This is a genomic window from Flavobacterium magnum (assembly GCF_003055625.1).
Lineage (GTDB): Bacteria > Bacteroidota > Bacteroidia > Flavobacteriales > Flavobacteriaceae > Flavobacterium > Flavobacterium magnum.
In genome coordinates this window covers 230,686-288,356 of sequence record NZ_CP028811.1, presented here as the reverse complement: position 1 = coordinate 288,356, position 57,671 = coordinate 230,686, and the positions used below count along the sequence as shown (strand labels likewise).

At 49.1% G+C, this 57,671-nt stretch carries 41 protein-coding genes and 1 tRNA gene (2 of these 42 only partly in view); 30 read left to right on the top strand and 12 right to left on the bottom strand.

Going from position 1 to position 57,671, the window contains the following annotated elements:
* The 3 genes from HYN48_RS01060 to HYN48_RS01050 all read right to left on the bottom strand — a co-directional run.
* On the bottom strand, positions 1 to 413 hold the 5' portion of the coding sequence (locus HYN48_RS01060; RefSeq protein WP_108369376.1) for a response regulator. It extends 22 nt beyond the left edge of the window; 413 of the gene's 435 nt are visible here — the first part of the coding sequence; its start codon is at positions 411 to 413; its stop codon lies off the left edge, out of view.
* Between the two features lie 94 nt (positions 414 to 507).
* Entirely contained in the window at positions 508 to 2,268 is a 1,761-nt protein-coding gene (locus tag HYN48_RS01055; RefSeq protein WP_108369375.1) for an ABC transporter ATP-binding protein, read from the bottom strand.
* Positions 2,258 to 3,979, bottom strand: coding sequence for an ABC transporter ATP-binding protein (locus HYN48_RS01050; RefSeq protein ID WP_219909597.1), 1,722 nt, complete (start codon positions 3,977 to 3,979; stop codon positions 2,258 to 2,260). Before HYN48_RS01050 ends, HYN48_RS01055 begins: the two co-directional genes overlap by 11 nt.
* A 140-nt stretch (positions 3,980 to 4,119) precedes the next feature.
* Here HYN48_RS01050 and HYN48_RS01045 point away from each other — a divergent pair, with 140 nt between their 5' ends.
* The 4 genes from HYN48_RS01045 to HYN48_RS01030 all read left to right on the top strand — a co-directional run bounded on the left by HYN48_RS01045 (position 4,120) and on the right by HYN48_RS01030 (position 16,718).
* Entirely contained in the window at positions 4,120 to 5,658 is a 1,539-nt protein-coding gene (locus HYN48_RS01045) for a L,D-transpeptidase family protein (RefSeq protein WP_108369373.1), read from the top strand.
* Positions 5,659 to 5,769: 111 nt separating this feature from the next.
* Positions 5,770 to 11,262: a T9SS type A sorting domain-containing protein gene (locus tag HYN48_RS01040; RefSeq protein ID WP_108369372.1), complete on the top strand. Its 5,493-nt coding sequence runs from the start codon at positions 5,770 to 5,772 to the stop codon at positions 11,260 to 11,262.
* 147 nt (positions 11,263 to 11,409) lie between these two features.
* Positions 11,410 to 16,515 (top strand): DUF7619 domain-containing protein, encoded by a 5,106-nt coding sequence (locus tag HYN48_RS01035; RefSeq protein ID WP_108369371.1) that lies wholly within the window; start codon positions 11,410 to 11,412, stop codon positions 16,513 to 16,515.
* Positions 16,516 to 16,645: 130 nt separating this feature from the next.
* Positions 16,646 to 16,718: transfer RNA gene (locus HYN48_RS01030), tRNA-Met, on the top strand.
* 237 nt (positions 16,719 to 16,955) lie between these two features.
* On the opposite strand, the gene HYN48_RS01025 is transcribed toward HYN48_RS01030, so the two are convergent.
* The 4 genes from HYN48_RS01025 to HYN48_RS15350 form a co-directional block, all read right to left on the bottom strand.
* Positions 16,956 to 17,918 carry a transporter family protein gene (locus HYN48_RS01025; protein WP_108369370.1) on the bottom strand — a complete coding sequence of 321 codons (963 nt, stop codon included), beginning with the start codon at positions 17,916 to 17,918 and terminating at the stop codon, positions 16,956 to 16,958.
* A 5-nt stretch (positions 17,919 to 17,923) separates the two neighbouring features.
* Positions 17,924 to 18,961: a cytochrome-c peroxidase gene (locus HYN48_RS01020; protein WP_108369369.1), complete on the bottom strand. Its 1,038-nt coding sequence runs from the start codon at positions 18,959 to 18,961 to the stop codon at positions 17,924 to 17,926.
* Positions 18,962 to 19,015: 54 nt separating this feature from the next.
* Positions 19,016 to 19,816: an MbnP family protein gene (locus tag HYN48_RS01015; RefSeq protein WP_108369368.1), complete on the bottom strand. Its 801-nt coding sequence runs from the start codon at positions 19,814 to 19,816 to the stop codon at positions 19,016 to 19,018.
* A gap of 119 nt (positions 19,817 to 19,935) precedes the next feature.
* Complete coding sequence (locus HYN48_RS15350) at positions 19,936 to 20,151, bottom strand: hypothetical protein (RefSeq protein ID WP_245945970.1); 216 nt, start codon at positions 20,149 to 20,151, stop codon at positions 19,936 to 19,938.
* A 417-nt stretch (positions 20,152 to 20,568) separates the two neighbouring features.
* On the opposite strand from HYN48_RS15350, the gene era reads away from it, so the two are divergent.
* From era to HYN48_RS00990, 4 genes are all read left to right on the top strand, one after another.
* A complete protein-coding gene (gene era, locus HYN48_RS01005; RefSeq protein ID WP_108369367.1) occupies positions 20,569 to 21,450 on the top strand; it encodes a GTPase Era in 882 nt (293 codons plus the stop codon).
* Between the two features lie 174 nt (positions 21,451 to 21,624).
* On the top strand, positions 21,625 to 22,005 hold the full coding sequence (locus tag HYN48_RS01000; protein WP_108369366.1) for a hypothetical protein: 381 nt from the start codon (positions 21,625 to 21,627) through the stop codon (positions 22,003 to 22,005).
* Between the two features lie 142 nt (positions 22,006 to 22,147).
* The gene (der, locus tag HYN48_RS00995; RefSeq protein WP_108373243.1) at positions 22,148 to 23,458 is read left to right on the top strand and encodes a ribosome biogenesis GTPase Der; all 1,311 of its coding nucleotides are present in this window, start codon (positions 22,148 to 22,150) and stop codon (positions 23,456 to 23,458) included.
* Positions 23,459 to 23,700: 242 nt separating this feature from the next.
* Entirely contained in the window at positions 23,701 to 26,487 is a 2,787-nt protein-coding gene (locus HYN48_RS00990) for an outer membrane beta-barrel protein (protein WP_108369365.1), read from the top strand.
* A 98-nt stretch (positions 26,488 to 26,585) separates the two neighbouring features.
* On the opposite strand, the gene HYN48_RS00985 is transcribed toward HYN48_RS00990, so the two are convergent.
* The 5 genes from HYN48_RS00985 to HYN48_RS00965 are packed head-to-tail and all read right to left on the bottom strand — an operon-like array spanning position 26,586 to position 29,744.
* The gene (locus HYN48_RS00985; RefSeq protein ID WP_108369364.1) at positions 26,586 to 27,362 is read right to left on the bottom strand and encodes a TPM domain-containing protein; all 777 of its coding nucleotides are present in this window, start codon (positions 27,360 to 27,362) and stop codon (positions 26,586 to 26,588) included.
* Complete coding sequence (locus tag HYN48_RS00980) at positions 27,363 to 27,800, bottom strand: TPM domain-containing protein (protein ID WP_108369363.1); 438 nt, start codon at positions 27,798 to 27,800, stop codon at positions 27,363 to 27,365.
* 3 nt (positions 27,801 to 27,803) lie between these two features.
* Positions 27,804 to 28,382, bottom strand: coding sequence for a LemA family protein (locus HYN48_RS00975; RefSeq protein ID WP_108369362.1), 579 nt, complete (start codon positions 28,380 to 28,382; stop codon positions 27,804 to 27,806).
* A gap of 52 nt (positions 28,383 to 28,434) precedes the next feature.
* On the bottom strand, positions 28,435 to 28,767 hold the full coding sequence (locus HYN48_RS00970) for a MerR family transcriptional regulator (protein ID WP_108369361.1): 333 nt from the start codon (positions 28,765 to 28,767) through the stop codon (positions 28,435 to 28,437).
* Positions 28,767 to 29,744 (bottom strand): M23 family metallopeptidase, encoded by a 978-nt coding sequence (locus HYN48_RS00965; RefSeq protein WP_108369360.1) that lies wholly within the window; start codon positions 29,742 to 29,744, stop codon positions 28,767 to 28,769. Before HYN48_RS00965 ends, HYN48_RS00970 begins: the two co-directional genes overlap by 1 nt.
* Positions 29,745 to 30,007: 263 nt before the next feature.
* Between HYN48_RS00965 and alaS the strand changes: the two genes are divergently transcribed.
* The 22 genes from alaS to paaC all read left to right on the top strand — a co-directional run.
* On the top strand, positions 30,008 to 32,635 hold the full coding sequence (gene alaS, locus HYN48_RS00960; RefSeq protein WP_108373241.1) for an alanine--tRNA ligase: 2,628 nt from the start codon (positions 30,008 to 30,010) through the stop codon (positions 32,633 to 32,635).
* A 232-nt stretch (positions 32,636 to 32,867) separates the two neighbouring features.
* Positions 32,868 to 33,812, top strand: a complete 945-nt coding sequence (locus HYN48_RS00955; RefSeq protein ID WP_108369359.1) for a GSCFA domain-containing protein — start codon at positions 32,868 to 32,870, stop codon at positions 33,810 to 33,812.
* A 157-nt stretch (positions 33,813 to 33,969) separates the two neighbouring features.
* Positions 33,970 to 34,506 carry a DUF6252 domain-containing protein gene (locus tag HYN48_RS00950; protein ID WP_108369358.1) on the top strand — a complete coding sequence of 179 codons (537 nt, stop codon included), beginning with the start codon at positions 33,970 to 33,972 and terminating at the stop codon, positions 34,504 to 34,506.
* 97 nt (positions 34,507 to 34,603) lie between these two features.
* Positions 34,604 to 35,581: a hypothetical protein gene (locus HYN48_RS00945; protein WP_108369357.1), complete on the top strand. Its 978-nt coding sequence runs from the start codon at positions 34,604 to 34,606 to the stop codon at positions 35,579 to 35,581.
* Positions 35,582 to 35,662: 81 nt separating this feature from the next.
* Positions 35,663 to 36,046 (top strand): hypothetical protein, encoded by a 384-nt coding sequence (locus tag HYN48_RS00940; protein ID WP_108369356.1) that lies wholly within the window; start codon positions 35,663 to 35,665, stop codon positions 36,044 to 36,046.
* Positions 36,047 to 36,064: 18 nt separating this feature from the next.
* A complete protein-coding gene (locus tag HYN48_RS00935; RefSeq protein WP_108369355.1) occupies positions 36,065 to 37,888 on the top strand; it encodes an outer membrane protein assembly factor BamB family protein in 1,824 nt (607 codons plus the stop codon).
* 75 nt (positions 37,889 to 37,963) lie between these two features.
* The gene (locus HYN48_RS00930; RefSeq protein ID WP_181248498.1) at positions 37,964 to 39,388 is read left to right on the top strand and encodes a PD40 domain-containing protein; all 1,425 of its coding nucleotides are present in this window, start codon (positions 37,964 to 37,966) and stop codon (positions 39,386 to 39,388) included.
* Positions 39,389 to 39,484: 96 nt separating this feature from the next.
* Positions 39,485 to 39,784, top strand: a complete 300-nt coding sequence (locus HYN48_RS00925) for a hypothetical protein (protein ID WP_108369353.1) — start codon at positions 39,485 to 39,487, stop codon at positions 39,782 to 39,784.
* Between the two features lie 32 nt (positions 39,785 to 39,816).
* Entirely contained in the window at positions 39,817 to 41,850 is a 2,034-nt protein-coding gene (locus tag HYN48_RS00920) for a tetratricopeptide repeat-containing sensor histidine kinase (protein WP_108369352.1), read from the top strand.
* On the top strand, positions 41,843 to 43,780 hold the full coding sequence (locus tag HYN48_RS00915; protein WP_181248497.1) for an ATP-binding protein: 1,938 nt from the start codon (positions 41,843 to 41,845) through the stop codon (positions 43,778 to 43,780). The genes HYN48_RS00920 and HYN48_RS00915 overlap by 8 nt, the downstream gene beginning before the upstream one ends.
* A 10-nt stretch (positions 43,781 to 43,790) precedes the next feature.
* Positions 43,791 to 44,438, top strand: a complete 648-nt coding sequence (locus HYN48_RS00910; protein ID WP_108369350.1) for a response regulator — start codon at positions 43,791 to 43,793, stop codon at positions 44,436 to 44,438.
* A gap of 118 nt (positions 44,439 to 44,556) precedes the next feature.
* Complete coding sequence (locus HYN48_RS00905) at positions 44,557 to 45,081, top strand: DUF6252 domain-containing protein (protein ID WP_108369349.1); 525 nt, start codon at positions 44,557 to 44,559, stop codon at positions 45,079 to 45,081.
* 146 nt (positions 45,082 to 45,227) lie between these two features.
* Complete coding sequence (locus HYN48_RS00900; protein ID WP_108369348.1) at positions 45,228 to 45,512, top strand: hypothetical protein; 285 nt, start codon at positions 45,228 to 45,230, stop codon at positions 45,510 to 45,512.
* Positions 45,513 to 45,573: 61 nt separating this feature from the next.
* A complete protein-coding gene (locus tag HYN48_RS00895; protein ID WP_108369347.1) occupies positions 45,574 to 47,514 on the top strand; it encodes an ATP-binding protein in 1,941 nt (646 codons plus the stop codon).
* 1 nt (position 47,515) lies between these two features.
* On the top strand, positions 47,516 to 48,160 hold the full coding sequence (locus tag HYN48_RS00890; protein ID WP_108369346.1) for a response regulator: 645 nt from the start codon (positions 47,516 to 47,518) through the stop codon (positions 48,158 to 48,160).
* Positions 48,161 to 48,274: 114 nt separating this feature from the next.
* On the top strand, positions 48,275 to 49,729 hold the full coding sequence (locus HYN48_RS00885; protein ID WP_108369345.1) for an SUMF1/EgtB/PvdO family nonheme iron enzyme: 1,455 nt from the start codon (positions 48,275 to 48,277) through the stop codon (positions 49,727 to 49,729).
* A gap of 71 nt (positions 49,730 to 49,800) precedes the next feature.
* Positions 49,801 to 54,111 (top strand): T9SS type A sorting domain-containing protein, encoded by a 4,311-nt coding sequence (locus HYN48_RS00880; protein WP_108369344.1) that lies wholly within the window; start codon positions 49,801 to 49,803, stop codon positions 54,109 to 54,111.
* Positions 54,112 to 54,343: 232 nt separating this feature from the next.
* The gene (locus HYN48_RS00875) at positions 54,344 to 54,913 is read left to right on the top strand and encodes a TetR/AcrR family transcriptional regulator (RefSeq protein ID WP_108373239.1); all 570 of its coding nucleotides are present in this window, start codon (positions 54,344 to 54,346) and stop codon (positions 54,911 to 54,913) included.
* 79 nt (positions 54,914 to 54,992) lie between these two features.
* Positions 54,993 to 56,066: a 1,2-phenylacetyl-CoA epoxidase subunit PaaE gene (gene paaE, locus HYN48_RS00870; RefSeq protein WP_108369343.1), complete on the top strand. Its 1,074-nt coding sequence runs from the start codon at positions 54,993 to 54,995 to the stop codon at positions 56,064 to 56,066.
* Positions 56,067 to 56,127: 61 nt separating this feature from the next.
* On the top strand, positions 56,128 to 57,066 hold the full coding sequence (gene paaA, locus HYN48_RS00865) for a 1,2-phenylacetyl-CoA epoxidase subunit PaaA (protein ID WP_108369342.1): 939 nt from the start codon (positions 56,128 to 56,130) through the stop codon (positions 57,064 to 57,066).
* 63 nt (positions 57,067 to 57,129) lie between these two features.
* Complete coding sequence (paaB, locus tag HYN48_RS00860) at positions 57,130 to 57,411, top strand: 1,2-phenylacetyl-CoA epoxidase subunit PaaB (RefSeq protein ID WP_108369341.1); 282 nt, start codon at positions 57,130 to 57,132, stop codon at positions 57,409 to 57,411.
* 39 nt (positions 57,412 to 57,450) lie between these two features.
* On the top strand, positions 57,451 to 57,671 hold the beginning of the coding sequence (gene paaC / locus HYN48_RS00855; RefSeq protein ID WP_181248496.1) for a 1,2-phenylacetyl-CoA epoxidase subunit PaaC. The gene runs 529 nt beyond the window's last position; the window shows 221 of its 750 coding nt (coding positions 1-221); it begins with the start codon at positions 57,451 to 57,453; its stop codon lies beyond the right edge, outside the window.

The following is a 57,671-nucleotide window of genomic DNA, read 5'->3' as shown; positions in this document are numbered from 1 at the left end:
TGTGATGATGATTGCGGATTGACAACTGTATCGATGGCCAATCCGATTACTGCCATCAATTCATTAAATGCATTGGGTTTTAAGAAATAGTGGGTGGCGCCGAGTTGGCGTAGCTTTTCACCCACGGCAACATCATACGATGTGGAAAATACGATGAGTGGCAGCAATCTGAACCTTTCGTAAGCACGGATGTCCCTGACGGAATCGATGCCATCCTTCAGCGGCATGTTCAGATCGGTAAAGACAATTGACGGCAATTCCTCTGACTGCAGCAGCACCTCCATCAATTTAATGCCATTATCAGCTACCAGGAGTCGGGCGTTGTAACCCAATTCGTGGAGCGCCTCGCTGAAAAGCAGCCGGTCATCGCCGTCGTCTTCGGCCAGTACGATGAGTAATGGTTTATCCTTCATGTATTCTTTTATAATCCTTAAATGTACACATTAACAAATAAAATTAGCCATAAAACGGTTGCCAACCGAAAAAACATGTGTTAAAAGAACATTATTACCGGTCGCGTTTCCCGCTCATCAATAAGTTCAGCGCATCGTCAAACGAGCCTGCGCGGACGATTTCACCTGAGTTTACAAAGAAGATCACGTCAGCATCTTTAATGGTGTTGAGCCGGTGGGCAATAATGATGCGTGTGGTTTTCTCAGGGAGCCGGTTAAGGATTTCCTGCAACAGCTGCTCAGTGATGGTGTCGATGTTGGCTGTCGCCTCGTCGAGTATCAATACATCGGGATTCCGCAATACGGCACGCATAAATGCAATGAGCTGCTTCTGGCCCAGGCTGATGCTTTCCCCTGACGCGGACACCTCTGTTTCAAGCCCGTTTTCGAAAATGGCCGTGAGTTCCTGCAGGTTGTTGTCCCGAATGACTTTCTCCAAATCCTCGTCGGTGAAATCCCGGTATTGCGTATTGCCATATAAGATATTGTCCTTTACAGTCCCGGAAAACAGGAACGGATCCTGCAGGATAAATCCGATTTTCTGCGTACGCTCCTCAGCAGTGTACGTCCTGATGTCTTTTCCGTCAAGAAACACTTTTCCCTTTTGCGGATCGTAAAGCCTGGCAATGAGTGCGGCCGTGGTCGATTTTCCGCCGCCCGTCGGGCCTACAAAAGCGTAGGTTTTCCCGCGTTCAATCTGAAGGGAGACGTCGTGCAGGATTTCTTTATCTTCCTCGTAGCCGAAATGTACATTGCGGAATTCGATAAAAGCACTGCCTTCCTCTTCCCCGGCTTCACGATTTGTGTGGAGGTTTGTTTCAAGAGAGAGGATCCGGTTCACCCGGTCCCAGCCTGCCATAGCCACCTGGAAACTGGTCCACAATGTGGCCAGTTGTCGTAACGGGTTGTAAAAATTCACCGCATATGCGAGGTAGCTAACCAGCAAACCGACGGTAAATTCATCATTTGAGATGAGGTAAATGCCATACGATAACACGATGAGCTGTGCAAGGCTCGAGAACAGCGTAGAGACGGGCAGGAAAAGATTGTTTGCCAATCCTGCGCCAACAGCCGTATCATAGTTTTCCTGACTCACCTTTGCAAATCGGTTCCTGAAATAATCCCGCCTGTTGAACGCGATGATTACGCGGAAGTTGGCCAGGCTTTCCTGGATTTCACTGCTCAATCCCCCGGTACTTTTGAGGTTTGCGGCGTTTTTTCGTTTAACCCAGGGCGATATGGCCTGAGTAAAGAGCAGAATCAGCAGTCCGGGAACAAGCGTCGCGGCGCCAAGTTTCGGATTGATCACCAGCAGGAAGATCCCCGCGCCGGTCATCGTGGCGATGCTGCCCAGGAATTGCATCAATGACTGTGAAAAAAAGGTATTGATTTTATCGGTGTCGTTATTCACCCGTGATATCAGGTCACCCGCCTTATTGGAGTTGAAAAATGCAACCGGCAGCGATTGGAGTTTATTGAAGATCGTATTGCGCAGCGTGAACAGCATCCGTTGCCCTACGCCACCCATAAGCTTGGTCTGGAAGTAACTCGTAAACAATCCGGTGAGGTACATCGCGAGTAAAATCGCCGAATACACCATTACGCCATGGTATTCCTTTTCCTGGATGTAGACGTCAATGGTATGTCCGATCAGGTACGGGCCCAGCAGGTTCAGTGTTGAATTCAACAGTATGGCCATCGAGGCGAGTAACAGGTTTTTGCGTTCGTGGGCAATCAGCCTGAGCAGGCTTCGCAACCCGGAGAAGGCCGCTGCCTTGTGTTCGTCGCCCTGGAGTTCGTTGAGGTTATAGTTCATAATGGCTCGTACTTTTTTGGGAATTCGACAATTGAACGTACTCCGGGCTGGACTGCATCAGTTCGCTGTGGATTCCGGTTGCTATGACCTCGCCCTGCATCATCAGGATGATCTGGTCGAACGGCTCCACGGCAGCGATTTTCTGGGTTACCGATACTAAGGTCAGGTTTGGGTAATTCCTGCGGATATTTTCGAGGATTTTCGCTTCGGTTTGAGGGTCGACACGTGCCGTAAAATCGTCCAGCAACAATATTGAAGGATTTATGGCGAGGGCCCGCGCCAGCATAATACGCTGTTTTTGTCCGCCGGAAAGGCTCGATCCCCTTTCTGAAACAATTGTGTTTAGCTGCTGCGGCAACGACGCTATAAAGTCGCGCAGTTCTGCGGTTTCGATGGCCTTCGCCAAAGACTCATCGGTGACCACGTCGCTGAAGGCGATGTTTTCGCGTATGCTCATATTGAAGATGATGCTGTCCTGGAATACAAACCCGATCTGGCTGTGGAAGCGCTCGCTTTCAAAATCTTCAATTGCATGCCCGTCAAACAACACCGACCCTTTGTCAGGGGAAATCAGGCCTGTCAGCAGATACAGCAGCTGCGTTTTGCCTGCGGCGGTAGGCCCGATAATGGCGGTCTTTGAGCCCGGTTTGATGGTAATCGAAATGTCCTTGAGCACCGGTGTTTGCCCGTACGCCACATGAACCCCTGACAAAGCGATATGGCCGGTCAGCGCATCGGAAAGGAAACCGGTATCGCTGACTTCAGGCGTTTCGATGATATTCGAAATCCTTGCGTAGGCCGCCGTGGCCTGCGCGATCACGTTGCTCATGAATCCGATGACAAGTATCGGGAATATCAGCATCGCGAGGTAACTGTTGAATGCTGCAAAATCACCGATGCTCATGCTGCCCGAAATAACGAAATGACCGCCCAATGCAAGAATCGACAATCCTGCCATATTTGCGGTAAAGGTTATCACCGGAATTAACCCTGCGAAAAGTCCCAGTATGGACAGTCCGAAATCACGGGCCTTTGTGTTGAGCTCCAGGAACTTTTGGTATTCGGGGATTTGCGAGTTCACTACTCGGACGATGGCGGCACCGAGAATGCTTTCGCTGATGACCTTATTGAGACGGTCGGTGACCGCGCGGCTTTGGATAAACAGCGCGCGTACTTTTCGCAGCACCATGAAAAAAGTGATTCCGATAACAGGAATGATCGCAATGACGCACAGCGCCAGTTTCCAGTTGATGCTGAACAGTAAAATACTCGCGCCCACAATGATGAACAGCGAAGAAATCACGGCAACGATGGCCTGCGACACAAACATCTTAATAGAATCGACATCGGCGGTGAGGTTTGTGAGCAATTTGGACGGGTTGGCCTCCTCGATGTATGCGTAGCGCTGCCTCGATATCGTGTCAGAAAGGCGGTTGCGCAGGTCGCGTGCCACTTTCTCCGACGCATAGGTTTGGATGATGCTCTGTAAATAACCGAAGATGAATATGGCGACGACAGCAATTGAAAATTCGGTGATTACCGGCCGGAAATTAAATTGTCCTTTTCCAAACGCGTCGATGCTCCCTGAAATGATTTTCGGAAGCCAGAGATTGATGGCATTGCTGAGTATCGTAAAGAGTAAGAGCAGCATCAGCATACCTTTATAAGGTTTCAGCAAATGCATGATTCCGGGTTTTCTGGGTTCTTTCACGGCAAATTTTTAAGCTGCACTAAGGTAGTTAAAATTTGAGCTTGAAAAATCTGTAACCTAATCCAAAAATTACATAAGCCGTAAAGCGCTTCTCCACGCTACTTTTGTAGTAAAAGTTTTAATTCCTAAAAATGATTACTATGAAGACCCTACGTTTCCTCGCCCTGGCATGCTTTGTATTATTGGGCGTCGTGTCCTGCAAAAAGAAATTTGATATCGATAAGATGTCGATTGACGATACAAAGCTGGAGACTTTCTTTGAGCGTTACCCTGAATTTGCCGATTATGAAGACCAGATCACCGATTTGTATGAAAAACACCAAAACCACTTCATCTGGTACGACGACAGCGGCAGGGTTGATTTTGCGGAAGTGCTTTACAACAGGGCCGGCCAGATGGGTTCCGAGGGCGTTGTGACGAAACTGCCGTACCGCGATAAAATCGCCGCGATTTATGAACTGGATGAAAAGAAGAAACCCGAAACCGACAATGACCTGCTCATCAGCGGCATGTATTTCTTTTACACCAGCAAGGTGCTCGAAGGATTAGATGCTGACAAAAGCAAGCAGACGGGTTGGTACCTGCCCAGGGAAAAAGGGGCCTATGTAGATTATCTCGACCAACTGATGAAGGACCCCGATCTTATTAAAAAAGATGAGAAAGAACTGATCGGTCAATATTACAACCTGCGTAAAGGCCTGCAGCGTTACCGCGAAATACAGAAAAAAGGAGGCTGGGGCACCATCAACTGGCCGGAAGGCAGGAAATCATTTAAACCGGGCGACAATGCGCCGGAAATTGCGCAAATCAGGAGGCGGCTGGCCATTACTGGTGACCTGGCTACGGATTCAAAAAGCACCATCTTTGATGAATCGCTCAAGGCCGGGCTGGCCCAATATGAGCAACGTCAGGGGCGTACGCCAGATAATGTAGTGACGCCGGCTTTGGTTAAAGAACTGAACGTGCCCGTAGCCGCACGCATCAAGACCATTGTTGTCAATATGGAACGTTGCCGATGGATTGATCCCGATATTACCGATTCGAAAGAACTCATTGCCGTGAATATCCCATCTTACAGGCTGGTATATTTCCGCGAGGGAAAACCCGTACTGGAGTCGAATGTCGTCGTAGGGAAGGAGCTTAACAAGACCGTTGTCTTCAGCGGGAAGATGAGTTACCTCGTTTTCAGTCCGTACTGGAACATCCCGCCGAGCATCATCAAAAAGGAAATACAGCCCGGCATTGATGCTGACCCTGACTATCTCGAGAAACACAATATGGAATGGAATAACGGGCAGGTAAGGCAAAAGCCCGGAGACAATAATTCGTTAGGCCTGGTGAAATTCATGTTCCCCAATTCGAACAATATTTACCTCCACGATACCCCGGCAAAAAGCCTGTTCTCTAAGGATTCCCGTGCGTTCAGCCACGGCTGTGTAAGGGTGGAGAAGGCGCGTGACCTGGCGGTCAGGATTTTGGACGGTGACAAAAACTGGACACCTCAGAAAATCGACGAGGCCATGCATGCGGGCAAGGAAAGCCAATATGCACTGAAGCGGAAAATTCCGGTATACATCGCTTATTTTACGGCACGTGCCGATGAAAACGGTAACGTGAGTTTCTTTGAAGATGTGTATCAACGGGATGACAGGCTGGCCCATTTGCTGTATACTGAGTAAAGAATCGGCACAACCTGAGACTGGTTGGTTTAACAAATTTTTAGTAATTCAGGGGGATTTGATGCTTTGTTTCTGAAAATCAGTTACATTTGAAAAATCAAATACCTGATCATGAAAAAACACTTACTCCAATCATTCGCATTGTCGTTTTTGCTGTGCTCTGTTTCAGTCTTCGCGCAGCCGGGTACGACATGTGACAATCCTATTTCGGTTACGCTGCCATATCTGGACGTCAATGATACGGCTAATTTCTTAGACACTTTCGACGCCTTACAGGGTACGTTATGTGGCGTTAACCCGTCCAATGCAAACTGTGTTGGTGGTAAGGATGCATTTTATAGCTACCACGCTACGGCCGACAGGCTGCTGAACGTCAAGTTACAGCCACTGAACTCCATCACACGGGCGTCATTATTTATTTATGATGGCTGCGCCAATGTTGGGGTTAGTTGTATAGGCGGGACGTCCAATGCCAATTCAGGGGTGAGGAATGTGACCGTGCCCGTGGTTGAGGGTCATGATTATATTATACTTGTTTCTTCAGGGTTGCCAACGCAAACCGTGCCTTACAAACTCTTAATCCAGGCCGAAGATTGCATGATGCCCACAGGCCTTAATGCTGATGGGATTACTACAGACGGCGCACACCTCTTTTGGGATGCACAAACCTATTCATCGTGGGAAGTTGTAGTACAGCCTTTAGGTTCGCCCGAACCTTCGGGCCCGGGTGTGGCGGTTAGCGCGGCAGAGTATACTGCTAGCGGATTGAATGCCGGGACACAGTATCAGTATTGGGTGCGTGCTGCGTGTACAGCGGATGCGGGTGGACAGACCGTATGGGCCGGGCCGTTTGCTTTTACCACCATGGTGTGTAGTCCTGTACAAACCTGCAGTTACACATTCAGGCTGAGTAATTCCACAAATATAGGTTGGGGATCGGCCAGAATGCAGGTCAGGCAAAATGGTGTCGTGGTGGCGACATTGGGTTCGCAGTTGCCGTCCGGTATGGGCCCCGTGGATGTCTTGGTACCGCTGTGTAATGATGTGCCGTTTGACTTGTATTGGAGTGTTTTGGGTACCAATACGCTGCAAAAGCGCATTTCTATCCTGAATTCTTTTGGGCAGACAATTTATACCAGGCCTGCAGAAACAGTGGCGACCAATACAATTTTATACAGTGATGTGGCAGACTGCGACACGCCACGCTGCGATCTTGTGCCGACCAACGTGACCATAACAGATGTTACCTCCAATGCAGCCAAAATCAACTGGACTGCCCCGGCGACCACATCCTGGGATATTTTTATTGCACCGGCAGGCAGCGCGGCGCCTAATGTGTACACCGTGCCCACTTACAACGATATTTCTGCTGCCGAAACCTCATTTACGACGACGTTACCCTTATTGGGAGAGCAGTGTTACGATGTGTACGTCCGGGTAAATTGTGCCCCGGCCCCTTCACCTTGGTCCGCCTTAACCCAGTCTGCTACATTTTGCACAATACCATCATGCTACAAACCAATCGATCCTGCAATAGTGCCATCGACGGTAACGACTACGTCTGCGACATTGGCCTGGCAGCCTGGAAATGCAGATGACACGCAATTTGAAATCATCATGATACCCGGCCCCATTCCACCGACGGAAGCACCAATTTCCAGCACGCCGGCCACGTATCCGGCAATCACTGTCCCATCAGGAGGCCCGTACACCTTCACCGCAACAGATCTGCTGCCGGCGACCATTTACTATTCATACGTAAGGACAAGATGTTCATCTTCCGATGTCAGCATGTGGACACCCATCCCCGTTTTCAACACAACTACCTGTAACGATCAGGACAAATGCGGTTATAAGTTTATGTTGACAAATGCCTCGGGCAATAGCTGGAATGGGGCAAGGATGCAGGTAAGGCAAAACGGGATTGTTGTCGCAACATTAGGCGAGTCAGGAATAAACAGCGCGGCAGGCATTACGGTTTCTTTGTGCCACGGCGTGCCATTCGATGTGCTTTGGAGCGTTGCGGGAACGACGCCGGACAATGTAGGACTGTCAATCCAAAACCCGTTCGTGGATGTATTGTACACCATGAATGCAGGTTCGATTACACCGAACACTGTTTTATTTTCTTCTATGGGTGATTGTACGCCGCCGGCCTGTGCAAAACCCACTGATGTCATCGTATCAGGGATCACAGCGGATTCGGCTACCCTGCAGTGGACGGACCCTTCGGTACAGACTGCCCCTGAATATGCCATCTACGTTGTCCCTAGCGGTGGGGCGGCACCATCGAACAATCCGCCGGCAATGGCCACAATCAGTCATGTTCCGAACCCGTTTACATTGGGTGCTGCAACAGGTTATACACTATCGCCATCGACATCTTATGCCGTTTACGTGAAGTCGGTATGTTCGGCCTCTTCCGAAAGCCAATGGCCAACATTGTCGCCTGTGACATTCGTGACAGCGCCTTTGAACGATCGCTGTGCAGCTGCCACGACGGTACCGGTAAACAATTCCCAGCAATGCAATGTTGCGAATGTTGTGCATGGCAGCACCTACGGGGCTACAGCCAGCGATTCCGATGCTCCCGTCGGATCGGGAGCGTTTTGTTCTATTACAGACGATGACATTTGGTTTAAATTTACAGCAACGGCCACCTCTCTAAGCATAAATTTCAGCAATATGATCGGTACACCGTCGACTGCTAAAATTAACCATTCGTTATATGCAGGGATGTGCGGCGCGCTGACAAAATTGTATTGCAGCGCCACGGCCAGCAGCACGGCAGAGAACCTGGTGCCTGGGCAGGACTACTATATTCGGGTATATACCCAAGGCTCAAACCTGGCACAATATGTCAATTTTGATTTGTGTATCACAGCGTCTCCGGGTAATGATGAGGTTTTCAATGCTACTCCGGTAGCGGTTGTGCCGAACTGGACTTGCAGTCCGTCGACCAGTGCGCCGGGCAACACCTTAGGCGCTACTGCGTCACTTCCTACTGTAATAGGTACAGGTTGTGGTTCTTCAGACGATGATATTTGGTTTAGTTTTGTGGCAACGAACGAAATACTGGTCATCAATATCAATGACCTCGTCGCGACCAGTGCGAACGTTACACTCAATCACACATTGTTTTCAGGCACGCCGGGTAATCTTGTGAAAATCTATTGCAGCTCACTCCCCGGAAGTGTTGCAGAGGGATTGACAGTAGGGGCGACTTACTACATCCGGGTATATACTTCAGGCACTACTTTGGGCGCATCGGCGACATTCAATCTCTGCGTGAATACGCCACCGCCGGCGGCCACGAATGATGAATGCGCCACAGCTACAACTATTGAGGCCAGTCCGATGACTGAATGCAACACGCTCACACACGGAAACCTGATTGACGCAACACCGTCCAGTGTCGCCGTTTCCGGATGCCTCACCGGGCAGGATGACGATGTGTGGTTCAAGTTCACGGCCGTCTCAGACCACCAGGTGATCTCGTTGCTGAACGTATACGGCACCGCAACAAACATTAACCATGCGGTGTACTCAGGGAGCTGCGATAATATGGTGCTGAAATACTGCAGCACGGCAAACGAACTCACAAGCCACGCGACAGGGTTTATCGTAGGACAGACTTACTACCTGCGCGTTTGGTCAAACGCTGTTACGGGCCAAGCGAGTGTATTTGATGTTTGCGTAACGTCCATCTCTACGTGCCAGAATGCCCAGGCTTTCTGCGGGTCCTCGCCTGATGATCCGTATATTTTCAGGAATACCACAGGCGTCCCGAACGGCAGCCAGGTGGCTTGCCTGGGATCGATCCCCAATCCAACCTATTACTTACTGAAAATCAGCGTATCGGGTACATTGGTTTTTAATATTTTGCAGAATACAGCGTTTAATGCTGACGGAGAGCCTACGGGTAATAATCTCGATGTTGACTTTGCCGCGTGGGGACCTTTTGAAAATAATTCGTCTTTCTGCGATAATATCAGTTTTGCGGATTGTCCTTCATGCCCGAACAACACGACCAATCCGTCATTTTATCCTTTTGGGAATATTGTGGATTGCAGCTATGATGCCTCATTTAATGAGACGATGACAATTGCCAATGCCATCGCCGGCCAATACTACATCGTACTGATTACGAATTTTAACGGGGAAGATGGGTTTGTCAGAATGTCACAAACCAATGTGGGACAGCCTGACGCCGGAAGTACCGTCTGTGCAGACAAGGTTCGCCTGATCGCCTATGTGGATACTAACAATAACGGTGTGAAAGATGCCGGAGAGCTGAATTTCACCGAAGGGAATTTTGTTTACCAGAAAAATGATACAGGGCCGTTTATGAACATTTCCTCACAAACGGGTAATTATGATTTATACAGCGCTGATCCATCGGACAGTTATGATTTTACCTATCAGATTTTCCCTGAATTTGCACCGTATTACACCGCGGGCACAACAGGTTTCAGCGATATTTCGATACAGGACGGCAGCGGAAGCCAACTGTTGTATTTCCCATTGACGCTTACCCAGGCCTATGATGATGTTTCCGTGGATGTCGTGTCAACCGGTGTGCCGCTGCCCGGATTCAGCTACCACAACATGATTGTCTACAAAAACAAGGGGCTGCAGCCGGCTTCGGGAACGATTTCCTTCACTAGTGACAATGCGGTGGGAGTAACCTCTGTAAGTCAGTCCGGAACCACACCAACCGCTAACGGCTTTACGTATGATTTTACCAACTTACTGCCATACGAAACAAGGGTGATTGATGTAACGATGGCCGTCCCCTCAATACCTACAGTGAGCCTGGGCCAATTGCTCAGCAACACGGCATCTATTACGACGACGCTGACCGATGTGCACCAGAGTGACAATTCGGCTTCGATAACACAAACCATATTGGGCTCATATGATCCGAATGACAAAATGGAATCGCATGGCGGAGAAGTGCGTGTCGATGATTTGGACAATGGTGGTTATCTATATTATACCGTCCGGTTCCAGAATACCGGAACCTACTATGCGGTCGATGTGAGGCTCGAAGATGTTCTCGACGACGGACTCGATGAAACCAGCATCCGTGTGGTATCAGCAAGCCATAACTATGATTTGCTACGCACAGGAAACCAACTGTCTTGGCAGTTCAGGAATATTTATCTGCCTGCCGCGGCTGACGACGAAGCAGCGAGCCACGGTTATGTCACTTTTAAGGTAAGGCCTAAGCCGGGTTATGTTGTAAATGACGTCTTTTCGAATACTGCAGAAATTTATTTTGATTCCAATCCTGCAATCATAACCAATACCGTGCAAACACAGGTGTCATCGCCACTGGGTACGGATATTTTCAGCGACGGCAATGTAGTCTTATACCCAAATCCGACCAATAACGTGGTGAACATAGCCCTTCAGCATACCGGCGAAACCCTCGGCCAGGTTGTGCTTTATGACGTTTTGGGGAAAGCCGTAAAACAAGTGAAAGGAAATAACAATGAAGTAATAACTATTGATGTTTCTGATTTGGCCAGGGGAATCTATCTCGTGGAGATAACAACCCTTTCCCATGCAAAACTGATTAAGAAATTAGTCATTAACTAAGTTTGTCAATTAACAATCAAAACCCGGTTTATCCGGGTTTTTTTATCATAACCGCCAGTCACATTACCGAAAAATTAACGAAAATGCTGCGTTTTTTGGTACCGACCCTTTAAAACCACTACATTTGATGAAATCTACTTCCCAACCATGAAAAAACAATTACTACGATCATTTCTTGGGTTTCTGTTCTTGCTGTCCTTTTCCGCTTTTGCACAGCCTGGAATGACTTGTGCTGATCCTATTGTGATCAATTCGCTGCCTTTCCAGGAATCAAATAGCACAGCCAATTTTTCCGATGCTTTTGATACGGCGCAGGGTGCTTCCTGCGGAGCAATACCTGTTACGACAAATTATTCTACGGGTAATGAAGTGTTCTACAGTTATACGAGTGCCATCACAGGTGTAGCCAATATCACAATGACACCGTCCGCAAGCGCTTCGTCGATTTTTATTTATGAAGGCTGCTCCAACGTCGGGGTTAGCTGTGTTGCGGGCATGGCCAATCCCGGTAGCAGTGTGCGAAACCTTACCCTGAATATCACCGCAGGGACAACTTATATCATTGTCATTTCTTCCGGATTGGCAACACAGACCGTATCCTATAATTTGCTGATACAGTCAGGATTGTGCACGCCGCAACCGGTGGGCCTTTCCGTCTCAAATGTATCGACTGGCGGCGCGAGCCTCAATTGGGGCGCCGCTTCATTTTCTTCATGGGAAGTTGAGGTACAGCCCTATGGTTCGCCTATTCCTTCAGGAAATGGCACTGCGGTAGCCTCAAACAGTTATGCTGCTGCCGGTTTGCAGCCCGATACGCAATACCAATTCTGGGTGCGGGCAAAATGTGGCGTTTCGCCGACAGCGTTCACGCAATGGTCAGGACCCTATGCTTTTAACACGCTGTTGTGCGAAAATGCGGATAAATGCAATTATATTTTCCGTATGTCCAGCACTGCTGGCGGATGGGGAACAACGAGGATGCAGGTACGGCAGAATGGGCACGTCGTCACGACAATCGGTTCTACCGCGACGAGCAACAGCCAGGTAAGCGTAAATGTGGCATTGTGCAAGGATATGCCGTTCGAACTGTTCTGGAGCACCGCGGGGACGTCACCTCAGGGTGCGGCTGTCAGTATCCTGAATCCGTTCGCGCAGACGATTTACAGCAAGCCAGCCGGTACAGGCGCCGCAAATACGGTGTTATACAGCGGTATGGTCAATTGCACCGCGGCAGATTGCAGTATTCCCCCAACCAATCCGGTTGTGAGCAACATTACCCTGACAACCGCCACCTTTACGTGGCAACCGAACTATCCCGGCAGTACGCAGTTTGAAATGCTTTTAGTGCCTGGCCCGAATGCTCCCAATCCACTTCCGGATAATGCAACACCTGCGTCCTATCCGGTCATCACCACCACCGGCCCATATACTTTTACTGCATCAAATCTGCAGCCCGCGACGATTTATTATGGCTTCATCAGGGCGCTTTGCCCTGACGGCGCTGCGAGTGACTGGCGTCCGTTTAACGCATTCAACACCGTCATCTGTAATGATTCAGACAAATGCAATTACAAGTTTTACTTAACGCATACCTCAGGCACCAGTTGGAACGGATCGCGTATGCAGGTCAGGCAGAACGGTATCGTTGTTGCTACGTTGGGCGCCACCGATGCGGACATCAACAATACGGCGGGAGTCACTGTGCCGCTGTGCACAGGAGTGCCATTTGACCTGTATTGGAGCACCCAGGGCTCGTCGCCTTCCAAAGTGGGCGTTTCCATCCGGAATCCATTTCAGGATCAGATTTATGAAAAAATAGCAGGTAACGGATTTCCAACCTCAGTCTTGTATAGTGGTGTTGCAGATTGTTCACAGCCAGCCTGTCCGAAACCATTTAATGTGCTGGTCTCAGAGATTACCACCACTTCTGCCAAGTTATCCTGGCTCGAAACAGGCACAGCCACGCAGTGGGAGATTTACGCAGCACCGGAGGGTGCACCGGCGCCAGTTAATGGAAGCCCTGTGAGCACCACCGGATTCCATTATGTAACTTCGGTCAAACCCTTCGTCATTCCAAATCTTAACCCGCAAACCAATTACAAGGTATATATAAGGTCACTGTGTTCAGGCAACCAACCCGGAAAATGGACAAGTTTTTCTCCCGTGTCCTTCCGTACGTTGCTGATGAATGACGAATGCGCAAGCGCGATGCTGCTTCCTGTTCATCCGGTTGGGGAGGAAGTTTTTGTTGCGGGTTCCACGCTGCAGGCGACCGCTTCCAGTCCGCAGCCCGCCGCCAGCTGCGAAGGAGCGGATGATGACGTATGGTTCAGGTTCGTGGCCGAGTCTACAAAGCAACTCTTAACATTCACCGCTCCTGCCGGTTCAGATACTTTAAATTATCTCATCTATGCAGGGAATTGCACAACCCCAATATTGGGGTGTAGCATCGGACGCTACACAAGGATCCTTGACCAATTAACCCCGGGCAGCACTTACATAATACGGGTATTTACGTACTCAACCTCAGACGCTGACTCAACTGATTTTAAAATATCCGTAAGTACGCCTGCTCCGCTGACCAATACCCAATGCAGTAATGCGTTGCCTGTTCCTGTTAATCCTTCGATGGGAATCAGCGAATTTGTTTCAGGGACGACTTTGGGGTCAGTAAATACGAACCCTGCAAGCCTTTCCTGCGGGACGACAGTCGATGATGTCTGGTTCAGTTTTGTGGCGGAGAAAAGCATACATTTGATACAGGTCAATAGTACCGGCGGGTCGGTAAGCCAGTTGTTGTATGCGGTTTATGGTGCGGGATGCGCAGGCGCACCGCTTTATTGCACCGACCAGGCGCAAAGCATGGCAAGCGGACTATTACCCGGAAACACTTATTATGTGCGTGTATTCACAGGATATGAAAGGACAGCGTATGGGAATTTTGACATCTCTGTGACGACCCCGCCCGATGCGTCAAACGATGAGGCCACCGAGGCTGTCCCGATAGTCACAAATCCCGGATTGACCTGCGAGAACATCTTTTACGGATCGTCGATAGGCGCAACGGCATCACCGCAGCCCGTTTGTGATATGCAACCGGGGCAGGGTGATGTGTGGTACGTTTTCGCCGCCACTTCCGAAAGTCTCCAACTCGACATCCGTCAACTAGTGTCGCAGTCCTCATCGGCGGTCTTCCCCGGTTACGCACTATATACCGGTACCCCCGAAAATCTTGCGTTCGTTACGTGTCAAACACCTGACGATGTGTACAGCGGCTATGTTGTCGGACAGCAATATTACCTACGGGTGTGGGTCAACTGGACATCGTTGGAAAGCAAGGTATTCAGCCTATGTATAAAAAAAACTTTAAGCTGTGAAAATGCCGGCGTTTTCTGCGGATCAACCTCCGGCGATCCTTACCTGTTTCATAACGTTTCCGAAATCGGAAGTTTAGGCGCCATTGCCTGTCTCGGAAGTTCCCCAAATCAGGTGTTTTATAAGTTGCGCATCGGCCAGAGCGGCCAGGTATCCATTAAAATCGAGCAAAATACGGCATTCGACGCCGAGAGCCACCCGGTAGGCAGTGGGCTGGATGTCGATTTCGTGGCATGGGGTCCGTTCAGCAACCCTGATTCCTGTGATCAGATCGCATACACCGAATGTACAGCATGTATAGACAATACCGTGGATCAGGCATTTTACCCTTATGGCAATATTGTGGATTGCAGTTATTCCGCTTCGTCTGTAGAAGTGCTTCACCTTCCCAATGCATTGTCGGGCGAATATTATGTTGTCATGATAACAAATTTCAATGGCAGCGAGGGCGATATCAAGCTCACCCAGACCAACTATGGCATGCAGGGTGCCGGGACGACGATTTGTTCGGATAAGATAAGGCTCATTGCTTTCATCGATGAAAACAACAACGGCGTGAAAGATATCGACGAGGTTAATTTCCCCGAAGGAAATTTCGTTTATCGGAAAAATGATGATGGGCCCTTCTTTAATATTACAACAACAGGCGGGGTGTATGACATGTATGATTTGAGTTCGTCGGACAGTTATGATTTCAGTTTTCAGGTCCTGGCGGAGTATTCCGGGAACTATTCGGCATCAGCTGTGGTTTACAATAATGTCAGCCTGACAGACGGCAGCCAGATCTACTATTTTCCGGTAACGGTGATCCAGGATTTCGATGATGTGTCGGTTTCGGTTGTTCCATCCAGCAGCCCCGTTTCAGGTGCAGGCTACAGCAACAAGGTCGTTTATGTGAATGAAGGGACCCATACGGTGTCAGGTACGGTGACATTCCAGAAAGATCCTGCACTTGCGATAAGCGATATCAGCGAGGCGGGAGTTATCAGCAATCCAAACGGATTCACCTATGATTTCGTAAATCTTGCGCCATTTGAGACACGCGTGATCACTGTAAATATGGATGTGCCGCCAATCCCGGATCTCAATCTCGGCGATTTGCTTACTAACAACGCAACCATAGCGGTTTCAGGAAATGATATCATCCCTGCAAACAATACCGACGCGCTGACGCAGCCGGTGGTAGGATCCTATGACCCAAATGACAAGGCAGAGTCGCACAGCGGATTGGTAAATATTAACGACCTCAATCAGGGGGACTACCTGTTTTACACGATCCGTTTCCAGAATACAGGGACGTTCAATGCTTCCAACATCAGGCTGACTGATGCCCTCGATGCGATGCTGGATGAATCCAGTATCAGGATGGTGGCCGCCAGCCATATTTATACGCTGCAGCGCACAGGAAGCCAGTTGGTCTGGACTTTTTCCAACATCAATCTGCCCGGCGAATTTCAGGACGAGGCGAGAAGTCACGGGTATGTTACATTCAAGATAAAGCCAAAACCGGGTTACGGTGTGGGAGACATCATCTCAAATACGGCCGAAATTTATTTTGATACCAACCCCGGTGTTGTCACCAACACGGTCCAGACCGAAGTATCCGCGCCCTTGGGGACCGGGACTTTTGATCCTGCCAATATCCTCATATATCCGAATCCCGCTAACGCCGTCGTATACATAAACCTTCAGCATACCATGGAGAATATGGAACGTGTAACGCTATACGATGTGCTGGGAAAGACGGTAAAACAGCTGAAAGCAGCTGCAGCCAGAGAAATTGCTCTCGATGTTGCCGACTTGGCTAAAGGAATCTACATCCTGGAAGTCAGTATTACGAATGACCTGAAAGTAATCAGGAAACTGGTCATTAAGTAGTTGGCTTATCCTAATAGGAAAGCCCGGTGATACCGCCGGGCTTTTTTTGTGGCTATAAACAGGAATTAAACATTTTTCGATAATTGTTGTTGCAGATACAAATATTCATTGTATATTTGCACCCGAACAGCGCGGGATAGAGCAGTAGGCAGCTCGTCGGGCTCATAACCCGAAGGTCACAGGTTCGAGTCCTGTTCCCGCTACTAAGCAAAACCCATCGACACCGTCGGTGGGTTTTTTGTTTTGTTTTATTGTTATGTTACACTGATGCGTATAGGGCACCGCAGAGGTGCTTTTGCTCTGTCATGCCCTTTTTACCGTTAACGATAACCCATCGGAAATCCCTGCCGGGATCTGACCTGGTTGCCCACTGCATTACCCTTTCCAAAAAGACGACAGAAGCCTTAGCGGCAGCAACAAAGCCCCTGTCAATCTATTGGTTATAAACTGTAATTCAGGTTCACGCTCCATCTGTATTTGGCTTCCACGCGCCCACCTGCCAGATTTTGGTTAACGGGCAAAAGCACATGGGCCCCGGCCGAGAATTTCTCCCGACCCACTTCAACGCCAAGCTTACCGAAGAAAATATCCCCTGAGGTTTTCCTGATCAATTGGTTATACTGGTAATTGCTGCCGTACACCTCACCGGCAAAACCGGCTTGCGGCGCTATCGAAAAATTTTCCTTTTCATACAAATAGAAAAAAGTCCCGGCATAATTGAACTGGTTGCCGAAGCGGTAGTCTTTGTCGTTTGTAGTCTTAACGGTATAATTGAGCTGGGTGTTTAGTCCAAACCGCTTCGTCTTTATGACATATTCCGACGCAAAAAGATAATCCCAGCTTCCTGTACCCGCCTGAAAACTTGGATTGACAGCGCCCGCGTTGGCTTCGTCAAATTGGCCTGTGGGCGCCTTTACTCCCGCACCAAGCTGTAGGGTATGGCCTACGAGCGTACTGTCCTTGCGGGTCTGGTACAAACGGTACATTGCCAGCACGGTGATGTCACCGATCCCCTTGATGTCCTGACTGCCGGATGCCGTTTCCCTGTGATGGAAATGGTATGGGAGCAACACCGAAATCTGGACTTTTTTGTGCACCGGGATCCTGCCCCAAATCTGGATAGTGTTGAAGTCTTCATCGTACCAAGGGGAATTACTGTACAACCCGTCCGAACTTTGATAATGTTGTTTAAAGTAACGTACGCCCGCAAAATTGGTGTTCAGCATTGAGGCAAACCCCATGCTGCCGCCACTGGCAGAACAGCCGCAGGCATCGCACTTTCCCTTCGCCGCAATAGCGTAGTGGTAGTACTCGCGAAAGACAGCTGCTCCCGTAAGGCTGTCTTTTTCCGTTGCATTAGCCAATTGGAATGCCATCAGGCTCAATAAAATATATTTTTTCATCGTATTTAAAATTCTGAAAATCGTTTATCCGTGAGGTATTGATTGTCGGTTAAAGTTTTGAGGAAGGCCAATATTTTTGTCTTTTCCGAAGCGTTTAACGGGATGCCTAAATTCCCATTTTTATTGAGTTCCGGGTCAAGCGTTGCCGAACTCACCACGCCCGAATTGTAATGGTCCAGCACAGCCTCCAGTGTCCGGAACCTTCCGTCATGCATGTACGGTTTGGTTTTCTCGACATTCCGAAGGCTGGGGACCTTGAACTTGTATTTGTCTGCGTCATCGAGCGTGACCCTGTACCGTCCAACGTCATTTACGATGGGATTTACCGCGAGCCCGTTGTTCCGGAATGAATTGTCGGTAAACAAATCTGTTGCGTGACAACCCGAACACTTTTGGGTAAAAATGGTGTAACCGTCTTTTTCGTCCTGCGTCAGTATGCCCCCCGGTTCGTTGCGTCGGAATTTGTCGAATCTGGAATTGGATGAGGTCACCATCACCATGAACTGCCCCATGGCATTGAGCATGTTTTCGGTATTTATGGGCTTACCGGGAAAAGCCAATGCAAACAATCTCCGGTACTCATAATCACCGTTCATCATGGCAACAATCCGTGAAAAATTGCCGTCCATCTCGATCGGATTGGTAATGGGTATAATGGGTTGCAGGTTCAGGTGGTCCGTCGCGCCGTCGTACATAAAAGTGGTCTGGTATCCCAGATTTTGTATTGAAGGCGAGTTCCTCGTTCCGGTTAAACCGTTCACGCCCTGGCTTACGGTATGCCCGTGATGCGTAAAGGCACTTTGCTGTTCGTGGCAAAAACCACACGATACTGTCCCATCCAATGACAGACGGCCGTCATAAAATAGTTTACGACCGAGCTCGAATCCCTTTTCGGTGATGGGATATTTTTCGATATCATAAACCAATGGCGGAAAATTGGAAGGGACCTTAAAATTGATGGGAACATCAACATAATCATCATCATTATCAGTGCAGCTCCATAGCAACGGCAAAACGAATAACAATATATATTTTGCTTTCATTTTAAAGGATTTAAAAAAGCAGTTGAACGATTTGCCCAACTGCTTTTGTTAAATTTAGTCGTTGTGAACATGGTCTACAGCAAACATATCTGATAAGTTTGTCGTAATCAAAGGCAGGTTCTCACCGCTCATGATCATCGCGCCCATGCCGCCCATGTTGTTGTCCGTTAGCTTGATTTTGTTGGAGCCGTCGATGATTTTGGCGACATCAGCAAAAATGTGCACATCCGGCGTAATGTTTGTCCTCACCAATGCCTTTTCCGGAAAATCCAGCGTGACGGCGGTGTAGTTGTAATTCGCCCCGGATTTTCCGGTGTGTACCATAAAAGGTGTTGCAGTGCCTACTGTTGACGAAGTAAACGTTCCTTCAAATAACAGGTGTTTGTAACCTGCGCTCCAGGACCAGGCCATGTCCTCGTTTTGTGCGGCGGCGAAGAAATCACCCTGAACAGTTTCCCCAAGATTGTATTGGGCCTCGTCTACGCCAATACCAAATTTAATCCTGGTATAGTTTCCTGCAGGAATGTTCGCCAGTTCCAAAACATGGCTAACGTCATTCGCCTCGCTTACGATAAAATAACTTTCTGATTTTGGATACACGAAAACGGTGCCGTCTTCTTTTGTAAGTTCGATGTTGCTGATGATGTATTTGACATCGGAGACAGTCAACGTTTCTCCTTGGGAAGTCATGTTTTCCTGGCCATTCAGGATCAGGTTCGCCTCGCCGAAAACATTATCGAATTCCACTTCGAGTTTCCCCCTGCCGGAAGCAGCAGTGTCGTTGTCATTGGAACAGGATGCCAAAGTGAGCGCGGTTGCCATAACGGCAAATATATATTTGATTTGAAATGTCATAATTCAATATTTAAGATGTGTAAGGTGTGGGTTCAGGGCAGGTGCCCCAAACGGTTATGGACATAAGTCTGTAGGGTTCCCGAAGAACAGGAACCGATAAAAAAGGAATGCGGATAAACTTAGGCCGTAAAGTTTGGCGGATGGAAATCGGAACGGCAATCCAGATACGCGTAAAGATTGGAATAGTCTGTGTTCACGCCCGGATTTCGAATGGGAACCCGGATTGCAAAATGCAGCGTTGAAGTGTCCTGAAAAAAAAGCAACTCCGCCTCTTTAACCGGCGCTTTTTTTTCATTTGGTTTTTCACCTTCCGAAGCTTTCGCCATTTCTTTCATCAAATGGCATTTACCGTTACATTTTAATTCAGGCCGGGCTTTGTTTTCGCAGAGAACTTTGGAGATATATTCATAATTGGACACATATTCAACAATGGGGAACAATGGTTTGAATAGGATAAAAAAGGCTAATATGAATAGTGTTTTTTGCACGCGGCAAAAGTATCCCATAATCCGCAATTATACAACGGCAGCCCATCAAATTGACTGCTTTTTGTTTTTTGGAATGCACTCCGAAGGCGGATAATGTTAAAAGCGGACGCAACCAGACAGCACTTAAAATCTTTACTTTCGACATGCTGATCTGACGCAGCCAACATTTTATAAAGTTCGGTGCGTATTTGCTTGTATTTTCCTATCTTTGCCGCAGTACCTCAAGCCTCTCAGAAATGAGGGGCTTATTATTTTCACCAAATTATGGCACACAAAGCAGGCTTCGTCAACATCATCGGAAATCCAAACGTAGGAAAGTCTACCCTCATGAACGCATTCGTCGGCGAACGGCTTTCCATCATCACCTCTAAGGCACAGACCACGCGGCACCGCATCCTCGGCATCGTCAATGGGGAGGATTTTCAGGTGGTGCTTTCCGATACGCCGGGAATTATCAAACCCGCTTATGAGATGCAGGAATCGATGATGAACTTCGTCAAATCGGCATTTGAAGACGCAGACATATTGATCTACATGGTCGAGATAGGCGAGAAGGAACTTAAGGATGATGCCTTCTTCAATAAAATCATCCACGCTAAAATCCCGGTGTTGCTGCTGCTCAACAAGATTGACAATTCGCACCAGGAGCAGCTCGAGGAGCAGGTCGGCTTCTGGAAAGAAAAAGTGCCCAATGCCGAAATCTTCCCAATTTCCGCGTTGAAAAACTTCAATGTCCCGGAAGTTTTCGGGCGTATACTGGAGCTGTTGCCGGAGTCTCCGCCATTTTACCCGAAAGACCAGCTTACCGATAAGCCGGAACGTTTTTTCGTCAATGAAACCATCCGCGAGAAAATCCTGCTGAACTACAACAAGGAAATCCCGTATGCTGTGGAAATCGAGACCGAGGAATTCCTTGAAGATGATGACATCATCCGTATCCGCGCCTTGATCATGGTCGAGCGCGACACCCAGAAAGGCATCATCATCGGGCACAAGGGCGCCGCTTTGAAGAAGGTCGGGGTGGAGTCACGCGCGGAACTCGAAAAATTCTTCGGCAAGCAAATCCATATCGAATTGTACGTCAAGGTCAACAAGAACTGGCGCAGCGACGCAAGGCAGCTCAGGCGTTTCGGCTACAACCAATAGCGTAGGCAGTCCGGCTGGCCGAATATTTGCGATCGCAGTGACCGCGCAGTGCTGATTTATCCTATCCGTGTAAAACACGTAAAAAATAAAGTAACATTTTCTTACAATTCCGTAACCGCTTTAATACCGTCATTTTAGAAATTTACTGATATAAAAATTCCTAAAATGCACGTTATGAAAACGACAATCTCAAAAACGCTCACCGCTTTGTTTGCAGCGGCATCCATCGTCTCCTGCAAATGCAATGATGACCGAAAACCGGTAACGGAAACCAATACCAGTACAACGGTGGTCACTGAAACCACTACGATTGACAGCTCGGGACAGGCTGCCGCTGATGCCAATGCCGCCGCAGCGAGGACGGCCGGAGCGAAGTCCGTTTCAGTAAAACAGGCCTCCGGTACGGCTGTAAAATCAGGCAAATCGAAAAGTAACGAAGACCCCGATGTCCTGATCACCCGTACCAAGGACGGCACGGATGCAGAGAACCACGATGGCAACCCGTACACGAAAAATGACCAGACGCCACAGCCCACGGGTCCGCCGATCAAGTAATTTGATTCTGGGCAACGAACGAATACGGTATCGATATGCCGCGCGGGATATATAGCCTGCATCTTCCGGAGATGCAGGCTTTTCTGATTTGACCGGATACCAAAATAAAAACACTACCTTTGCAAAATATTTCAAAAAGAGCATGAGCAATATCGTCGCCATCGTAGGAAGGCCAAATGTAGGGAAGTCAACATTATTCAACCGATTGATTAAGAGAAGGGAAGCCATTGTGGATGCCGTGGCGGGGGTAACCCGCGACCGCAATTACGGCAAGAGCGAGTGGAACGGAAAGGAGTTTTCGGTGATTGATACCGGCGGCTACGTACGTGGTTCTGATGATGTTTTTGAAGGCGAAATCCGCAAGCAGGTCGAACTGGCCATCGACGAGGCGGATGTCATCATTTTTGTGGTCGATGTCGAAGAAGGCATTACGCCTATGGACGATACCGTGGCAAAATTGCTGCGCAAGGTGACCAAGCCTGTGCTGTTGGCCGTCAATAAAGTCGACAACGCGATGCGCGAGAAGGAAGCGATTGAATTTTACAACCTCGGACTAGGGGATTATTATACATTTGCCAGTATTTCGGGCAGCGGCACGGGCGAATTGCTCGATGCCCTGATAGAGGCGTTCCCAGACAAGCCTGAACCTACACAGGAGGAAACCGAGTTGCCGCGCTTTGCCGTGGTAGGCCGTCCGAATGCAGGGAAATCAAGTTTTATCAATGCACTCATCGGTGAAGACCGTTATATCGTTACAGACATAGCCGGTACCACGCGTGATGCGATCGACACCAAATTCAACCGTTTCGGATTCGAATTTAACCTCATGGATACCGCCGGAATCCGCCGCAAGGCGAAGGTCAAGGAAGATCTTGAGTTTTATTCGGTGATGCGTTCGGTGCGGGCCATCGAGCACGCCGACATCTGTATCCTGATTATTGATGCGACGCGCGGTTTCGAAGGGCAGGACCAGAGCATCTTCTGGCTTGCCGAAAAGAATCGTAAAGGCGTCGTGATTTTAGTCAATAAGTGGGATCTGGTTGAAAAGGATACCATGTCTACGCGCGACTATGAAGCGAAAATCCGCAAGGAAATTGAACCGTTTACCGATGTGCCGATTTTATTCGTTTCGGCACTCACCAAGCAGCGTTTGCTGAAAGCGCTCGAAGCGTCGGTGCAGGTTTTTGAAAGCCGCAAGCAGCGCATCCCGACATCCAAATTCAACGACCATATGCTCAAGGTCATTGAAAGTTATCCGCCGCCGGCACTCAAAGGCAAATATGTGAAAATCAAGTACTGCATGCAGTTGCCCACCAATACGCCGCAATTCGTGTTCTTTGCAAACCTCCCTCAGTATGTGAAAGAGCCGTATAAGCGTTTCCTCGAAAACAAGATCCGGGAGAAATGGGATTTTTCAGGTGTGCCCATAGATATTTACATCCGCGAGAAGTAGTCAGGAACCGGATTGGCGAAAGCCAGACTAAGCGCTGACCGTCTAAATTCATAATAAATAGTCCCCGACCGGGGGCTTTTTTATTGGTTGCAATCATCCCTGCAATTCGAAAACTTTTGGCCGGCCACTGTACCCCCGGCAATAAATTTCCCAATTGTCTGTTAAATGTTTTTTAACGGAATACTTCCTTTCGGGGAGATTGCTTTATTTCGCCGAACCTTAACCAAAAAACCAAAACACCAATGAAGAGACTATTGTCCTGCCTCTCCCTTATGCTCTTTTGTTTCATGTCCCATGCCCAAAACATCACCATCCGGGGGCGTATTCTCGAGAAAAGCACCAACCTCCCGATGGAATCCGCAACGGTATACCTCACCAGCGTAAAGGATTCCACGATTATCGATTACACGATTTCCGACAAAAAAGGCCATTTTTCACTGACAACCAAAAAAATAAAGCAGCCTGCATTCCTCAAAGTCTCTTTCATCGGTTTTACAGATTACACGCAGCAAATGGACGAATTGTTGTCCGACAAGGATTTTGGTGATCTCGCCATAGAGGAACTGCCGCGCAGCCTCAGCGAAGTCGTCGTCAAATCGCAGGCGCCGCCGGTCCGGATCAAGAAAGACACCCTAGAGTTTAACGCCTCGTCGTTTAAGGTCAGTCCCGATGCCAATGTGGAGTCGCTGCTCAAGCAGTTGCCCGGGGTCGAGATCGACGCCAACGGAAAAATTACTGTGAATGGAAAGGAAGTCAACAATATCCTGGTGAACGGCAAACCGTTTTTCGGCAAGGACGGCAAAATCGCGACCGAAAACCTTCCCGCCGAAATTATCGATAAGGTGCAGGTGACCGATACCAAGACCAAGGAAGAAGAGCTGTCAAACCAGGCCGCAAGTTCTGATGAAAAAACCATCAACCTCACCATCCAGAAGAATATGAATAAAGGGCTGTTTGGAAAATTCAGCGCCGGGAAAGGTTCGGACGACCGTTATGAATCGAGCGGACTGATCAATTATTTCAAGGACGAACAGAAGTTCAGCTTCCTGGGCTCCTCAAACAACATCAACTCGATTGGCTTTTCGATGGACGAAGTGTTCGATTCCATGGGGGGCGGCCGCAACGTGTACATGAGCGGCGACGGCAGTTTTAACATCGACGGGCAGCAGTATGGCGGCGGCAGCGGAATTACCCAATCCGGTTTGGCAGGCGTGAATTATGCCGACCAGTATTTCAAAAAACTTGAAACGGGCGGCAGCTATATGTATACGAATGCCAAAACCCGGAATGACTACAAGAGCCGCACCGAAACGTTGCTTCCCGATGCCGCTACGGGCGAAAGCCAGTCCTATCTTCGGGAATCCTCCGGGAGCTCAGACAAGCTGCATGAGGGGCATAATATGAACATGGACCTGGAATATAAGATCGATTCGCTGACGACTTTTTCCGTGCGTCCGCGGATCAAGAAGAATTTCGACAACAGTAAGAACTTCTTTACGCAGAAGTCGTTTAACGCAGCAGGGCTGGTCAATGAAAACAACGGTTCAGCCACTTCAATAGCGAATGACGGCGAGATAGGCGATGAGTTGTACTTCAACAAGAGTTTTAAAAAGAAGGGCAGGGTTTTGGGTGTGACATTCAACAATGCGCACAGAAGCAGCGAATCAGACAACTTCAACGATTCGGAGACATTGTATTATCAGGATCCCGACAAGACCGAGGATATCCGCCACCAGCGCGAACGGAACCATACGCGGCTGGATGAGTACTACGCACGCATTGGGTACACGGAACCCATTACTGATTCCGTTGGAGTGACACTCCGCGCCGGCTACAGCTGGAAAAATTCAGGCACTTCGAAAAACACTTTCAACCGCAACGACCTTACGGGAGATTACAGCAATTACAGTGATTTATTATCTTACGGACTAGAGTCCGGTACGAAGAGCTTCATGCCCACAGCGTCCTTCTATGTCCGCAAAACCAAGTACAGCGCTGGGTTTACCGTGGGGCCGCAGTTTATTTCATTTGACAACAGCAGGGATTACCTTGGGGCGCGTCGCGACCTCAGCAAAAATTATGTACTGGGCAATGCGAATGGCTGGTTCAACTACCGCCTTAGCAAATCGAAATCGGTTTATACATATTACAGTTATGAGGTTCAGCTGCCGACGGTCGAGCAATTGTTGCTTCAGGATTTTTCCTCTCCGCTCGTAACAATCACCGGGAATGAAAACCTGAGGCCTTCAAAAACCCATAATATCTACCTGAATTACAACGATTACGACTACGCCAAAAGGTCCGGGTTGTATTTGTATTCGGGAATCAATTACAAGACCGACGACATCGTTTCCACCAATGTGTTTGACGAACAAAACCTGACCAGCACGCTTTCTTACGCCAATGTCGATTTTGCCTACTCGGGTTATATGGGCATCAATATTGACAAGACAATCAAGCGTGGCGCACACAAATTCAGGCCGAGCGTAGGCATCAATGCCAATTACAACTACAATAAAGGGTTTACGAACAACAAGTTATATAAGGCGTTTGGCTATGCGCTGAATCCGGAAGCCTCGCTGTCGTATGAATACGGCGAAATACTGACGCTGCAGCCTTCTTACCGTTATGAGTTCAACCAGACGGATTATGACAATTACTCGATTGACAAATCATCGAACTTTAGGCATGTGTTCAAGATGGAAAACACCGTCAAATGGCCAAAGCATGTTATTTTCGGAACCGATTTCGGATACACCTACAACTCGAATATCGCTGATGGTTTCAGGAAGGATTTCTACCTGCTCAATACCAGCCTTGGGTACAATTTCTGGAATGACAAATTGCTGGCCAAAGTGAAGGTCTACGACATCCTGAACCAAAATACCAATACCTCGCGCACCATTACACCGGAATACATCTCAGACATGCAGAACACCGTGCTGAAACGCTATGTCATGTTCTCGCTGACCTATAAGATTGAAAAGTTCGGTGGAAAAAAGAAGAATGAATGGGAGATGGAGGAGTAGATTGTTTCTTTGGCATAGACTAACTGAACATAAAAGCCGGAAGTAACACCTCCGGCTTTTGTATTTAATGGGCAGTCCCATGCAATCGGGTTGTAAGGTTACCAGCTTCCGCCGGATCCGCCGCCGGAAAATCCGCCGCCGCCGAAACCGCCGCCAAAGCCACCACCGCCTGAGGACCCGCCGCCGCCAAATCCGGAACCGCCGCGTCCGAGGCTACTCAGGAGAATCATCTCACCGAGCCCAATGCCACCGCCGCCGCCACGCCCACCACGACCGCCTTTCCCACGGGATGCGGCTGCAATGATGATGATAATGACGAGGATGGCGCCAAAGGGAAACCGGTTTTTTTCCGACTTCTTCTCTTTTCGCTCGCCTTTGTATTTTCCTTTGATGACCTCAAAAATGGCGTCGGTACCCTTGTCTAGCCCGGCATAATAATCACCAGCCTTAAACTCCGGGACGATGATGTTTCGGGTGATTTCCCCGCCGATTCCGGCAGTAAGCCTGTCTTCAAGACCGTATCCGGCAGAAATCCAAATTTTGCGTTCTTTTTTTGCAAGCACGATCATCACGCCATTGTCGTCTTTTTCACTGCCGCCGACACCCCATTTGTGCCCCCAGTTTGGGGTGAGGGTTTCAATATTGTCGCCGTTCAGCGTTTCGATGATGGCAACGACAATCTGGTTGGACGTGGAATCCGAATACCGGATCAGCTTCTCCTCCAATTGCGCCTTATCGGCCTCACTAAGCAGGTGCGCGTAGTCGTAAACACTCGTCTGGAAATCCGGTTTTGGCGGAATCTCGAATTGTGCCGAAGCGTTTTGTGCCAGTAAAAAAAACACAAAAAAGGTCAGTATAGTAATGCGTTTTTTCATTTAGCCTCTTGATATTTCGTTCGAAAGTTCGTCCTTGTCGTCATCGGTACACGGGAAATGCTGCTGCAATTCGCGCCCGGCACGCAATATGCCGTCGATTAATCCCTGTTTAAAATCCCCGTTTTTGAAATGGGCCAGCATCACTTCTTTTGTAGAGTCCCAAAAGCCTTCAGGAACGACCTCGTCTATGCCCTTATCGCCACATATGGCAAATGCCTTGTCTTCGACCGCGAGGTAAATCAGTACGCCGTTCTTAAGTTCGGTCTGGTGCATGTCCAATAAATTAAAAACTTCCACCGCGCGCTCAAACGCAGCGATGGAAGTTGTTTTTTCTATATGAACCCTGATTTCTCCGGAAGTTTCCTTTTCAGCCTTTTGTATCGCCTCAACGATTTGCTGCTCTTCTTCTTTGGTAAGAAAATTTTCGAGGTTCAGCATCTCCTAGAATTTTACCTCTACGGGTTTGTCGGCGCCTTCAACTGATTTGAAGAACGGTTTTTCAGGATAGCTCAGGAACCATTTCTGCGGCACCGCAAGTACGTAGCCGTTGTAGGCCTGCACAGATTCGTTGAAACGTGTCCTTGCCGTAAGGATCTGGTTTTCGGTGCTGGCCAGTTCATCCTGTAATTTCAGGAAATTGCTGTTGGCTTTGAGTTCAGGATACCTTTCCACGTTGACGAGTAATCGCGAGAGGCTCGAGGAAAGGCCTGATTGTGCCTGCTGGAATTTGATCAGCTGTTCCGGCGTGATGTTTGTCGGGTCAACCGTTACCGACGTCGCTTTCGATCGTGCTTCAATAACTGCGGTCAGCGTCGTTTTCTCGAAATCGGCAGCGCCTTTCACCGTATTGACGAGGTTGCCGATCAGGTCATTCCGTCTTTGGTAAGCGGCATCGACATTTCCCCATTCTTTTCCGACAGCCTGGCTGTAACCAAGCGCTTTGTTCTGGATTCCCATCGCCCATATGACAATGATAATTACAATACCGGCTACGATAATCCAAGGCAAAAATTTTCTCATGATGTAATTTGTTTTAAATTGTGCTTGTTAGACGGAACTCGCTTTGGAAAAGTTACAATTCATTTTTGATACTGACCAATTGTGCGCGGATTCCCTCGAGTTTGCTGATGATCTCAAATTTATCAAGCGTCTTTTTCTGCCCTTCCTTCAAATGGGTCCGCGCGCCTTCGAGCGTAAACCCGCGTTCTTTTACGAGATGGTAAATCAGCTGGAGGTTCTTTACATCTTCGGGCGTAAACATGCGGTTGCCTTTGGCGTTTTTCTTGGGTTTCAGGATGTCAAATTCCTTGTCCCAAAAGCGGATCAATGACGCATTCACATCAAAAGCCTTAGACACTTCGCCTATACTGTAATATCGTTTTCCGGGTGGTAAGTCTATATGCATTAATCGAGAGATTGGTTTTCCTGGTTAGCTAGTTTGGATATGGCCACATATTCTGCAGCCGAGATATTGCCGTAATAAAAATTCAGCGGGTTTACGACTTCCCCGTTCTTGTGCACCTCATAATGCAGGTGCGGCGCCTCTGAACGCCCCGTGCTGCCTACGTACCCGATGATATCGCCGCGTTTGACGCGCGCTCCGGCCCGCACTTTGTATTTGCTCAAATGCCCGTACAGCGTCTCGTAACCATAACCATGCCGGATCACAATGTGGTTGCCGTAACCCGAGACGGTATTGTCTGCACGTTCGACTACGCCGTCGCCGGTCGCGTAGATGGGCGTGCCGGTTTTTGAAGAGAAATCCATGCCCGCATGAAACTTCCGCACCTTCGTAAACGGATCGCTGCGGTATCCGAAACCGGAGGCGACCGCACGCAGGTTCTCATTGCGTACGGGCTGTATCGCCGGTATGGCCGACAGCAGTTTGTTCTTTTCCTTCGCGAGTTTCATGATCTCGTCGAGCGATTTCGACTGTATCACCAATTCCTTAGACAGTACATCGACGCGCTTTGTCGTATTGATCACCAGTTCCGAGTTGTTATAGCCTTCCAGTTCCTTATAACGGTTCACGCCGCCAAATCCTGCCTTACGCTGCTCGTCCGGAATCGCCGACGTGTTGAAATAGACCCTGTAAATGTTATTGTCACGCTCCTCAATCCCGGCCAATACCTCATCAATCTGGTCCATCTTCTTGTTCAGGATCGCATAGCGGATTTTCATGTTGTCGATCTCGCGCGCCTGAAGCCGGTCTTTCGGGGTCTCGAAATACGGCGTATTGAGCAGTGCGATAAACGCCAGCGTACCAAACAACGCCGAGGACAATAAAAATAGCGAAATATAGGCAAAACTCCGGCGTTTTTTCGGGCTGATTTTTTTGTACGCCAGGCTTTCGGGATCAAAATAATATTTTACCTTCTTCATATAAAATATGCTATTTTTGCACCTTATAAAAATTAAGGATAACAATATTACGAAAACTTAGCCGAACAACAGAAGTTTGCATTTGTTTTGTAATGATTCGGGCCTTAATCCGGCTAACGCTGCAATCTGCCGTCCACAAAGCCTTCTTTGCAGGCCCCGCCGGGAGCTTCCTTCGGTCGCTCCGCCGGTGCAGCAAAAAATGGCTTTCCGTTTCGGCAGGATTTCCGCTCATATCCGGGGCAAACCATTTTCAAATCAAACACATGAAGTCACAGGAAATACGCCAACAGTTTCTCGATTTTTTCCAAAGTAAAGGCCACCTCATCGTGCCCTCAGCGCCCATCGTATTAAAAGACGACCCCACGCTGATGTTCAACAACTCCGGTATGGCACAGTTCAAGGAATATTTCCTTGGCAATGCCGTCCCGAAAAGCAAGCGCATCGCCGACACCCAGAAATGCCTGCGCGTGTCCGGAAAGCACAACGATCTCGAGGAAGTGGGTATCGATACCTACCACCATACGATGTTCGAGATGCTCGGCAACTGGAGCTTTGGCGATTATTTCAAGAAAGACGCCATCCACTGGGCCTGGGAACTGCTCACGGAAGTGTATAAAATCGATAAGGATATTCTTTACGTCACTGTTTTTGAAGGTTCGAAAGAAGAAAACGTGCCGTTCGACCAGGAAGCCTGGGACATCTGGAAAACACTGATTTCCGAAGACCGGATTTTATTGGGAAATAAAAAAGACAACTTCTGGGAAATGGGAGATCAGGGGCCGTGCGGACCCTGCTCTGAAATCCACGTCGACATCCGTTCCGCGGAAGAAAAAGCTAAAACCCCGGGCAAGGAACTCGTCAATGCAGACCACCCACATGTCGTCGAAATCTGGAACAATGTTTTCATGGAATTCAACCGCAAGGCGGACGGTTCACTCGAAAAATTACCCGCGCAGCACGTCGATACCGGAATGGGTTTCGAGCGCCTTTGTATGGTATTGCAGGGCGTACAATCCAACTACGATACCGATGTGTTCATGCCTTTGATCCAAAAGATTGAAAGTGTCACCGGGAAGCAATATACCATCAAAGCGGCCAATGAGGCCGAAGAGAAAACCAATATCGCCATCCGCGTCATTGCCGACCATGTGCGCGCCGTAGCCTTCGCTATTGCTGACGGTCAATTGCCGTCAAACACCGGTGCCGGATACGTGATCCGCAGGATTTTACGCCGCGCCATCCGTTACGGCTTTACGTTTCTGGAAACCAAAGAAGCTTTCATTTACCAATTGGTCGACACCTTGGCCAGCCAGATGGGGGCGTCATTCCCTGAGATTGTTTCGCAAAAGGCATTGGTCATGAACGTGATTAAGGAAGAGGAAAATTCCTTCTTAAGGACCCTGGATCAGGGACTGCAATTGCTCGACAACGTCGTCAAAGGCACCGAAGGAAACGAAGTCTCCGGAAACAAGGCATTCGAATTGTACGATACTTTCGGTTTCCCGAAAGATCTGACGGCGTTGATCCTGAAAGAAAAAGGCATGGCGTATAATGAAGCCGATTTCGATAAGGCGATGTTCGAACAGAAAACCCGTTCTCGCGCCGCCTCAGAAGTATCCACAGACGACTGGACGATCTTGACCGAAGGCAATACAGAAACTTTCGTAGGTTATGATTTATTAGTCAACGAAGTCAAAATCACGCGTTACCGTAAAGTCGATTCGAAAAAAGACGGCCAACTGTACCAACTCGTTTTGGACCATACGCCATTCTATCCGGAAGGCGGGGGGCAGGTAGGCGATAAAGGCACCTTGTCGAGTGCCAATGAAAGCATCGACATCATCGACACCAAAAAAGAGAACAACCTGATCCTGCATTTTACGCGTACCCTGCCCGAAAACCTGGACAGGCCGTTTATTGCAAAAGTAAACCGGGAATTGCGTTCTGAAACCGCCGGCAACCACTCGGCGACACACCTGATGCACCAGGCATTGCGCACCATACTGGGTACGCACGTCGAGCAAAAAGGCTCACTGGTAAGTCCGGATTACCTGCGTTTCGACTTTTCGCATTTCTCTAAGGTCACTGACGAGCAATTGAAGGAAGTCGAAAACTTCGTCAATGCCAGGATCCAGGAGCATTTGCCATTGGTAGAAAAAAGAAACATGCCGTTTAATGAGGCGGTGGCGGAAGGCGCTATGGCTTTGTTCGGGGAGAAATATGGGGATTCAGTACGTGCCATCCGTTTCGGCGAAAGCATCGAGCTTTGTGGTGGCATCCACGTACAGAATACGGCTGATATCTGGTATTTCAAGATCGTCAGCGAAAGCGCCGTGGCAGCGGGAATCCGTCGTATCGAAGCCATTACCGGTGAAGCCGTACAGCGTTTCTTTGCCGCTCAGGAAAAAGCGTTGGACGACATCAAAGCCGCATTGAAGAATCCGCAGGATTCACTGAAAGCCGTCGTTTCGCTGCAGGAGGAAAATGCAAAACTCGCCCGCCAGGTCGAATTCCTGATGAAGGATAAGATCAAGAATATGAAAAGTGCTTTCGTGTCACAGCTGGAGGAAATCAATGGCGTAAAGTTTCTGGCCACCAAAGTTGATCTGGATGCTGCCGGCGCGAAGGACCTGGCCTATGAAGTTGGTGGTACTGCAAATAATATTTTCCTTGTTTTCGCTACTGCAGATGAGGGCAAGCCCATGCTGACGTGCTATATCTCAAAAGAACTCGTGGCTTCCAAAGACCTGAATGCGGGGAAAGTCGTCCGCGAGCTTGGGAAATACATTGAAGGCGGCGGCGGCGGACAGCCATTCTTCGCCACGGCCGGCGGTAAAGATGTTCTGGGCATTCCCGAAGCATTGGAAAAGGCGGTTGATTTCGTAAGGTAAGTCAGCCCGAGCCCTCACTTGTACAGCAACTGAGGGTTTTGTATTGCGCTACCCTGCGACATTGCACCATAAGTAAAGCGAATATATAGCGTATGTATAGCGTATATATAGCGTATTTATAGCGTAATATGAGCATATCGTAGGCGCCGTATTTTCATTTACCATGGCGTTGCAGTTGTGCTGTAAAGCGTTAATTTTGCAATCCTGAGCCAACACCCAGTCCTCAACAAGTATGCAGTTTACTACCACTGTCCCCATCCCGGAAAGCCACCACAAGCTGGATTACAAATCCTGCATTGTGTCATTGGGTTCGTGTTTTGCCGAACGCATCGGGGAGAAGCTGGGCTATTACCAGTTCCACCACACGGTCAATCCTTTCGGCATTATTTTCCAGCCGCTGGCCCTGGCCAAAATCATCCGCTTTGCGGCCATCCGGAAAGTTTTCAGCGAAGCGGACGTCTTCCATAACAATGACGCGTGGCACTGTTTTGATGCGCACTCGGCGCTCAGCAGCGTCTACCGTGATGGCCTGATCGACAACCTGAATGCATCGGTGGCGCAATTGTCACGCGGACTCGAAGCCGCGACACATCTTATCGTGACACTCGGCACCGCATGGTTGTACAAGCACGACCAGACCAATGAATATGTCGCCAATTGCCATAAGGTGCCACAACGCTATTTTTCCAGGGAATTGCTGTCTGCGGAGGCGGTGGCGGACAGCCTCAGGCAAATCATCAGCTCGGTTTATTCCATCAATCCGGGTTGCCACATTATTTTCACGGTATCGCCTGTGCGGCACATCAAGGATGGTTTTGTGGAAAACCAATACAGCAAGGCAAACCTGATTTCGGCGCTGCATAAAACGCTGTCGGCTTCTGAGGCGTCGTATTTCCCGTCTTACGAAATCATGATGGACGAGTTGCGTGACTACCGCTTTTACGCAGAAGACATGCTGCACCCCAGTCAGGCCGCTGTCAATTACATCTGGCAAAGGTTCGCTGAAACCCACATCAGCGAAACCGCCATCCCGATCATGGACAAGGTGGCCTCGATACAGAAAGGCTTGGCTCACCGCCCATTTAATCCGGATACTGCGCAACATCAGTTGTTTCTCGAGAAACTGCAGGCCCAGATTGCCAAAATGCGGTCGCGGTTCCCGCACATGACCTTCTGACGCCGGTTCCTGACCATCGCAGCCTGTGCCGTAAACGCGCACCTTCTATGGTTTTCCTCTCCTGCCTGCCGGTATCAAAATACGAATTTCTACGTATTGGGTACACCTTGTGATTGTCGCAGATTTGTCAAATAAATAATTAACAAATCGCTACATCATGAAAACTTTCAAAAAAATCGGATTAACAGCCTTGATGGCACTGGCCTTTGTATTTAACTCCTGCAGCAGCGACAGCGACGGCGGCGGAAGCTCCAGCCTGTCAACGTACATCTCTGCCAAAGTGGACGGCGTTGCATTCGAAACCGCATCGATCCAGGGACAATCCTTCGGAGTTGCCTCCAAATCAGGTACCGGCGACATGCAGGTGATTTCAGTGTCCTGCACGAACCAGTCGGCCATTACCTCGCAGACCTATGACGCCATGCACGTGATCCTTGTAGGGCCCGTCACTGCCGGAACCACCTACCAGGTAAACCAGGATACAGACCATACTTTGGGGTATGTCGAAGCGCCGGGTAACATCAGCTGGGACACAGGCGACTGCCAGAACGCTACAGGAAGCATCACGGTAACAACGCTTACAGACACTAAAATTGAAGGCACTTTCAATTTTACCGGATCTAAGGACGACGACTGTGCGTCCCAGAAAACCGTGACCAACGGTAAATTCAGGGGCACCTTTATCACTAATTAATTTTTTTCAACCACCCTTATTTGATCCCTCGCACGGCAGGAAGCAATAACTGCCGTGCATTTTCACACCATCTGTAAAAAACACAACAAAAAGCATTATGAAAAAAATTACCCTTTTCTTATTTATGGCCGTTATCGGACTCATGGCTACCGTAACTTCCTGCTCTTCTGACGGCGATGCGTCAGGAAATCCGGGTCCGGTCAACACCGGCGACCTGAAACTTTTCGTTATCGATACTGCAAAAGTAAACACGATCAGCATGACAGGTACCAATGAAAACACGGTACTTAATAAAATGCTGAACCTGAACAGCTATATTGGTGCCATGGCTATTGCCCCGGACGGCACTAAATTCGCCTACACCGAATTTCAGGCGGCAGGGACCTTCCCGAACATGGCTTACAGCCGCGAAGTGCGATTGGCAAATGCGGACGGATCCGGCGATATCAGCCTGTACGCCTCTACCGATGTACAGCTGGAGATCGATGAGGTAAAAATCGGTTCGGACAATAAGGTATATTTTATCACACAAAACTTTGCTGAGAACACCCGGAAACTAAACACCGTCGCTATGGATGGCACGGGGATGACCAGCGTGGCCATCAACTACGATATCGAGGATGTGTCGCCAGACGGCAATCTGTTCACTACACCGGCCTTCCAAAGCCAGTCGGATATGCTGCTGCAGATCATCGACCGAAATGATGATAATGGCGCGGGCGGATTATTCCACAGCGAGCTTTTTGCGGGGATGGCTTCTAACTTCAGCAAAGGCGTTTTCACAAACGATGGCAAATCGGTAGTCATTGCCTACAAGGAAGGTACTGATGTCAAGGTACGCCTGATTGATCTTGACACCAAAACGGCTCAGACCAAAACGCTCGTGTCCAATTTTAATGAGCCGTTCTTCAACATCTTCCTCTCTATGGCCAGCGACAGCAATCGCGGCGTGCTGACATTGGGTACCTACGACAGCGCGCCTTCGAAATCCTATATGTTCAACCTGTCTGCGGGAACGGTAGCCATGCCATTTTTAAACAACGATCCGAATGTCGGAAGGGTTTATGCCCATTAAAGATGCAAAATACGTCAAATGTCGTATTGCGGCAACTGCCAAATAATCGCAGTTTCGTAACTGTATAAACACCAAAAACAGATGATGATGGGAACTAAAAAATTACTGTATGGCCTGGCGTTGCTGCTGCTGTTTTCAGTTCAGGCCAATGCGCAGAAAAAGCAGACGCTGACCGATGAGGAACAAGTTCAGGAAGCCGTAACGAAGGAAATCGACGAGCTGTTCACCTCAAAGGATTTCCTGAAGGCCAGAGCCAAAAAATTTGCCGACGTAAAAGGCACGATGGTCTTTGACGTGGGCGTCGTACAAAACGGCAAAGTATCTACCTTCTTCAAAGTCGACAGCGATATCAGGAACATCGACTTCATCAACTGGATGTCTGACTACATCCTGAAGCATAAATTCTTCTTCAAATTGCAAAAACAGCAGCGGTACAAAATACGATACACCGCAACTTTTGAATAACCTTAAACATCAATAACCATGAAAAAATTAACGATAATGATGCTGGCGCTCGTGTGTGCCACGACGGCAAGCGCACAGCTGGGCAAACTGCTCGGCGGTGGCGGGAAAGCCGGAAAAAAGACCGGAGACTTCACTACTGTCTGGGAAGGTGAATTTGACAACAAGGCCACCAGGCTGGCCGTGACGAACGGAAGCGGAAAATACATTGTCGGCACGGACGACAATTCAGCTACCGTCCTGAACGCCGACGGCAAAATGATCTGGAGCGGCGATTACAAAAAAATCACGACCAACAAGACCAACAAATGCGAATACCAATATACGGTATGGACTGATAAAGGCGGATACCTTTTCCTTTTCGACGAACGGAAACTGGGGACTGACCGCGTTGCAGTAATTGACATCCCCACGGGTAAGGAACTCTGGAACTCCGAAGTCTACCAAAACCTGATCCCAAAAGGGGAGAGCGCTGGTGACGACGAGCTGGAAACCGTCAAATATATCTATGAACTTGACGCATTCCTGATTTCGCAGAAAGCCTCGGTTATCCTTGTCAAGGCCGATACCGGCGAGAAAATCTGGGAGACGAACCGTTTCAAGGGCGGTGTCGGAAAATACATTTACAATGCCGATAAAAACGAAATCGTGATGCTCAACTTCAAACCAACAGCATTGGGCGCGTTGTTTGCAGGATACAAAAACCAGCTGGTGCGTCTCAATGCATCCAATGGGGAAGTGCTATGGGATGCAACTTTTACCGGCGCCGTGCAAAAAGAGCTCGTCACCCGCAAACCGATTGTCGACATGTGGATCAAGGGCGGCAAATTATACCTGCACCTCAACGGCCTTACGGTTTACGATTACAGCACAGGACAGCAGTTGTGGTCCGCGATTTATGACGACGATATGGGCGGTTCAAGCGGAAACTCCTTATTTGGCAATAAAAAGAAATCGCAATACTACCACCTGATTGCCGAACCGCTGTTTACGCAAAACGCAGTATACCTGGTCATCCTCGGGAATCGGGACAAAACCAAATATGTCGAGAAACACGATCTCGAATCCGGCAAACTGCTCTGGGCTTCAGAGAAAATTACCGGTGCGTTCTGCATGCCCCACATTTACCTCGCCGGTGACAAACTGATGGTGCAGGTGGGTGGAAAATTCCAGGTACAGGAGCTCAGGTTAGAGGAAACGAGCAACGGACTCTCAGCCGGATTGGCACTGGGCGGTTTCGGCGGCGGCAGCTCTAAAGCCTGGGTGCCATATATCTATTGGGATTACAAAAACCAGAAAAACAGCGTATTGGCCATTGATGACAATAACGGTAAAACGGCGTGGCGCTCTGAGCGTTTTGACAAAAGGATCACCGACCTGATTTTAAGTGAAGACAAAAGCACGTTGTTCGTCGGTGATGGGGATGAGTTCTATGGGTATGACATCAAGTCGGGTAACCAGCTTTTTGATGTGAAGCACAATGATGCCAAAGTAGGTAAGGCAACTGATGTAATCGACTTCGGCGACAAGGTCGTGGTACTTTCAGAAAAAGGCCTGGCTTCTTACAACAAAAAAGACGGCAGTCGCGCCTACGCTTCAGAAAAGATTAAAGGCGTGGATTATTTTTACCACATCGGCGACAACTACTTCCTGCGCGACCAACGCAACAGCAAGAACATCATTTACGGCATCGATATGGCCAATGGCGAAACCAAGGGCTCTGTACAATCCAAAGGAAAAGGCGGCAGCCCGCAATATGGTGACGGTATAGACATAACAGAAGACGGCGAATTCATTTTTGCTTTCAAGGGCAAAAAAGTGGAGAAAATCAAAGTCAACAATTAATTTTTTTGGGTTATGTTTTTTATGGTGGGGGCTGATGAATTCGTTTGTCAGCCCTTTTTTTAAATGAAATCAACGATGAAAAATAACATACTCTTTTTAAGTTTGATGGCTGTTTTTTCTGTCCATGGGCAGCAGGTGCAATGGGCCGGTAAATTGATTAAGTTTTCGTCAGATCTGGGCGGGAAGCAGCATGGCATCAAACGCATCCTGGGCAAGCCCGACGCCTTCCCGCAGGGCGGGCCAAGCGCCAATGCATGGATGCCCAAGAATGCGCTGGACGGCAATGAAACCGTGGAAGTAGGGTTTGAAACACCGCAAACCGTAAAGCAGGTGGCCGTATTTGAGAACATGAATGCAGGCTGTGTAGTCCGGATTGCGGTCGATGACGGGTCCGGGAAATACAAGACGGTCTGGTCGCGTGACATAAACTGGAGGAGAAACCTTTATACCAGCCAGTTTCCGGCGGACCGTAAATATTATTACAACCGAAAAAGGAGAAAAATCCAGTCCGCGCCCGAAGTGGATGTCAATCCCGGCATTGAGCATGCGATCTTAGACCAGGCTGTAGCCCATGTCGTTGCGGTACGCGTAGATTTCAGTTTCGCATTGGTTCCCGGGCAAAAGCAGGTTGACGCCATCGGTATTTCGGATTCAGAAACCCCGATGGAAGCCTCCATCCACTCAGCACAGGAATTTGCGTCGCTGCCCAGGCCGGAGAAACTCGACCTCGGTGGCCTCATGCCTTCCAATCCGATATTGAACCCGGATGGTAATAAGTTGTATTTTACGGACTTTACGAATCCTAAAGAGGTCATTTACTCGTGCATAAAGAATGATGGCCGGTGGTCAGCTCCGTCGCAGGAAATGAATGCACTGAATGACGATGATCAGTTCAATTATCTCTACGGCATCCACGACAACTGGGCGCTCAAAGGCGGAAAAAGCTACAGTCGCGGTACAGGCGAAACGGGCTACGCATTCTATGGAGGCCAGGGCGATGCAATGGCGGTGTCAGGCATATTGAAAGTTGCGGCTTACAACAACTACGATGACACGTCGGAACTGACAATCAGCGCCGACGCCCAAACCATCATCATGGGCATTGAAACCGACATGACCCAGGGCGGTGCCGATCTGTACTTTTCGAATAGGAAGGAAGACGGTTCGTACGGTTTTTTACAAAACATGGGCAAAGCGATCAACAGCGCCGCCGATGAAAGCATGCCGCGGTTGCTCTCAGACAATAAGACTTTGCTGTTTTCCAGCAATGGTTTCAGCAATTACGGCGACTACGATATTTTCGTGACGTACCGTTTAGACGATAGCTGGAAGAACTGGTCAGAGCCGGTCAATCTCGGCAGCAGCATCAATAGTGGCAGTTTTGACGGATCCCCGTGGTATGACGAGCGTAATGGCGAACTGTACTTCATCCGGACCGTCGACGGGCAAACGGGCATCTACCATGTGCATTTGCCCAAGTCACAGCTGATGAAGGGATAGGAAAATACGAATAACTGCGTATTTCTTTTCGGCGGGGGAAACGGGACATTTGTTAACGGCCTTAAATCGAAAACAAATCCACTAATCCCTTTTGATATGATTATTTTACTGACCGCTGTGATCTTGCTGTTGTTTGTTGCGATGATTTACCTCGCCGTATATTCGCATCGGGAAAAGAAGAAATTTAGCGAAAAAATCGCTGCGCTCGAGGCCATCATCGTCCAGATTACCAGGAAGCAGCTTGCGCAGTCGGGGCAGGTAAAACTGTCAGACGACCTGAACGAGCGTCTTAAAAAAAGCCGCGTTGTGCTTAATGAGGACATCTTTACACTCAATTATGAATTGTTTGATCTCCTGTCAAAAAACGATTTGCTTAAAAATAAACCCGAAGGCTAAATTTCCTATTTTTATGGAATGCACGACTACTCATGAATAAAATCCCACTGCTGCTTTTCCTGCTGTTGCCGATTATGGCTTTCTCCCAGAACCATGATCCTGACAGTGTATTCATCTGGTACGAGCGCGACCGGGAAAAAAATCCCGAAAGGGCATTGCAGCACATTCTCAATGGGATTAAGAATGCGGAGCAGCGGCACGACAAATACCATAAGGCAGCGTATCTGGTCAAATTGATCGAGCAGAAGAATTTCATCCGGGATTATGCCGGTGCCTACCGCGATTTTCGCAAGGCCGAAAAATACTGCATAGACAACAAGGTGGACGGACAACTGCCGTGCGCCTACAGCCAGTACGCCGAAACCTGCTTCAATAAGGAAGATTTCGTCGGGGCGATGAAGTATTTCCGGCGTGCCGACTCGGTTTTTGCAAAGCAGAAAGACGGGATCGGGGTGGTGATTTCCAAAAACAATATAGCCAACATTTATCAGGTGCAGGGCCAGTACGACCTTGCCATCAAGAACCTGCTTGACGCCGCAAAGCATGTCGATACGTCACAATACCGGTACATTAAGGTCGAAATTTTCAATAACATCTCCGAATTGTATGAGACCATTGGCGACAACAGGAAAGCACAGGATATGGCACGCGCCGCGATGAAAATTGCACTCGGGGGTAAGCGCGACAATCCCCATGGACTGCTCCTCTCATACGCACACCTGACGTCGCTGCTGACCGATACACACCAATATGCGGAGGCAGAAAAATACTACCGTAAGGGCATCGCGCTCGCAGATTCAACCCATCTCGAAAGCGTAAAGTTTGATATATTGAAGCCGGGTATCACGCTCAAGGTGCTTCAAAACGATATGTCTGAGGCCAAAAGGCTGGTTTTTGAAGCGATGGCGCTGGGCAGCAAGTACAAAAAAAACTCCAACGAGATGTATTCCGTAAAGGCTAACCTGGCTAGGATTTACCTGCATGATGCGCAGCCGGCAAAGGCGGTGGCCTTGCTTAACACGCTGTTAAGAGAAGCGCGGCTCGGCGACCGCAGGGATGATATCGCTGAAATTTACGAAGCACTGTCGCAGGCTTATGAACAGGCCGGTGACTTTAAAAAAGCGTTGGAAAACCACAAGCTTTTTGTGACGCAAAAAGACGTCATCCTGGGCAGTGAAAAGCAGAAATACTTTAAGGATGCCCAGGTGAAATATGAAACTGCCATCAAGGAAAAGGAATTGGCGCAGCATAAAGTGGCGCTGCTACAGAAATCATCCGAGTCGAGAAAGAAGAATACCACGATTATCATGCTCGCCGCGCTGGTGTTCTTTGTGGTGATATTGGCGTACCTGGTTTACCGTCAGCAAAGGCTCAAAGGCATACAACGCGAAAAGGAATTCCAGCTCAAGGCCGCCATCGCACAGATTGAAACCCAGAACAAACTCCAGGAACAACGGCTGAGCATTTCACGCGACCTGCACGACAACATCGGCGCACAGCTGACCTTTATTATCTCGTCGGTTGACAATGTCAAGTTCGGGTTCAGCCTCGAGCAGACCAAACTCAGCGACAAGCTCGACAGCATCAGCGACTTTACCAAATCGACCATCCTGGAACTGCGCGACACAATCTGGGCGATGAACCATGCCGAAATCAGTTTTGAGGAATTGCGCTCGCGGATCTTCAATTTTCTCGAGAAAGCGAAAACAGCCAAAAGCAGTATCGACTACGCCTTCCACCTGGATGCATCCATCCTCGACGTCAAACTGTCCTCCCTGCAGGGCATCAACATCTACCGCACCATCCAGGAAGCGGTAAATAATGCCATCAAATATGCCGCACCTTCGAAAATTGTTATAGAAGCCAAACCGGAACGGGGCAGGATTACCATTGAAATCCGCGACAACGGCGTCGGTTTTGATACGTCTGACAATGACCGCGGCAATGGTTTGGGCAACATGAAGAAACGTATGAAGGAAATAGGGGCGGAGTGTACGATACAATCTGTAAGGAATGAAGGGACTACGGTCCGGATTTCTTTTCAAAACAACAACAATTATGCTTAAAAAATACCTCTCCATTTGCCTGCTGTGCTGCCTGCTGCCTTGTAATGCCCAGAATACGCAGCAGATGATCGCCGGCCTGAAAGCTGCGCTGAAGGACAATCCCGGCGCGCGGAAGACCGCCACCATTTATTCGGACCTGACATGGTATTATTCGACCGTTTCCGTTGATTCGGCTTTGGCATATGGGAAAAAGGCCGAATCCGAAGCCCTGAAATTAGCGGATTCCACGTTGCTCGGGCAGATTTACAGTGACATCGGTTCGGTGTACTTCAACAACGGAGACCTCACGCGTGCCCAGCAGAGTTACCTGCGTTCCTATGCCATCCGCAAACGCCTCAGGGATGCTGCGGGTATCGCAAAGATCAATAACAACCTGGGCAATGTATACCGCGACCGCCAGGAGTACACCCAATCAATGAAGGCATTCCTTGAAGCGTTGACCTACTTTGAGAGCGTAAAAGACCTGAAAAGCACCGCGATAGCCAAAAGCAATATCGGCATGCTCATGGTGAACCTGCACGACTACAAAAAAGCGTTGGCCTACCTGAATCCTGCCATCGCTTACGCAGAACAGCAGCAGCTGCCGGACCGCCTCTGCGAATTCTACGGAAATCTCGGCAAGGCGTATTCCGGGCTCAACGATACGGTCAAAGCCAGGGTCGCTTTTGAGAAAAGCCTCAGGAATTGCAGGCTGTCGGGTAATAACCGGGCAATCTCGGTGCTGTACCAGAACATTGGGCTGCTTCGGGCGCGTGCAAAAAACGAAGCCAGCGCCGCGGTGATGTACGAAAAGTCGAGACAGGTTGGCCAGGTTGTCAACTCCGCCCACGATCAGGACAACCTCAAGATCAGTGTCGCGCGCAGTTACCTCAAAACCGGGAAATACAAGGAGGCACTCGCATTGCTAACAGAAATCAGGGACAAATTCCTGCGCGAGAAGAAAGATGAAAGCCTGTACTACACGCTCGATTTGATGATCCCGACCTTCGCCTACCTCAAACAGCCGGACAGCGTGCTCTATTACCAGGAAGTGAACAAAAAACTCAGTGAGCACCTCACGCGGCTGAGCATGTTACGGCAGACCGCAGAGCTCGAGACCAAATACCAAACGGCCAAAAAAGAAAAGCTGCTCGCGGAACAGCGTGCCGAAACGCACCGCAAGAATATGCTGCTGGTTGGGATTTCCGTGCTGACGTTTTTGGTCATCATCATCTCATTGCTGCTCTACAGGCAACAGAAATTGAAGAACAGGCAGCAGCAACAGGAATTCCGGCTCAAATCGGCCATTGCCCAAATCGAAACACAGAACAAACTCCAGGAGCAGCGGCTCAGCATTTCGCGTGACCTTCATGACAATATCGGGGCGCAGCTGACCTTTATTATTTCGTCGGTAGACAACATCAAGCACGGGTTTGACATCCAGAACATCAGGCTCAATGACAAGCTGCGCAGCATCAGCGATTTTACGAAATCGACCATTGTCGAACTACGCGATACCATCTGGGCGATGAACAACAGCGCCATCACCTTTGAAGATTTGAAAGTGCGTATCCTGAACTTCATCGAAAAGGCGAAAATGGCCAGGGAAGACATCCATTTCACATTTGATATCGATGACGCGCTGCAGGCGGTAGCGCTCACGTCGATCGAAGGCATGAACATTTACCGGACCATACAGGAAGCGGTAAATAATGCCATCAAATACTCGGATGCGGAGGATATTGGTATTTACGCTTCCGCAGATGACGGAACAATATCAATCACGATCAATGACAACGGTGCCGGTTTTGACCCCGAAAACAGTGGCAACGGGAATGGGCTGCACAACATGCGCAAACGCATAGAGGATATCGGCGGGACCATTTCGATCAAGACGGCGCTCTCCGAAGGCACAAAAATCAGCATTTCACTTAAAAACAAAAACAATTAAAATTAAGGTTATGGTTAAAATAGTGATAGTCGACGACAATATCTTTTTGCAAAAGGCGGTGGCTGAAAAGCTTTCCTTCTTTGAGAACCTCGTGTGCAGGTACACGGCCGTGAATGGCATCGAGTTGTTGGAAAAACTCGAGAACAACCACAACATCGACCTGATCCTGATGGATATCGAAATGCCAAAAATGGACGGCATCGAGGCCACCGGCATCGTAAAGAGTAAATACCCGCACATCAAGATCATCATGCTTACTATTTTTGATAATGATGAGAACATCTTTAGGTCGATTAAGGCCGGCGCCGACGGTTACCTGTTGAAGGACGTCACCCCCGCCGACCTGAACCAGGGGATTATGGAGACCCTCAATGGCGGCGCCACGATGACCCCATCGATTGCATTGAAGACCCTGAAGCTCTTCCGCAACCCGATTGCGTTTGACGTCCCTTCGGATAGCGAGGACATCAAGCTCACCGTGCGCGAAATCGAAGTCCTCGAGCAACTCAGTAAAGGCCTGAAGTACCACAATATTGCCGATAACCTGATTCTTTCGCTGGGTACAGTACGCAAGCACGTCGAGAATATTTATGCAAAACTTCAGGTGCATAATAAGCTGGAGGCCATCCAGAAAGCGAAGAACAATAAGCTCATATAGTCTGCGGTTTCAGGGTCCGGCAACCAGGTTCAGGCCATAAAATACGACAAATGCCGTATTGTCTACTTTTCATGATAGGCGCAATTTTGGCGTATAACTAACTTAAATTTATTTTATCATGAAAACACTCAAAATGATCTCAAAAATGACATTGGTTGCCGTAATGTTCCTGGCACTATCCTGCAGCAGCGACAGTGATGGCGGCGGTGGTGGCGGTAGCGCTTCCCTTGGGACCGTAACGGCAAAAATTGCAGGTTCGGGCTTTACATCAATGGCGATGGCTACCAGTGCGCAGCGCGTAACATCTGGCAACATGACGACCATTAGCCTGGTCGGTGCAGATTCTTCGGGAAAATCAATCAGCCTGATTATGAACGGGGTTTCGCAGGCCGGGACCTATGATATTGGTGGCGATAACAGCATTTCAATCGTAGGTTCATATACGGCACTCAACATGCAGGACCCTGCAAATTCAGTGGTGTATGTGGCGCCAACAGAAGGTGGTGCCGTTAAAGGTTCGGTTACGATTTCCGAGCTTACCGATGCTAAACTGGTAGGGACTTTCCACTTTACAGGTACCAACCAGGACAATGCCATCGACACCAAGGAAATCACCAATGGTGCCTTTAACCTGGAATTCTAAAATAATTTTTCCGAAAAAGCCCACGCCTGTATGGCCGCGGCCGGTATCGGATCAAGCTACTTGTTTTGTGTGATTTTGTCCTTTTCGAACGGAGTAACATCCTGCTTTGAAAAGGACATTTTTTCCTCACTGATGCTAACCTTCCTATGACCCCATTCCTACTTATCCTGCTGCTGGTCAATCTCGCGCTGATTGCCATTGTGTCGGCCGATTTCAGGAAATCAAAAAAGGCCCACAAACTCAAGACCGCAGCGTACGAATCCATGATCGTGACATTGCTTGAAAACCAGGCGACACAGCAGGGGCGCGTTCAGATGGCCGATGACCTCAAGGAAACGCTGCGCACCTCGCAGAAGCGTATTGGCGAGGAAATCCTGTCACTGCAATACCAACTCATTGACACGCTGGCTAAAAACAATCTCATCGAATAAGGTCCCGAGCGCCATGTTAACATTTTTTTAATACTTTTATGGGATAGCCAAAACAATTCAAATGAGGTCATTCATCGTACTGCTGCTGTGCTTTACGGCAATAGGAGCGTTTCCGCAAAATCCCCAGACTTCCAAAACCGACAGCCTGAAGCATGTCCTTGCGAAACAAACCGGGCAGAAGAGATTCCATACCCTGTGCGCCCTGTCCGATGAATTCAGTTACAGCGACCTTGATCAGGCGTTGTCATATGGGAAACAGGCACTTGCGCAGGCGCGCAGGATTAAAAGCGAGCCGTGCCTGGGGATGGCCTACAATGCAATTGCCAATACTTTTCAATACCGCAGCGAACTCGATTCAGCCATCATCTACCATCGTAAGGCGCTGGGATCCAGGATCCGGATTAAGGATTCGCTTGGGATCGCCGATTCTTACAATAACATCGGCATCGCATTTGATACCAAAGGAGACTTCGAGCAGGCACTCAGGAATTATTTCAGGGCATTGTACTATTACGACAAAAAGAATGATTTGTCCAAGCAGGCGATGACGTACACCAATATCGGGATTGTGTACAAAACCCATGAAGATTATAAAAAGGCCCTGACCTATTACCGCAAGGCCTATGATTTTTACGTAAAGGCAAAGGATGCGTTTGGAATGACCGTTTCCTCGGGCAACCTCGGTTCAATCCTGATTAATTTCGCACATTATAAAGAGTCTTTGAAATACTCCGAAATGGCCCGGAAAGGCTATCAAAAGTTAGGGTATGACCGTTATGTCGCTTACCCGCTGGGCAATTTGGCGATGGTGTATGACAGCCTGCACCGGTTTGACGTCGCCGACACCTACTACAAGGAGTCGATTGCGCTGCACGAAAAATTCGAGAACTGGTTTGAAGTCGCCAACACCGGAAACGCATACGCCCAGTGCCTGCTCAAGCAGAAGCGGTTTTCAGAAAGCATCGCCGTGTCTCAGAAAGCCAGGACATCAGCGAAGAAATCAGAGGCGGAACTGGTCGAGACGATGGCCAATGACAATCTCGCGAAAGCCTATGCCAAAACCGGCAGTTTCCAACAAGCCTACGAACATGCCAGATTGTATTGCATCGGGAAAGACAGCCTTTTCAGAAAGGAAAAAACCAAGGCTATTTTCGAACTGGATGCCAAATACCAGACCGAAAAAAAGGAAAAATTGTTGCTGCTCAGGGAAGTCGAAGCCAGGCAACGCAATCTTTGGCTGATCATTTTAGGTTTTTTGGTGGTGACGACCGTGGCAGGCGGAGCGCTCGTGTATCGACAGCAAAAGCTACGCAACCGGCAGCAGGAGCAGGAACACCGGTTAGAAAAAGCCATTGCAAAAATTGAAACTCAGAACAAGCTGCAGGAACAGCGGCTCAGTATTTCACGTGATTTGCACGACAACATCGGGGCGCAGCTTACCTTTATCATTTCGTCCGTCGACAATCTCAAATTTGCTTTTGACCTGAAAGACTCAAAACTTAACGGAAAACTCGACAACATCAGTGGATTTACCCAATCCACGATCATTGAACTGCGCGATACCATCTGGGCGATGAACAGTGATGCGATTACATTCGAAGACCTGCACATGCGTATTATGAATTTCATCGAAAAAGCCAGACTCGCCGCAGAAAACATCCAATTTCGTTTTGAAATCGATGAAAAGCTCAGCCACCTCGGGTTCTCATCAGTTGTTGGGATGAACATTTACCGCACAATACAGGAAGCCGTGAACAATGCCATCAAGTATGCACAGGCGACCGAAATTGTGGTGCGCATTACAGAGGATAACGATGGGATTGACATCGGTATCACTGACAACGGATCCGGTTTTGACATCGCATCGGTCGTCAACGGGAACGGTTTACACAACATGAAAAAACGCATTAAGAGCATCGGGGGCACTGCCACAATCGACTCGGCGCCGGGAGCTGGTACCCGGATTGTCCTTCACATCAGTAAAGACGTATTAAACACATAGCATGATTAAGATAGCCATAGCCGACGACAATTCATTCCTGATCAGGACAGTACAGGAAAAGCTGTCATTTTTTGACGAATTCGCCGTACGCTGCGTAGCCTGCGATGGCAGGGATTTACTCGAGAAACTGCAGGCAAACCGCAATATCGACCTGATCCTCATGGATATTGAAATGCCCGAAATGAACGGCATCGAGGCGACCGTGCTCATCAAGTCAAAATACCCGCACATCAGGATCATCATGCTGACCGTATTTGACAACGACGAGAACATCTTCAATGCCATCAAGGCCGGGGCAGACGGTTACCTGCTCAAGGAAATCAACCCGAAAGATTTATACCAGGGCATTATAGAAACGATGAACGGTGGCGCAGCGATGCATCCGTCGATTGCGTTCAAGACCCTGAAATTGTTGCGCGATCCGGTTCCTTTCGAAAAAGCAAACACGGAGGAAATTAAGCTTTCGCAACGTGAAATCGAAGTGTTGGAACAATTAAGCAAAGGCCTGAATTACAACAATATCGCGGAAAACCTGATCTTGTCTCCCAGTACCGTGCGGAAGCACATCGAAAACATCTACACCAAACTCCAGGTGCACAACAAGCTCGAAGCGGTCGAAAAAGCGAAAAACAACAAACTGATCTGAGCGGCCGTCGGGATAGGTCAGGATGGCCCGGCGAATAAAAATACGAAATAGTACGTATTTTGTCGCATAACCCCGTCGCCTAGTTTTGTCTTATAACTTTAAAAAAGAAATAAGATGAAAACCAAGACTTTATTTTCAAAAATGACCCTGAGCTTTATGCTCTTGTTTGCGTTCGGAATATCCCGCGCAAATAACGTACAGATTACCGGGACTTCCGTGACCGGATCGAACATTACTTTTACCATCAGCTGGGAAAACAGCTGGAATGCGAACGTGGCTCCGGCCAATTGGGACGCCGTATGGGTGTTCATCAAATACCAGGATTGCAATACGCGCATCTGGGCACACGCCGGACTCAGCACTGTAGGGTCTGACCATTCGACCTCCTCTCCGCTTCAGGTTGACCCTGTCGCCGATGGAAAAGGCGTATTCGTTAGAAGAAGTGCCTTGGGAGGCGGGACGATTGCGCCCACACAGGTCACTTTGAAAATGAACATTCCGGCCGGAACTTATAACTATAAGGTTTTTGGGATTGAAATGGTCAATGTGCCACAGGGTAACTTCGAACTGGGCGATGGCACGAGCGCGTCGACATTCAACAGCATTACTGTAAACTCCACTTCTCAGGCCTCGGGAATTTCAGCAGCAGCCATAGGTGGCGGCTCATCGACAATTCCTAATACTTATCCTACCGGATACAATTCCTTCTACTGCATGAAGAATGAGATTTCGCAATTGCAATACGTAGAATACCTGAATTCCCTGACTTATGATCAGCAAAAGGCACATACCTACAGCGACCCGATCAGTGCTGCCGGCACGTATGTCATGTTCGGAAGTTTCGGTTTCCGTAACGGTATCATCATTTCAACCCCGGGTAATAATGCTGCGATTCCCGCCGTATATGCCTGCGATGCTTCTACAGGAGTTGAAAACAATAGCGATGACGGACAAAGCATTGTTGCCAACAATTTAAGCTGGGGCGATTTGACCGCTTACCTGGACTGGGCCGCGCTACGCCCGATGACTGAACTGGAATATGAAAAAGTATGCCGTGGCAGTATGCCCCGCGTGGCCGGTGAATACCCATGGGGAACGACTGACCTGACACAGGTGTACAGCACCCTCGGCGGACTTATCAACGATTATATGTCGAATGAAACCTATACTCCTGTAGCTAATGGAATGTGTACCTATGGCGTAGGCAGTGCCAATCCTGCTTACGGACCAATAAGGGTAGGGGCTTTCGCTTCAGGAACTTCAGGAAGATCCTCTGCGGGCGCGGCTTACTATGGCGCTATGGAAATGGGCGGAAACGTTTGGGAGCATGTTGTAAACACAACTGCAGCCGGCGTTACTTTTAACGGTACAAACGGTGACGGCACCATCGCCGCCAACGGAGACGCAAACCAATCAACCTGGCCTTCACCGACAACCGCTGCCGGTACAGGTTTCCGTGGAGGAAGCTATATTGATGTTGCCGGCAGGGTACGCACTTCTGACAGGGCCAGCGTAACCACGGTAGATGCGTCAAGATATCCAACTTTCGGTGGAAGGGGTGTGAGGTAATCATTTAATTTGAGCAGATGCCCCGACAGGCATCACATTAAAAATGACAAACAATTTTAAATTCAAATTAAATGATGAAAGCAATTAAATACTACATAATTGTATTCGTTACATTTATTTTGGCTGGTACAAAATCTCAGGCCCAATATCATGGAGGCGATGCCGCTGCTGCTGCTGCCGACCAGTTTGGGATGACTTCGTGTCCGGTGCCCGCGCATTTTTATGCGTACTTCGGGAGCACCGATGACAATGTAACAGTTGACGTATTGATGAATACAAGCTGCAGCGCACCGCCGCCGTCGTTCTTTGCCTATATGGGCGGAGACAATGACAGTGCCGGCGTGGAAGAGCTCAGCGCCACTGCATGCGGGACGCCGCCATCGTTTTTTGCCTACATGGGCGGAGACAATGACAGCGCCCACGTAGATGACCTTCTCGCCGTTTCCTGCGGTATCCCGAACCAGTTCTATGCCTACTTCGGTGGCAGCGATGACGGTTCTGCCATGGATGTGATAGGGAGTTGCCCCGTTACACCTCCGGTTGCCGACTTTTCTGCTTCTGCTTTGGCAACCTGTGTAGGTGGTTCGATAGACTTTACCGATACCTCCACAAATATCCCGTTCGTATGGAGCTGGACCTTTGCAGGCGGTACGCCGGCTACTTCAACCGTACAGCATCCTTCCGTGGTATACAATACGCCCGGAATTTACGCTGTGACCTTAACCGCTACCAATTACAACGGGAGCGATACAAAAACCGCTACCGGCTACATCACCGTAACTGCAGTACCCACTGTAGCATCCACCACGCCGGGATCCCGTTGTGATACGGGTGTGGTCAACCTTCAGGCTACTGCCAGCGCCGGTGTGCTGAGATGGTACAACGTGCCATCGGGTGGTCCGATACTCGGTACAGGGCCGTTCTTCCCAACGGGGATCATCAGCGCGACCACCACATTCTATGTAGAAGCGGCAAGCGGAAGCTGTGTCTCTGCGCGTACGCCTGTGATCGCTACAGTGAATAGCACGCCAACTGTGGCCACCACAACTCCCGGTTCACGTTGCGGGACAGGTTCTGTAACCTTAAATGCAACCGCTAGCGCCGGGACACTCAGCTGGTTCGATGTGGCAAGCGGAGGCAGTGCCATAGGAACAGGAACCTCGTTTGCAACACCATCCATCAGTGGCAACACGACTTACTATGTTCAGGCCACCAACGGAAGCTGCGTTTCGGCCAGGACAGCTGTTTTAGCTACTGTCAATAGTGCGCCAACAGTCACTTCTGTAACACCGGGCAGCCGTTGCGATGCGGGAAGCGTCACCTTGGCAGCCACGGCCAGTTCCGGAACCTTAAACTGGTACAGCGTTCCGTCAGGAGGAGCTGTATTGGGAACGGGAACTTCTTTTGTAACGCCATCAATCAGCAGCAATACTAATTTCTATGTTGAAGCTACAAACGGAAGCTGTTCTTCCGCAAGGACTGCCGTTTTAGCAACAGCAAGTCCGTCACCTGCCATTACGGGTACAACGCCTTCCGGCAGATGTGATGCAGGTACGGTCACTTTAAGTGCCACCGCAAGCGCAGGAAATATCAGTTGGTTTGATGTGCCTTCCGGCGGAAGTGCAGTAGGAACGGGAACCAATTTCATAACACCTGTACTGAGCAGCACGACTACATATTATGTCGAGACTGCGAATGGAAGCTGCATATCCACACGTGTTCCCGTGATTGCGACAGTGACCACTACGCCCTCAGTAACAACCACAACGCCTGCGGGCCGTTGCGGGACTGGTAGCGTGACACTTGGCGCCACGGCAAGCGCAGGAACATTGAACTGGTATGGCGTTGCTGTCGGAGGAACAATCTTAGGTTCCGGAACAGGATTCGCTACGCCGAATATTGCCGCCACAACCACTTATTACGTAGAGGCTGTCAACGGTAGCTGCTCCTCTGCAAGGACTCCGGTAACAGCAACCATCAGCACCATGCCGACAATCAATACTACGGTACCGGCAAGCCGCTGTGATGCGGGTGTGCTGACATTAAGCGCCACAGCCAGTGCCGGCACCCTGAATTGGTATGACGTCGCAAACGGAGGAAGTCCGTTAGGCACAGGCAATAATTTCACAACGCCAAACCTCAGCGCTACGACAACCTATTATGTGGAAGCGACCAGCGGAAGCTGTATTTCACCAAGGACGGCTGTAACCGCAACGGTGAATGCGACACCAGCTGTCAGCGCCACTGTACCGGGAAGCCGTTGCGGTAACGGGTCAGTCACTTTGGGCGCGACGGCCACTGCCGGAACGATTAATTGGTACAACGTTTCTACGGGAGGAAGTGTATTGGGTACAGGCACGTCTTTTGCCACCCCATCCATCAGCACGGATACAAATTTCTATGCTGAAGCAGTGAATGGAAGCTGCATCTCACCAAGGGTAGCCGTATTGGCCACTGTCAATGTTTCCCCAACGGTGGCATCAACTACACCGGCGAGCCGTTGCGATTCAGGACCTGTGACTTTAGGTGCCACAGCAAGTTCAGGTACCTTAAATTGGTATAATCTCCCGTCGGGCGGATCAGTATTGGGAACAGGCACCTCGTTTGTAACGCCAGCCATCAGCAATACTACAACCTATTACGTAGAGGCTTCAAACGGAACCTGTAATTCAACAAGGACAGCGGTAACAGCCACCGTGAATGCGACACCACTGGTCACGTCGACCACCCCGGCGAGCCGTTGTGATTCCGGCAGTGTCACATTGCAGGCCACCTCGGATTCCGGTATATTAAATTGGTATGGAGTTGCTTCAGGTGGCAGTATCTTAGGCACAGGAACAGATTTTATAACGCCTTCCATCACCGCATCGACGACCTACTATGTCGAGGCGACGAATGGCAGCTGCACTTCTTCGCGTATTGCAGTGGTCGCTACGGTCAATGTAACACCATCCGTGACTTCGGTTACGCCTGCAGCCCGTTGCGGCGCGGGTACGGTAACACTTAACGCCGTGTCAAGTGCCGGCACACTACGGTGGTATGCCCTGCCCACAGGCGGTTCGCTTTTGGCAACAGGAGCAAGCTTCACCACGCCGGTGATCACTGCTACAACTACATATTACGTTGAAGCCAGGGCCACCGGATGTAATTCTGCAAGGACAGCAGTTACTGCGACAGTGAACGACATTCCACAAATCGTTGTAACGACCCCCGGAGCAGTTTGTGGAGGCGGTACAGCGACACTAACGGCAACTGCAAGCGCCGGTACGATAAGCTGGTATGATGTACCGGCAGGCGGAACAGTTTTGGCAACAGGTGAGAACTTTACAACACCGCCAATCACTGCCGACACGACGTATTATGCTGAGGTTTCAAACGGAACCTGTACCTCCGCGCGGACGGCAGTAACCGCTTCGGTGAACGCCATTCCGTCAGTCACTGCAACAGTTCCTGGTGAGCGTTGCGGATCGGGTACAGTGACCCTTGGTGCCACTGGTGCAGGAACGCTGAATTGGTACAGTGTTGCTTCCGGAGGTGCTGTATTGGGTACCGGAACATCCTTTGTAACACCGTCGATCAGCACCACGACTACGTATTATGTTGAGGTGGACAATGGCAACTGTACTTCCGCAAGGACTGCGGTAATCGCTGCAATCAATGCGATTCCAACAATCATTTCAACTGTTCCCGGCACACGTTGCGGTAGCGGAGACGTAATGCTTGAAGCCAATGCTGGCGCAGGGACGGTAAACTGGTATGATGCTCCAACCGGCGGCACACCGCTGGCAACCGGCAGCCTGTTTCAAACCGGCAGCCTCAGCGCTACGACTACGTTCTATGCCGAGGCGATAAATGGGGATTGTACATCGGTGCGTACCCCTGTTACTGCAACAGTGAATATCGTGGCCGCACCAACGGGAAGCAGCAATCAGACTTTTTGTACCGGACAAACGGTAAGCCAATTGGTGACAAACGGTACGGATATAAGCTGGTATGATACTGCAACCGGCGGAAACCTCGTTGCAGACAGCACACCACTCGTTTCGGGAACGACATATTATGCCTCCCAGAATGATGGCAGCTGTGACAGCGATGTGAGACTGGCGGTTACCGTGACCACGGGCGCCTGTCTCGAAGTGGAGCAACTCGAATCAGATGCACTGAATGTCTATCCGAACCCGGTCGCCGATTTCGTGACTATTTCCTACACACGCGACATCAGCCACGTGCAGGTAGTAAACATGATCGGCCAGATTGTACTGGACAGGAAAATCAATTCGGCTGAAACCAGACTGGATATGTCACAACTCGCTGCAGGAACATATCTTGTAAAGGTTTCAGCAGACAACCTGTTCAAAACCATCAAGATTATCAAAAGGTAACATCTTGTTTCCTGTTTTGTTTGGAAAGCCACCTTCGGGTGGTTTTCTTTTTTTATGGATAATGCCAGGTGAAACCGAACGCCAATTTTTTTTATGGCGCGCCCTCCGGGCCGGGCTCTCCGCGGTGCACGGCACCTTGCTGCGATCCCTCGCGCTGCGCCACAAGGATTTCATGTTCCCATTCCGATTTTCGGTTTTTGGCTTTCGGGTAATTCCATTACATTTACCACCAATGAAACCCACCGACCGCAAATCAGAGATCATCAATATCTCCGCCGCACTTTTCAAGGAGAAAGGTTACAGCGCCGTCACGATGCGCGACATTGCGCAGGCGCTCGACATCAAGGCTGCGAGCCTGTATAACCACATCAAGTCGAAACAGCAAATACTCGAACTCATCATCATCGAAATCGCGGAAGAATATACGCATACCATCCGCAGCATCGAAGCATCATCGGCAACATCGGTCAGCAAGATTGAAGAAGTCATCCAACTGCACATCGACATTACCGTAAGGAACCCTGAGGCGTTGGCCTCACTCAACAATGACTGGATGCATCTGCCCGAGACGCAATTGCAGTATTTTCTGCGGATGCGGGAAGAATATGAAGCCATTTTCCGAAGTATCATCAAAAAAGGGATTCAGGACGGCGAACTCAGGAACCACAACGCCGAAGTGATGATTTTTACGATACTTTCCACAATCCGTACGCTGTATCTGTGGTATGGTAAAAAGAAAGATTTCTCTGCTAATGTACTGGAAAAGAACCTGAAGCAAATTCTGCTGCGCGGTATAATTTAACTTTCACATTAAGAAATTATTACTAAATTTGCATAGTAAACTAACAAATGTTAGTTGAAATCAAACGTTGTAGTATAGTATGGCAAAGTTCCACAACATCAAAGTGCTTGATATTTATAAGGAAACCAAGGATTGTTCGGTTATCTCTTTCGAAATCCCTGAAAGTATTAAAGAGGATTTCCGTTTTTCACACGGGCAGCACCTGACGCTGAAAGCGAATATTGAAGGCCAGGATGTCCGCCGTTCTTATTCATTGTGTTCGAGTCCGGTAGAAAATAAATGGAAAGTCGCCGTAAAGCGGATTAATGGCGGTTTGTTTTCTTCATTTGTACATGAAACGCTCAAAAAGGGCGATATGCTGGAGATCATGCCGCCAAATGGCGTGTTCAACACTCCTGTAGAACCCGAGAAAGCCAAAAACTACATCGTATTTGCGGCGGGGAGCGGCATCACACCGATACTGTCCATCATGAAAACACACCTGGCTTTAGAGCCGAACTGTACTTTCAAGCTGTTTTACCTGAACCGCAGCGTAAAATCGATTATCTTTAAGGAAGAGATCGAGCAGCTGAAAAACAGGTATTTCGGAAGGCTTGAGATCTTCCATTTCCTCACCAAAGAGCTCCGCAGCATCGAATTGTTTAATGGCCGGTTCACTAAAGAGAAATTGGAAACCATTATCAAGAGCCTTATCGATATCGATGCCACCGACGAATGTTTTATCTGCGGCCCCGAACAAATGATTTTCCTGATCCGCGATGAACTGACGGCGGCCGGTTTGCCAAAGGACAAAATCCATTTCGAGCTTTTCAACACCGGTACATCGGAAGAAGACAGGCAGCGCGTCAGCCAAATCCTTGAAAGGAAAATCGAGGGAACGGAAGTCACCATCATCGATGGCGGCAAGGAATTCCATTTCATCATGGAGGATGATTATGATAACATCCTTGATGGAGCGCTCGCCGCAGGTGCCGATCTGCCGTTCGCGTGCAAGGGCGGCGTATGCAGTACCTGTCGTTGCAAAGTGATCGAAGGTACGGTAGAAATGAAAATCAATTACGCGCTCGACGAGAAAGAAGTGGCGCAAAATTTAATTCTGAGTTGTCAGGCCGTACCCACGTCTGAAAAAGTGGTGGTCGACTTTGGGGTGTAATAGAAACAGGTTTGTTTAATCTGATTGGCGTTCACATCGTCAGTTATAAATTATAAAAGTTATGTCAGAACTGGAACTGGAAGCCGAATTCGAAAGAAAGATCGCAAACGACCAAAAGATTGAGCCGAAAGACTGGATGCCGGAGAAATACCGCAAGACACACATCCGCCAGATTTCCCAGCACGCCCATTCCGAAATCGTCGGCATGCTGCCTGAAGGCAACTGGATTACACGGGCTCCTTCGCTTAGAAGGAAGGTTGCGCTATTGGCAAAAGTCCAGGATGAGGCCGGTCACGGTTTATATTTATACAGTGCCTGCGAAACATTGGGCGTTTCGCGTGAAGAACTTTATGATCAATTACATTCCGGCGAGGCCAAATATTCGAGCATCTTCAATTACCCAACCGTTACCTGGGCCGATATGGGTGCCATAGGCTGGCTCGTTGATGGCGCCGCGATCATCAACCAGGTGCCGCTTACTGCAACATCCTATGGTCCGTACGCCCGCGCGATGGTGCGTGTCTGCAAGGAAGAAAGTTTCCACCAAAGGCAGGGTTTCGAAATCATGATGACCTTAGCCAATGGTACACCCGAACAAAAAGCCATGGCACAGGATGCGCTTAATCGCTGGTGGTGGCCATCGCTCATGATGCTCGGGCCGACAGACGCAGAATCCGTGCACACCGAACAGTCCATGAAATGGAAACTGAAACGCAAAACCAACGACGAATTGCGCCAGCAGTTTGTGGACCAGACGGTTCCACAGGCCGAGCTGATCGGATTGACCATCCCCGACCCGGATTTAAAATGGAACGAGGAAACCAAACGCTATGATTTCGGCGAGATGGATTGGGATGAATTCTGGCAGGTCGTAAAAGGCCACGGTCCATGCAACAAAGTCCGTATGGATGCCCGCCGCAACGCCTGGAACAAAGGCGAATGGGTACGCGACGCGGCCATGGCGTATGCCGAGAAACAAGAGCAATTAGAAACAGCATAATTGAGTTAACGGTTTACAGTCCACAGCTGTTAACCGTTAACTGTCAACCATAAACTATAAACCATGAAAAACTGGCCACTTTGGGAAGTATTTGTCCGCTCTAAAAACGGACTCGAACACCGCCACTGCGGAAGCCTCCACGCAAGTGATGCGACAATGGCACTTGAAAACGCCCGCGATGTATATACAAGAAGGATGGAAGGTGTCAGCATCTGGGTAGTTCCCTCAAGCGAAATCACGGCTTCAAATCCTGAAAATAACGGGGAATTCTTCGAACCCGCAAAAGACAAGGCTTACAGACACCCGACATTTTACGAACTGCCGGAGGAATTAAAGCATATGTAAACTGGTTAACCGTAAACCGTAAACTGTCAACTCATCAACATGAACAATCTAGTCCAATACATCTACGGCATCGCAGATAACGCGCTCATCCTCGGCCAACGCCTCGGGGAACTCTGTGGCCATGGCCCGAATCTCGAAGTCGATATAGCCATGACCAATATCGCCCTTGATCTGCTTGGTCAGACACGCAGCTATTATCAGTATGCCGCACAAATTTCAGGTGCCGATGCGACAGAAGACACCATCGCATTCCTGCGCAA

Excerpts from the sequence above, each read along its gene's own strand:
- HYN48_RS00970 (WP_108369361.1), bottom strand. The coding sequence starts at position 28,767 with ATGCATATAGACTTACCACCCGGAAAACGATATTACAGTATAGGCGAA.
- era (WP_108369367.1), top strand. The coding sequence starts at position 20,569 with ATGGCACACAAAGCAGGCTTCGTCAACATCATCGGAAATCCAAACGTA.
- HYN48_RS00900 (WP_108369348.1), top strand. The coding sequence starts at position 45,228 with ATGACCCCATTCCTACTTATCCTGCTGCTGGTCAATCTCGCGCTGATT.
- HYN48_RS01055 (WP_108369375.1), bottom strand. The coding sequence starts at position 2,268 with ATGAACTATAACCTCAACGAACTCCAGGGCGACGAACACAAGGCAGCG.
- HYN48_RS00885 (WP_108369345.1), top strand. The coding sequence starts at position 48,275 with ATGAAAACCAAGACTTTATTTTCAAAAATGACCCTGAGCTTTATGCTC.
- HYN48_RS00890 (WP_108369346.1), top strand. The coding sequence starts at position 47,516 with ATGATTAAGATAGCCATAGCCGACGACAATTCATTCCTGATCAGGACA.
- HYN48_RS00905 (WP_108369349.1), top strand. The coding sequence starts at position 44,557 with ATGAAAACACTCAAAATGATCTCAAAAATGACATTGGTTGCCGTAATG.
- HYN48_RS00875 (WP_108373239.1), top strand. The coding sequence starts at position 54,344 with ATGAAACCCACCGACCGCAAATCAGAGATCATCAATATCTCCGCCGCA.
- HYN48_RS00980 (WP_108369363.1), bottom strand. The coding sequence starts at position 27,800 with ATGCTGAACCTCGAAAATTTTCTTACCAAAGAAGAAGAGCAGCAAATC.
- HYN48_RS00915 (WP_181248497.1), top strand. The coding sequence starts at position 41,843 with ATGCTTAAAAAATACCTCTCCATTTGCCTGCTGTGCTGCCTGCTGCCT.
- HYN48_RS00895 (WP_108369347.1), top strand. The coding sequence starts at position 45,574 with ATGAGGTCATTCATCGTACTGCTGCTGTGCTTTACGGCAATAGGAGCG.
- HYN48_RS00955 (WP_108369359.1), top strand. The coding sequence starts at position 32,868 with ATGCAGTTTACTACCACTGTCCCCATCCCGGAAAGCCACCACAAGCTG.
- HYN48_RS00920 (WP_108369352.1), top strand. The coding sequence starts at position 39,817 with ATGAATAAAATCCCACTGCTGCTTTTCCTGCTGTTGCCGATTATGGCT.
- alaS (WP_108373241.1), top strand. The coding sequence starts at position 30,008 with ATGAAGTCACAGGAAATACGCCAACAGTTTCTCGATTTTTTCCAAAGT.
- HYN48_RS00990 (WP_108369365.1), top strand. The coding sequence starts at position 23,701 with ATGAAGAGACTATTGTCCTGCCTCTCCCTTATGCTCTTTTGTTTCATG.
- HYN48_RS01045 (WP_108369373.1), top strand. The coding sequence starts at position 4,120 with ATGAAGACCCTACGTTTCCTCGCCCTGGCATGCTTTGTATTATTGGGC.
- HYN48_RS00965 (WP_108369360.1), bottom strand. The coding sequence starts at position 29,744 with ATGAAGAAGGTAAAATATTATTTTGATCCCGAAAGCCTGGCGTACAAA.
- HYN48_RS00940 (WP_108369356.1), top strand. The coding sequence starts at position 35,663 with ATGATGATGGGAACTAAAAAATTACTGTATGGCCTGGCGTTGCTGCTG.
- HYN48_RS00950 (WP_108369358.1), top strand. The coding sequence starts at position 33,970 with ATGAAAACTTTCAAAAAAATCGGATTAACAGCCTTGATGGCACTGGCC.
- HYN48_RS00935 (WP_108369355.1), top strand. The coding sequence starts at position 36,065 with ATGAAAAAATTAACGATAATGATGCTGGCGCTCGTGTGTGCCACGACG.
- paaE (WP_108369343.1), top strand. The coding sequence starts at position 54,993 with ATGGCAAAGTTCCACAACATCAAAGTGCTTGATATTTATAAGGAAACC.
- HYN48_RS00985 (WP_108369364.1), bottom strand. The coding sequence starts at position 27,362 with ATGAAAAAACGCATTACTATACTGACCTTTTTTGTGTTTTTTTTACTG.
- HYN48_RS01000 (WP_108369366.1), top strand. The coding sequence starts at position 21,625 with ATGAAAACGACAATCTCAAAAACGCTCACCGCTTTGTTTGCAGCGGCA.
- HYN48_RS01015 (WP_108369368.1), bottom strand. The coding sequence starts at position 19,816 with ATGACATTTCAAATCAAATATATATTTGCCGTTATGGCAACCGCGCTC.
- HYN48_RS01025 (WP_108369370.1), bottom strand. The coding sequence starts at position 17,918 with ATGAAAAAATATATTTTATTGAGCCTGATGGCATTCCAATTGGCTAAT.
- paaB (WP_108369341.1), top strand. The coding sequence starts at position 57,130 with ATGAAAAACTGGCCACTTTGGGAAGTATTTGTCCGCTCTAAAAACGGA.
- HYN48_RS15350 (WP_245945970.1), bottom strand. The coding sequence starts at position 20,151 with ATGAAAGAAATGGCGAAAGCTTCGGAAGGTGAAAAACCAAATGAAAAA.
- paaA (WP_108369342.1), top strand. The coding sequence starts at position 56,128 with ATGTCAGAACTGGAACTGGAAGCCGAATTCGAAAGAAAGATCGCAAAC.
- HYN48_RS01020 (WP_108369369.1), bottom strand. The coding sequence starts at position 18,961 with ATGAAAGCAAAATATATATTGTTATTCGTTTTGCCGTTGCTATGGAGC.
- HYN48_RS00880 (WP_108369344.1), top strand. The coding sequence starts at position 49,801 with ATGATGAAAGCAATTAAATACTACATAATTGTATTCGTTACATTTATT.
- HYN48_RS00945 (WP_108369357.1), top strand. The coding sequence starts at position 34,604 with ATGAAAAAAATTACCCTTTTCTTATTTATGGCCGTTATCGGACTCATG.
- HYN48_RS00925 (WP_108369353.1), top strand. The coding sequence starts at position 39,485 with ATGATTATTTTACTGACCGCTGTGATCTTGCTGTTGTTTGTTGCGATG.
- HYN48_RS00910 (WP_108369350.1), top strand. The coding sequence starts at position 43,791 with ATGGTTAAAATAGTGATAGTCGACGACAATATCTTTTTGCAAAAGGCG.
- der (WP_108373243.1), top strand. The coding sequence starts at position 22,148 with ATGAGCAATATCGTCGCCATCGTAGGAAGGCCAAATGTAGGGAAGTCA.
- HYN48_RS00975 (WP_108369362.1), bottom strand. The coding sequence starts at position 28,382 with ATGAGAAAATTTTTGCCTTGGATTATCGTAGCCGGTATTGTAATTATC.
- HYN48_RS01040 (WP_108369372.1), top strand. The coding sequence starts at position 5,770 with ATGAAAAAACACTTACTCCAATCATTCGCATTGTCGTTTTTGCTGTGC.
- HYN48_RS00930 (WP_181248498.1), top strand. The coding sequence starts at position 37,964 with ATGAAAAATAACATACTCTTTTTAAGTTTGATGGCTGTTTTTTCTGTC.
- HYN48_RS01035 (WP_108369371.1), top strand. The coding sequence starts at position 11,410 with ATGAAAAAACAATTACTACGATCATTTCTTGGGTTTCTGTTCTTGCTG.